The sequence below is a fragment of the Neisseria sp. DTU_2021_1001991_1_SI_NGA_ILE_055 genome (genome assembly GCF_032342915.1).
In the GTDB taxonomy this organism is placed as follows: domain Bacteria; phylum Pseudomonadota; class Gammaproteobacteria; order Burkholderiales; family Neisseriaceae; genus Neisseria.
In genome coordinates this window covers 692,060-749,730 of sequence record NZ_CP135440.1, presented here as the reverse complement: position 1 = coordinate 749,730, position 57,671 = coordinate 692,060, and the positions used below count along the sequence as shown (strand labels likewise).

Annotated in this window: 52 protein-coding genes and 2 pseudogenes (2 of these 54 running past the window's edge); 29 read left to right on the top strand and 25 right to left on the bottom strand. The window is 48.1% G+C overall.

The features are described from left to right. From corA to RRV97_RS03445, 6 genes are all read left to right on the top strand, one after another. Positions 1-351 carry the 3' portion of a magnesium/cobalt transporter CorA gene (gene corA / locus RRV97_RS03470; protein WP_315611986.1) on the top strand. Its footprint begins 720 nt before the window's first position, so only the last 351 of its 1,071 coding nucleotides appear in the window; its start codon lies off the left edge, out of view; the stop codon is at positions 349-351. A 114-nt stretch (positions 352-465) separates the two neighbouring features. Next, on the top strand, positions 466-948 hold the full coding sequence (locus RRV97_RS03465; protein WP_049351048.1) for an acyl-CoA thioesterase: 483 nt from the start codon (positions 466-468) through the stop codon (positions 946-948). A 127-nt stretch (positions 949-1,075) separates the two neighbouring features. After that, positions 1,076-3,847, top strand: coding sequence for a DNA gyrase subunit A (gene gyrA, locus RRV97_RS03460; protein ID WP_315112874.1), 2,772 nt, complete (start codon positions 1,076-1,078; stop codon positions 3,845-3,847). A 64-nt stretch (positions 3,848-3,911) separates the two neighbouring features. Next, positions 3,912-5,753: an excinuclease ABC subunit UvrC gene (uvrC, locus tag RRV97_RS03455; RefSeq protein ID WP_114926207.1), complete on the top strand. Its 1,842-nt coding sequence runs from the start codon at positions 3,912-3,914 to the stop codon at positions 5,751-5,753. A 27-nt stretch (positions 5,754-5,780) separates the two neighbouring features. Continuing rightward, positions 5,781-6,530: a type I 3-dehydroquinate dehydratase gene (gene aroD, locus RRV97_RS03450; RefSeq protein WP_315611985.1), complete on the top strand. Its 750-nt coding sequence runs from the start codon at positions 5,781-5,783 to the stop codon at positions 6,528-6,530. A gap of 135 nt (positions 6,531-6,665) precedes the next feature. Further along, positions 6,666-7,235 (top strand): acetate uptake transporter, encoded by a 570-nt coding sequence (locus tag RRV97_RS03445; RefSeq protein WP_315611984.1) that lies wholly within the window; start codon positions 6,666-6,668, stop codon positions 7,233-7,235. Between the two features lie 77 nt (positions 7,236-7,312). Here the strand turns inward: RRV97_RS03445 and yfaE are convergent, their stop codons facing one another. From yfaE to nrdA, 5 genes are all read right to left on the bottom strand, one after another. Beyond that, positions 7,313-7,612: a class I ribonucleotide reductase maintenance protein YfaE gene (gene yfaE / locus RRV97_RS03440; RefSeq protein WP_070589115.1), complete on the bottom strand. Its 300-nt coding sequence runs from the start codon at positions 7,610-7,612 to the stop codon at positions 7,313-7,315. A 61-nt stretch (positions 7,613-7,673) separates the two neighbouring features. Next, positions 7,674-8,051, bottom strand: a complete 378-nt coding sequence (locus RRV97_RS03435; RefSeq protein ID WP_315611983.1) for a DUF6979 family protein — start codon at positions 8,049-8,051, stop codon at positions 7,674-7,676. Between the two features lie 75 nt (positions 8,052-8,126). Further along, positions 8,127-9,260, bottom strand: a complete 1,134-nt coding sequence (gene nrdB / locus RRV97_RS03430; RefSeq protein ID WP_315612229.1) for a class Ia ribonucleoside-diphosphate reductase subunit beta — start codon at positions 9,258-9,260, stop codon at positions 8,127-8,129. 99 nt (positions 9,261-9,359) lie between these two features. After that, the gene (locus RRV97_RS03425; RefSeq protein ID WP_315611982.1) at positions 9,360-10,133 is read right to left on the bottom strand and encodes a hypothetical protein; all 774 of its coding nucleotides are present in this window, start codon (positions 10,131-10,133) and stop codon (positions 9,360-9,362) included. A 70-nt stretch (positions 10,134-10,203) separates the two neighbouring features. After that, positions 10,204-12,483, bottom strand: a complete 2,280-nt coding sequence (gene nrdA, locus RRV97_RS03420; RefSeq protein ID WP_315611981.1) for a class 1a ribonucleoside-diphosphate reductase subunit alpha — start codon at positions 12,481-12,483, stop codon at positions 10,204-10,206. 392 nt (positions 12,484-12,875) lie between these two features. On the opposite strand from nrdA, the gene RRV97_RS03415 reads away from it, so the two are divergent. Continuing rightward, complete coding sequence (locus RRV97_RS03415; protein WP_315611980.1) at positions 12,876-13,208, top strand: stress response protein; 333 nt, start codon at positions 12,876-12,878, stop codon at positions 13,206-13,208. 51 nt (positions 13,209-13,259) lie between these two features. Here the strand turns inward: RRV97_RS03415 and RRV97_RS03410 are convergent, their stop codons facing one another. Then, entirely contained in the window at positions 13,260-13,994 is a 735-nt protein-coding gene (locus RRV97_RS03410; protein WP_036490921.1) for an epoxyqueuosine reductase QueH, read from the bottom strand. A gap of 112 nt (positions 13,995-14,106) precedes the next feature. Beyond that, positions 14,107-15,547: pseudogene (locus tag RRV97_RS03405) on the bottom strand (patatin-like phospholipase family protein). Between the two features lie 139 nt (positions 15,548-15,686). Between RRV97_RS03405 and recO the strand changes: the two are divergent. From recO to acpS, 3 genes are all read left to right on the top strand, one after another. Beyond that, positions 15,687-16,430, top strand: coding sequence for a DNA repair protein RecO (gene recO, locus RRV97_RS03400; protein WP_315611979.1), 744 nt, complete (start codon positions 15,687-15,689; stop codon positions 16,428-16,430). Positions 16,431-16,498: 68 nt separating this feature from the next. Next, the gene (pdxJ, locus tag RRV97_RS03395) at positions 16,499-17,227 is read left to right on the top strand and encodes a pyridoxine 5'-phosphate synthase (RefSeq protein ID WP_003746637.1); all 729 of its coding nucleotides are present in this window, start codon (positions 16,499-16,501) and stop codon (positions 17,225-17,227) included. An 88-nt stretch (positions 17,228-17,315) separates the two neighbouring features. After that, positions 17,316-17,693, top strand: a complete 378-nt coding sequence (gene acpS, locus RRV97_RS03390) for a holo-ACP synthase (protein WP_003746639.1) — start codon at positions 17,316-17,318, stop codon at positions 17,691-17,693. A 174-nt stretch (positions 17,694-17,867) separates the two neighbouring features. Here the strand turns inward: acpS and RRV97_RS03385 are convergent, their stop codons facing one another. Then, the gene (locus RRV97_RS03385) at positions 17,868-20,753 is read right to left on the bottom strand and encodes a Tn3 family transposase (protein ID WP_001138082.1); all 2,886 of its coding nucleotides are present in this window, start codon (positions 20,751-20,753) and stop codon (positions 17,868-17,870) included. Between the two features lie 125 nt (positions 20,754-20,878). Between RRV97_RS03385 and RRV97_RS03380 the strand changes: the two genes are divergently transcribed. Then, a complete protein-coding gene (locus RRV97_RS03380) occupies positions 20,879-21,493 on the top strand; it encodes a recombinase family protein (protein ID WP_000904906.1) in 615 nt (204 codons plus the stop codon). A gap of 135 nt (positions 21,494-21,628) precedes the next feature. Further along, positions 21,629-22,837 carry an IS4-like element ISVsa5 family transposase gene (locus RRV97_RS03375; protein ID WP_001352368.1) on the top strand — a complete coding sequence of 403 codons (1,209 nt, stop codon included), beginning with the start codon at positions 21,629-21,631 and terminating at the stop codon, positions 22,835-22,837. A 9-nt stretch (positions 22,838-22,846) separates the two neighbouring features. On the opposite strand, the gene RRV97_RS11480 is transcribed toward RRV97_RS03375, so the two are convergent. Both RRV97_RS11480 and gltS read right to left on the bottom strand, forming a co-directional pair. After that, positions 22,847-22,936, bottom strand: a complete 90-nt coding sequence (locus tag RRV97_RS11480; RefSeq protein WP_052894307.1) for a LysR family transcriptional regulator — start codon at positions 22,934-22,936, stop codon at positions 22,847-22,849. Between the two features lie 266 nt (positions 22,937-23,202). Further along, positions 23,203-24,408, bottom strand: coding sequence for a sodium/glutamate symporter (gltS, locus tag RRV97_RS03370; RefSeq protein WP_000599533.1), 1,206 nt, complete (start codon positions 24,406-24,408; stop codon positions 23,203-23,205). Positions 24,409-24,851: 443 nt separating this feature from the next. Here gltS and RRV97_RS03365 point away from each other — a divergent pair, with 443 nt between their 5' ends. The 3 genes from RRV97_RS03365 to RRV97_RS03355 are packed head-to-tail and all read left to right on the top strand — an operon-like array spanning position 24,852 to position 26,245. Further along, complete coding sequence (locus tag RRV97_RS03365; RefSeq protein ID WP_000562370.1) at positions 24,852-25,172, top strand: antibiotic biosynthesis monooxygenase family protein; 321 nt, start codon at positions 24,852-24,854, stop codon at positions 25,170-25,172. Next, positions 25,165-25,551, top strand: a complete 387-nt coding sequence (locus tag RRV97_RS03360; protein WP_000460651.1) for a hypothetical protein — start codon at positions 25,165-25,167, stop codon at positions 25,549-25,551. The genes RRV97_RS03365 and RRV97_RS03360 overlap by 8 nt, the downstream gene beginning before the upstream one ends. Before the next feature lie 7 nt (positions 25,552-25,558). Continuing rightward, positions 25,559-26,245, top strand: a complete 687-nt coding sequence (locus RRV97_RS03355; protein WP_001284954.1) for an ArsR/SmtB family transcription factor — start codon at positions 25,559-25,561, stop codon at positions 26,243-26,245. Here the strand turns inward: RRV97_RS03355 and tetR(B) are convergent. Continuing rightward, complete coding sequence (tetR(B), locus tag RRV97_RS03350; RefSeq protein WP_000088605.1) at positions 26,223-26,846, bottom strand: tetracycline resistance transcriptional repressor TetR(B); 624 nt, start codon at positions 26,844-26,846, stop codon at positions 26,223-26,225. The genes RRV97_RS03355 and tetR(B) overlap by 23 nt on opposite strands. An 81-nt stretch (positions 26,847-26,927) precedes the next feature. Here tetR(B) and tet(B) point away from each other — a divergent pair, with 81 nt between their 5' ends. Further along, positions 26,928-28,133, top strand: a complete 1,206-nt coding sequence (gene tet(B) / locus RRV97_RS03345; RefSeq protein WP_001089072.1) for a tetracycline efflux MFS transporter Tet(B) — start codon at positions 26,928-26,930, stop codon at positions 28,131-28,133. 112 nt (positions 28,134-28,245) lie between these two features. Here the strand turns inward: tet(B) and tetC are convergent, their stop codons facing one another. After that, positions 28,246-28,839, bottom strand: a complete 594-nt coding sequence (tetC, locus tag RRV97_RS03340; protein ID WP_000428546.1) for a tetracyline resistance-associated transcriptional repressor TetC — start codon at positions 28,837-28,839, stop codon at positions 28,246-28,248. 87 nt (positions 28,840-28,926) lie between these two features. On the opposite strand from tetC, the gene RRV97_RS03335 reads away from it, so the two are divergent. Continuing rightward, positions 28,927-29,343 carry a helix-turn-helix domain-containing protein gene (locus tag RRV97_RS03335; RefSeq protein ID WP_000275180.1) on the top strand — a complete coding sequence of 139 codons (417 nt, stop codon included), beginning with the start codon at positions 28,927-28,929 and terminating at the stop codon, positions 29,341-29,343. Between the two features lie 9 nt (positions 29,344-29,352). Here the strand turns inward: RRV97_RS03335 and RRV97_RS03330 are convergent, their stop codons facing one another. After that, positions 29,353-30,561 carry an IS4-like element ISVsa5 family transposase gene (locus tag RRV97_RS03330; RefSeq protein ID WP_001339197.1) on the bottom strand — a complete coding sequence of 403 codons (1,209 nt, stop codon included), beginning with the start codon at positions 30,559-30,561 and terminating at the stop codon, positions 29,353-29,355. Positions 30,562-30,714: 153 nt separating this feature from the next. Between RRV97_RS03330 and aph(3'')-Ib the strand changes: the two genes are divergently transcribed. The 9 genes from aph(3'')-Ib (at position 30,715) to RRV97_RS03285 (ending at position 42,293) form a co-directional block, all read left to right on the top strand. Then, a complete protein-coding gene (aph(3'')-Ib, locus tag RRV97_RS03325) occupies positions 30,715-31,518 on the top strand; it encodes an aminoglycoside O-phosphotransferase APH(3'')-Ib (RefSeq protein ID WP_001082319.1) in 804 nt (267 codons plus the stop codon). Further along, positions 31,518-32,354, top strand: coding sequence for an aminoglycoside O-phosphotransferase APH(6)-Id (locus RRV97_RS03320; RefSeq protein WP_000480968.1), 837 nt, complete (start codon positions 31,518-31,520; stop codon positions 32,352-32,354). Before aph(3'')-Ib ends, RRV97_RS03320 begins: the two co-directional genes overlap by 1 nt. A 124-nt stretch (positions 32,355-32,478) precedes the next feature. Further along, positions 32,479-33,279, top strand: coding sequence for an NUDIX domain-containing protein (locus RRV97_RS03315; RefSeq protein ID WP_315612228.1), 801 nt, complete (start codon positions 32,479-32,481; stop codon positions 33,277-33,279). Position 33,280: 1 nt separating this feature from the next. Beyond that, entirely contained in the window at positions 33,281-33,703 is a 423-nt protein-coding gene (locus RRV97_RS03310) for a hypothetical protein (RefSeq protein ID WP_314058906.1), read from the top strand. Between the two features lie 767 nt (positions 33,704-34,470). Beyond that, positions 34,471-35,346, top strand: a complete 876-nt coding sequence (prpB, locus tag RRV97_RS03305; protein ID WP_254345551.1) for a methylisocitrate lyase — start codon at positions 34,471-34,473, stop codon at positions 35,344-35,346. Positions 35,347-35,430: 84 nt separating this feature from the next. Next, positions 35,431-36,585 carry a 2-methylcitrate synthase gene (gene prpC / locus RRV97_RS03300; protein ID WP_049335196.1) on the top strand — a complete coding sequence of 385 codons (1,155 nt, stop codon included), beginning with the start codon at positions 35,431-35,433 and terminating at the stop codon, positions 36,583-36,585. 400 nt (positions 36,586-36,985) lie between these two features. Beyond that, positions 36,986-39,592, top strand: coding sequence for a Fe/S-dependent 2-methylisocitrate dehydratase AcnD (gene acnD / locus RRV97_RS03295; protein ID WP_315611978.1), 2,607 nt, complete (start codon positions 36,986-36,988; stop codon positions 39,590-39,592). A gap of 118 nt (positions 39,593-39,710) precedes the next feature. Beyond that, positions 39,711-40,880, top strand: a complete 1,170-nt coding sequence (gene prpF / locus RRV97_RS03290; protein WP_315611977.1) for a 2-methylaconitate cis-trans isomerase PrpF — start codon at positions 39,711-39,713, stop codon at positions 40,878-40,880. A gap of 201 nt (positions 40,881-41,081) precedes the next feature. Further along, positions 41,082-42,293 (top strand): acetate kinase, encoded by a 1,212-nt coding sequence (locus tag RRV97_RS03285; protein ID WP_315611976.1) that lies wholly within the window; start codon positions 41,082-41,084, stop codon positions 42,291-42,293. Between the two features lie 58 nt (positions 42,294-42,351). On the opposite strand, the gene purM is transcribed toward RRV97_RS03285, so the two are convergent. Continuing rightward, positions 42,352-43,386, bottom strand: a complete 1,035-nt coding sequence (gene purM / locus RRV97_RS03280; RefSeq protein WP_315611975.1) for a phosphoribosylformylglycinamidine cyclo-ligase — start codon at positions 43,384-43,386, stop codon at positions 42,352-42,354. 202 nt (positions 43,387-43,588) lie between these two features. Here purM and RRV97_RS03275 point away from each other — a divergent pair, with 202 nt between their 5' ends. Both RRV97_RS03275 and RRV97_RS03270 read left to right on the top strand, forming a co-directional pair. Next, complete coding sequence (locus RRV97_RS03275) at positions 43,589-44,659, top strand: AI-2E family transporter (protein ID WP_315611974.1); 1,071 nt, start codon at positions 43,589-43,591, stop codon at positions 44,657-44,659. Between the two features lie 66 nt (positions 44,660-44,725). Next, a complete protein-coding gene (locus RRV97_RS03270) occupies positions 44,726-45,442 on the top strand; it encodes an S-methyl-5'-thioinosine phosphorylase (protein ID WP_188212017.1) in 717 nt (238 codons plus the stop codon). A 45-nt stretch (positions 45,443-45,487) separates the two neighbouring features. On the opposite strand, the gene RRV97_RS03265 is transcribed toward RRV97_RS03270, so the two are convergent. The 3 genes from RRV97_RS03265 to RRV97_RS03255 all read right to left on the bottom strand — a co-directional run bounded on the left by RRV97_RS03265 (position 45,488) and on the right by RRV97_RS03255 (position 47,862). Further along, positions 45,488-45,982 carry a hypothetical protein gene (locus RRV97_RS03265; protein WP_070822153.1) on the bottom strand — a complete coding sequence of 165 codons (495 nt, stop codon included), beginning with the start codon at positions 45,980-45,982 and terminating at the stop codon, positions 45,488-45,490. Positions 45,983-46,127: 145 nt separating this feature from the next. Beyond that, the gene (locus RRV97_RS03260) at positions 46,128-46,562 is read right to left on the bottom strand and encodes a hypothetical protein (protein ID WP_049322347.1); all 435 of its coding nucleotides are present in this window, start codon (positions 46,560-46,562) and stop codon (positions 46,128-46,130) included. Then, the gene (locus tag RRV97_RS03255; protein WP_315611973.1) at positions 46,555-47,862 is read right to left on the bottom strand and encodes a homoserine dehydrogenase; all 1,308 of its coding nucleotides are present in this window, start codon (positions 47,860-47,862) and stop codon (positions 46,555-46,557) included. The genes RRV97_RS03260 and RRV97_RS03255 overlap by 8 nt, the downstream gene beginning before the upstream one ends. A gap of 206 nt (positions 47,863-48,068) precedes the next feature. Here RRV97_RS03255 and RRV97_RS03250 point away from each other — a divergent pair, with 206 nt between their 5' ends. Then, the gene (locus RRV97_RS03250; RefSeq protein WP_315611972.1) at positions 48,069-48,443 is read left to right on the top strand and encodes an Mth938-like domain-containing protein; all 375 of its coding nucleotides are present in this window, start codon (positions 48,069-48,071) and stop codon (positions 48,441-48,443) included. A gap of 254 nt (positions 48,444-48,697) precedes the next feature. On the opposite strand, the gene RRV97_RS03245 is transcribed toward RRV97_RS03250, so the two are convergent. The 8 genes and pseudogenes from RRV97_RS03245 to RRV97_RS03210 all read right to left on the bottom strand — a co-directional run. Continuing rightward, positions 48,698-49,651, bottom strand: a complete 954-nt coding sequence (locus tag RRV97_RS03245) for a zinc-binding alcohol dehydrogenase family protein (protein ID WP_315611971.1) — start codon at positions 49,649-49,651, stop codon at positions 48,698-48,700. A 47-nt stretch (positions 49,652-49,698) separates the two neighbouring features. Next, positions 49,699-51,216: an ABC transporter permease/substrate-binding protein gene (locus RRV97_RS03240; RefSeq protein ID WP_315611970.1), complete on the bottom strand. Its 1,518-nt coding sequence runs from the start codon at positions 51,214-51,216 to the stop codon at positions 49,699-49,701. Between the two features lie 102 nt (positions 51,217-51,318). Next, the gene (locus RRV97_RS03235) at positions 51,319-52,143 is read right to left on the bottom strand and encodes an ABC transporter ATP-binding protein (RefSeq protein ID WP_315611969.1); all 825 of its coding nucleotides are present in this window, start codon (positions 52,141-52,143) and stop codon (positions 51,319-51,321) included. Beyond that, the gene (locus tag RRV97_RS03230; protein WP_003746677.1) at positions 52,133-52,993 is read right to left on the bottom strand and encodes an SDR family oxidoreductase; all 861 of its coding nucleotides are present in this window, start codon (positions 52,991-52,993) and stop codon (positions 52,133-52,135) included. Before RRV97_RS03230 ends, RRV97_RS03235 begins: the two co-directional genes overlap by 11 nt. A 740-nt stretch (positions 52,994-53,733) precedes the next feature. Continuing rightward, positions 53,734-54,645: pseudogene (locus tag RRV97_RS03225) on the bottom strand (type VI immunity family protein). 379 nt (positions 54,646-55,024) lie between these two features. After that, complete coding sequence (locus tag RRV97_RS03220) at positions 55,025-55,906, bottom strand: PoNe immunity protein domain-containing protein (RefSeq protein WP_315611968.1); 882 nt, start codon at positions 55,904-55,906, stop codon at positions 55,025-55,027. A gap of 12 nt (positions 55,907-55,918) precedes the next feature. Then, positions 55,919-56,950, bottom strand: a complete 1,032-nt coding sequence (locus RRV97_RS03215; protein ID WP_315611967.1) for a hypothetical protein — start codon at positions 56,948-56,950, stop codon at positions 55,919-55,921. A 467-nt stretch (positions 56,951-57,417) separates the two neighbouring features. Next, on the bottom strand, positions 57,418-57,671 hold the end of the coding sequence (locus RRV97_RS03210; RefSeq protein WP_315612227.1) for a DUF2345 domain-containing protein. Its footprint extends 1,048 nt past the window's final position; only the last 254 of its 1,302 coding nucleotides appear in the window; its start codon lies off the right edge, out of view; the stop codon is at positions 57,418-57,420.

The following is a 57,671-nucleotide window of genomic DNA, read 5'->3' as shown; positions in this document are numbered from 1 at the left end:
GTGCGCGGTGATTTTGCTATTTTCAAAGGCGAATCGACCGTCTATCTGCGCGACGTGTACGACCACAATATGCAGCTTATCGAATCGCTTGATGCCTCGCGTGATATGGTGTTGAGCATGATGGACATTTATCTTTCCTTCCAATCCAACCGCATGAATCAGCAAATGCGCGTGTTGACGGTTATTACCATCATCTTTATGCCGCTAACCGTCATCACCGGCATCTATGGCATGAACTTCGACAATATGCCCGAGCTGCATTGGCATTACGGCTATTTCATGGTTTTGGGTGTAATGTTGTGCATCATCATCGGACTGCTGATTTTCTTTTCGCGTAGAAAATGGCTGTAAACGGGTAGGCAAGGGGTTGAAATTCAACGATTAAAAACGGTAGAATGATTTTGCACACGTGCAGTCTGAAGTTTTCAGACAATTTAAAAATAAATATCAAAAGGAGAATAAACGATGAAACCGGAACGCCAACTACCTTCCCATGAACTGATCATGTCCGAGCTGATGATGCCTTATACGGCAAACTTCAGCGGCAATGTTCACGGTGGCGATCTTTTGCGCCTGCTTGACCAAGTAGCATATTCCTGTGCTTGCCGTTACAGCGGTACCTATTGCGTAACTCTGTCTGTTGATAAAGTATTGTTTAAAGAACCTATTCATGTCGGCGAACTGGTAACCTTTTACGCCAGCATCAACTACACCGGCCGTACTTCTATGGAAGTCGGCATCCGTGTAGAGGCGCAAAACATCCACACCGGCGAAGTGCGTCATACCAACAGCTGCTACTTCACCATGGTTGCTGTTGAAGACGGTAAGCCGGTTCCTGTACCGCCTTTGGAAATCAATACACCGCGCCAACGTTGCCGTTATGAAAGAGCTAAAAAGCGTAAAGAGTTGAGTTTGCAGGCTGCGGACAAAGATTCTGGCTGCAACTAAATTCAATTTATTAAATAACGAAGGCCGTCTGAAATCCTGTTTCAGACGGCCTTCACGCAAAAGCCATAAACCGCTTGTTTTGTGGTAGAATCAACAAGATTTTTGCCATACGAAATTACAGATAATCATGACCGACGCAACCATCCGCAACGACCATAAATTTGCACTTGAAACCCTGCCAGTCAGCCTTGAAGACGAAATGCGCAAGAGCTACCTCGATTACGCCATGAGCGTAATTGTGGGACGAGCCCTGCCGGATGTCCGCGACGGTCTCAAGCCGGTACACCGCCGCGTGTTGTACGCGATGCACGAGTTGAAAAACAACTGGAATTCCGCCTATAAAAAATCGGCACGTATCGTCGGCGACGTTATCGGTAAATACCACCCTCACGGCGATATAGCCGTTTACGACACCATCGTCCGTATGGCGCAAGACTTCTCCATGCGTTATGTGCTGATCGATGGTCAGGGTAACTTCGGTTCTGTCGACGGCTTGGCTGCAGCAGCCATGCGTTATACCGAAATCCGCATGGAAAAAATTTCCCATGAAATGCTGGCGGATATTGAAGAAGAAACCGTTAATTTCGGCCCCAACTATGACGGTAGCGAACATGAGCCGCTGGTATTGCCGACCCGTTTCCCTGCGCTGTTAGTCAATGGTTCGTCCGGTATTGCCGTCGGTATGGCAACCAATATCCCGCCGCACAATTTGGGCGATACCATCAATGCCTGCCTGCGTTTGTTGGATGAGCCTGAAACTGAAATCGACGAGCTGATCAACATTATCCAAGCGCCCGATTTCCCAACAGGTGCGACTATTTACGGCTTGAGCGGCGTGCGCGAAGGCTATAAAACCGGCCGCGGCCGCGTGGTAATGCGCGGTAAAACCCATATCGAGCCTATCGGCAAAAACGGCGAACGCGAAGCCATCGTTATCGATGAAATTCCATATCAAGTAAACAAAGCCAAGCTGGTTGAGAAAATCGGCGAGTTGGTACGCGAAAAAACGTTGGAAGGCATCTCCGACCTGCGCGACGAGTCCGATAAATCCGGTATGCGTGTCGTGATCGAATTGAAACGCAATGAAAATGCCGAAGTCGTTTTGAACCAACTCTACAAACTGACCCAGCTGCAAGACAGCTTCGGTATCAACATGGTGGCATTGGTTGACGGCCAGCCACGCTTACTGAACCTGAAACAAATTCTGTCTGAGTTCCTGCGCCACCGTCGTGAAGTCGTTACCCGTCGTACTTTATTCCGCCTGAAAAAAGCGCGTCATGAAGGCCATATTGCCGAAGGTAAAGCAGTTGCCTTGTCCAATATCGACGAAATCATCCGTCTGATCAAAGAATCTGCCAATGCACCGGAAGCCAAAGAAAAACTGCTGTCCCGCCCATGGCGCAGCAGCTTGGTTGAAGACATGCTCAGCCGTACGGATTTGGACCTGCACATGATGCGCCCTGAAGGCTTGCCAGAGAATTTGGGCCTGCACAGCCAAGGCTATTATCTGAGCGAATTACAAGCCGATGCCATTTTGCGCATGAGCCTGCGTAACCTGACCGGCCTCGATCAGGAAGAAATTGTCGGCGAATATAAAAACCTGATGAGCAAAATCATTGATTTTGTGGATATTCTTTCCAAACCAGAGCGCGTTACCCAAATCATTCGCGAAGAATTGGCAGACATTAAAGCCAATTTCGGCGATGAACGCCGCAGCGAAATCAATCCGTTTGGCGGCGATATCGCCGATGAAGACCTGATTCCGCAACGCGAAATGGTCGTTACCCTGACTCATGGCGGCTACATCAAAACCCAGCCGACCACCGACTATCAGGCTCAACGTCGCGGCGGCCGCGGCAAACAGGCAGCGGCAACAAAAGACGAAGACTTTATCGAAACCCTGTTTGTTGCCAACACGCATGATTATTTGATGTGCTTTACCAATTTGGGCAAGTGCCATTGGATTAAAGTGTACAAACTGCCGGAAGGCGGCCGCAACAGCCGAGGTCGTCCGATTAACAACGTCATCCAATTGGAAGAAGGCGAAAAAGTCAGCGCCATCTTGGCCGTCCGCGAGTTCCCGGAAGACCAATACGTTTTCTTCGCTACCGCACAAGGCATGGTGAAAAAAGTCCAGCTGTCTGCGTTTAAAAACGTCCGCAGCCAAGGTATTAAAGCCATTGCGCTTAAAGAAGGCGATTACTTGGTCGGCGCAGCACAAACCGGCGGTGCGGACGACATTATGCTGTTCTCCAACTTGGGCAAAGCCATCCGCTTTAACGAATATTGGGAAAAATCCGGTAACGATGAAGCAGAAGATGCCGATATCGAAACCGAAAACGAAGATTCAGACGGACTGGATGATGAAAATGCCGAAAACGCATTGCCAAGCGGCAAACATGGTGTCCGTCCGTCCGGTCGCGGTAGTGGCGGCCTGCGCGGTATGCGCCTGCCGGCCGATGGCAAGATTGTCAGCCTGATTACCTTCGCCCCTGAAGCCGAGCAAAGCGATTTGCAAGTACTGACCGCTACCGCCAACGGCTATGGCAAACGTACCCCGATTGCTGATTACAGCCGTAAAAATAAAGGCGGCCAAGGCAATATCGCCATCAATACCGGCGAGCGCAACGGCGATTTGGTTGCCGCGACTTTGGTCAGCGAAACCGACGACCTGATGCTGATTACCAGCGGCGGCGTCCTGATTCGTACCAAAGTTGAGCAAATCCGCGAGACCGGCCGTGCTGCCGCAGGTGTCCGCCTGATTAATCTGGACGAAGGCGAAACCTTGGTCAGCTTGGAGCGCGTGGCTGAAGAGGCTGAAGATGAAGCCGCTTTAGAAAGCGATGTAGCTGAAAACCAAGAGGTAGAAGCTGAAGATACTCCGTCTCAAGAATCTTAAACGTCAATGAAAAAGGCCGTCTGAAAAGTTTTCAGACGGCCTGCTTATTCCAAAAGAAAATCCCGTGAGCGCAACCGAACCGTTCGATTTACCTCTTTTTCTGAAAAATCTGCCCAATCTGCCGGGCGTGTATCGTTTTTTTGACGAAGACAATAATGTTTTGTATGTCGGCAAAGCGGTCAATCTCAAGCGGCGCGTTTCCAGCTATTTCCAAAAAAACGACCATTCGCCGCGCATCGCATTGATGGTAAAACAGGTTCACCATATCGAAACCACCATCACGCGTTCCGAAGCTGAAGCGCTGATTCTCGAAAACAACTTCATCAAAGCCTTGTCACCGAAATACAATATTCTTTTCCGTGATGACAAAAGCTATCCTTATTTGATGCTCAGCGGCCATCAATATCCGCAAATGGCGTATTACCGCGGCACGCTGAAGAAGCCTAATCAATATTTCGGCCCGTATCCCAACAGCAACGCCGTGCGCGACAGCATTCAAGTATTGCAAAAAGTCTTTATGCTGCGTACCTGCGAAGACAGTGTATTTGAGCATCGCGACCGTCCTTGTTTGCTTTACCAAATTAAACGCTGCACTGCGCCTTGTGTCGGCCACATCAGCGAAGAAGATTATCGCGACAGCGTGCGTGAAGCAGCCACTTTCCTCAATGGCAAAACCGACGAACTGACGCGTACCTTGCAACACAAAATGCAAACCGCCGCCGCTAATCTACAATTTGAAGAAGCTGCCCGTTACCGCGATCAAATTCAAGCGCTCGGCATCATGCAGAGTAATCAGTTTATCGACAGCAAAAATCCGAACAATCCCAACGATATCGATTTGCTCGCGCTGGCAGTTTCAGACGGCCTGGTTTGCGTACACTGGGTCAGCATCCGTGGCGGACGGCATGTCGGCGACAAAAGCTTTTTCCCCGACACCAAAAACGATCCCGAGCCAAACGGACAAGATTACGCCGAAGCCTTCGTTGCCCAACATTATTTGGGCAAAAGCAAACCCGACATCATCATCAGCAACTTTCCCGTTCCCGATGCGCTGAAAGAGGCCTTGGAAGGCGAACATGGCAAACAAATGCAATTTGTCACTAAAACCATAGGCGAACGCAAAGTCTGGTTGAAAATGGCGGAACAAAACGCACAAATGGCGATTGCACAACGCCGCCTGCAACAAAGCAGCCAGCAACACCGTATTGATGAACTGGCCAAAATCCTCGGCATGGATTCAGACGGCCTCAACCGCCTTGAATGTTTCGATATCAGCCACACGCAAGGCGAGGCCACTATTGCGTCCTGCGTTGTGTATGATGAGCAAAACATCCAGCCTTCGCAATACCGCCGCTACAACATCACGACCGCCAAGCCCGGCGACGACTACGCCGCCATGCGCGAAGTGTTGACGCGCCGTTACGGCAAAATGCAGGAAGCCGAAGCCAACGGCGAAAGCGTCAAATGGCCGGATGTCGTGTTGATTGACGGCGGCAAAGGGCAAATCGGCGTAGCCGTATCGGTATGGGAAGAACTCGGGCTGCACATTCCTTTGGTCGGTATCGCCAAAGGCCCCGAGCGTAAAGCAGGTATGGAAGAACTCATACTGCCTTTTACCGGAGAAGTCTTCCGCCTGCCGCCCAACAGCCCGGCCTTGCATTTATTGCAAACCGTACGCGATGAGTCTCACCGCTTTGCGATTACAGGCCACCGCAAAAAACGCGACAAAGCACGCGTTACTTCCTCTCTCAGTGAAATCCCCGGTATCGGCAGCAAACGCCGCCAAGCATTGCTTACCCGATTCGGCGGTCTGCGTGGCGTGATTGCGGCCAGTCGCGAGGACTTAGAAAAAGTGGAAGGCATCAGCAAAGCATTGGCGGAAACCATTTACGAGCATCTGCACTGATTGGCTTGAACAGCAAAAAGGAACAATATGAAACCTGTCATCATCAAAAATATCGAGATCGGCAAAGGCCTGCCTAAAATTGCCGTGCCGCTGGTGGCCGCCAATACGCAGGAATTGGAGCAGGCTTTACGCGTATTGAAAGATACGGCTTTTGACATTATTGAATTTCGTGCGGATTTTTTTCAAGAAGCGCTTGATGCCGATTTTATTGCCGAGCAATTAGGCATTGTCCGACAGGCTTTTCCTGACAAGCCCTTGCTGTTTACGTTTAGAAGGGCGCAAGAAGGCGGCAATACGCCTTGTTCGGACGACTATTATTTTGAATTATTGGAAAAAATCATCCGTTCCAAACAAGCCGATATTATCGATATCGAGCTTTTTGCCGGGGAAAGCGGCGTAAAACAAACCATTGCTTTGGCGCATGAGTATCAAACTGCCGCCTTACTTTGCAATCACGATTTCCAAGTCACGCCGTCTTTGGCAGACATTACAGGCCGTCTGAAAACAATGGCCGAGTGGGGCGCGGATATCTGTAAAATTGCCGTCATGCCGCAATCGCCGCAAGATGTATTGACTTTATTGCAGGCAACATATGATGTTTCACAAATTATCGACCACCCGATTATTACTATGTCTATGGGTAAAATCGGAACTGTCAGTCGCTTGGCCGGTTCGACTTTTGGCTCAGCCGTTACCTTTGGCGCGGCACAAAAAACGTCGGCCCCCGGCCAAATTGATGCCAACGAATTAAGGAAAATCTTGGCAATTTTGGGATAGTTTAATTATTAATATTCAAGGCCGTCTGAAAAATATTTTTCAGATGGCCTGATTTTTTTAAATTTATTTCTTTTAATTTTAAATAAAACCTGTAACAATGGGTTTCCTATTTCTAATAACTAGAGGAGAAATAAAATGACTACTACTAAAGAAAACCTGGCGAATCCAGGTCCAGTAGGCCTGTGTGGCTTTGCATTGACAACTTGGTTGCTCAGTCTGATTAACGGCGGCTTTTTTACTGCTCAAGAGGGTGTCGGCTTAGTTTTGGGCATGGCTCTCGCCTTTGGTGGTATCGCCCAAGTTATTGCCGGTATGTTTGAGTTCAAGAAAGGCAATACGTTTGGCTTTACCGCTTTTATCAGCTATGGCGCCTTTTGGTGGACATGGGCTTTGTTTACCATCTTTTTTAAAGGTGAAACAGCCCCGGCATTTATCGGCTGGTATCTTTGTGCATGGAGTATGTTTTCACTGATGATGTTTGTGGCTACCTTGACCAAGCCTAAAGTATTGAGCGGTATTTTCTTTTTCTTGACACTGACTTTCTTTGCCCTGGGCATTGGCGATGGCATGGAAAATCATAGCATCGTCCATATCGGCGGTTGCTTAGGCTTGGTAACTGCACTTGGTGCGTTCTACTTGGCCGCCGCGGAAGTCATTAACGAATCTTTCGGCAAAACAGTTTTGCCGGTTGGCGAGCGTAAATAAGCTTTGTCATACAAAATGCCGTCTGAGCAGTGGAAATGAAATCAAAGATTTCGACCGCAATGTTCAGACGGCATTTTTTATTTGTCTTCAAATAAATCGACATCAAATAAATCTGGCTCTTTGATGCGCTCCCGACAATCAAGTTTGATGTCTTCGGTAACCCGACAGCAGCAAGGCAAAATTTCTCCGGGTGCGACAAAAGCGAGCGGAAAATTATCATAAGAGACTTTTCCATCCAAGATTTTGATTCGGCATGAACCGCAATAACCGCTGCGACATTGGTATTCAACCTCGTGTCCGGTGCGCTCCAAGCCCTCCAATAAGGTTTCGCCTTGTTGGAGTTGGAAGGTTTTGTCGTGTGTGCTAATGAGTGCCATGTGTGTTTTAGGGCATAGAGGCCGTCTGAACAATGTTTCAGACGGCCTTAAATATATAAATTCAAATAATCAAGCCTTTTTCCCACAAGGCCAAAACGACATGAAGCTGGCTGTTATATTTTTTTTCATTACCCACAATTTCGCGCCAGAAAACGGATTTTTTCTGATTTGCCCATTCGGGATCATTTTTTAAAAGGCTGACCGCTGCAACGGCATATTCTCCGTTTTTGGAATGTTTGGTTTTGACTTTTTCCGGGTTGATTCCTTTAACCAACCCCGCACGACACAATCCCAAAAATACATTCTTTGGGCATCCTTTTTTTCTAATTGACTCCTTGATGGGAAATGATGCCGCAATCTCTGTCCAAGCTTGTTCCATATCTTCATATTTAGAATATGATTCAGCTGCTTTTACCGCAATGTCGCCATAAATCTTCATTTTTGGTTATACCTTGAGGATTGAAAAGAGATTTTCAGACGGCCGGTTACGCCCAAAGGCCGTCTGAAACGCGGTTTACAGCTCGAAATCGCCCAAATCGTCCGCGCTGACTTCTGAATCAATCTGACCGATTAAGTAAGAAGAAATTTCCACTTCCTGCGGCGCAACCTGTACATTGTCAGAAGACAGCCATGCGTTGATCCAAGGAATCGGATTTTGGGTCGCACCTTCAAATCCGGCAGGCAGACCGACCGCCTGCATACGCAGATTGGTAATGTATTCAACGTATTGCGCCAGAATCTCTTTATTCAGGCCAATCATTGAGCCGTCTTTAAACAGATAGGCTGCCCATTCTTTTTCCTGCTCGGCTGCTTTTTTGAAGAGGTTGAAACACTCGTCCTGCAATTCATTCGCGATTTCAGCCATTTCAGGATCATCGGCACCGGCGCGCATCAGGTTGAGCATATGCTGGGTGCTGGTCAAATGCAAGGCTTCGTCACGGGCAATCAGCTTGATGATTTTAGCGTTGCCTTCCATCAATTCACGCTCGGCAAAAGCAAACGAGCAGGCGAATGAAACGTAAAAGCGGATGGCTTCCAATACATTGACGCACATCAGGCAGAGATAGAGTTTTTTCTTCAATTCGCGCAAAGACACGTTAACGAGCTTGCCAGCGACATTGTGCGAACCTTCGCCCAACAGATTGTAATACTGAGTGTATTCAATCAAATCATCGTAATAGCAGGCAATGTCTTCGGCGCGGGCGATGATGTATTTGTTTTGCACAATATCATCGAACACGACTGAAGGATCATTCACGATATTGCGGATGATATGAGTGTAGCTACGCGAGTGGATGGTTTCGCTGAAGCTCCACGTTTCAATCCAAGTTTCCAGCTCGGGAATGGACACCAAAGGCAAGAACGCAACATTCGGGCTGCGGCCTTGGATCGAATCGAGCAGGGTTTGGTATTTCAGATTGCTGATGAAAATATGTTTTTCGTGTTCGGGCAGATTGGCGTAGTCAATACGGTCGCGCGATACGTCGATTTCTTCGGGACGCCAGAAGAAAGACAATTGTTTTTCAATCAGTTTTTCAAATACTTCGTATTTCTGCTGGTCATAACGGGCAACATTCACCGGCTGACCAAAAAACATCGGCTCTTTCAGCGCATCGTTTTTGGTTTTGGAAAAGGTGCTGTATGACATGACTAGATGTTCGCAGGACATGGGGAACTCTTTTTAGATTAACTTAAAATGGTAATATTAATATTGTGAAATTTATCTCTTTTATCTAAAACATACTTATCAATTATTTAAATCTTTAATATTTTTAATTAATTCAAAACTCTTATTAGCTAACTCTAAAATCCCCGTAAAACAGGTAACTTTTTTTGCAATTTCTCCCATCTTAGAAAGGAGATTCTTACCAGTTTCTGTATTGCTCATGAATTCTTTATATTCATGGTTGAAATACATATGACCAACAGTATTTTCTAGGACTTCGATAATAGCTTCAGAACCAGTAATTGCATATTGATCAATGGATTCAATAAGACGCAAAAGATATTTTAGAATAGAAGACTTAACATTGTCTTCTATATTTTCAGAAATTAATATGTCCTGATATATGCTTTTTATAGAATTATTTATTTCAATTAGTTCACTTTCATCAATTTTTCTCAAAAATGAAAGTTGATTTTTTTCAAAATTAGCATCAATAATCTTAACAGAAGAATAAAGATATGAAGTCATATTTCCATCTAAATAACAAATGACATCATCCCATTGTCTATCTAACTCTACCGATTTTCCAAGAAAAAACAATATGTTTGCCATCCAATCCTGACAATGCTCGATATAGTCAGGTTCATTTACTTGGAAATAGTTATTAATCTCCTCAATTAAATTTATAACTTTGCTAATCGAAAATAGAATATTACGATCACTAGCTTCATCATTAGTTAGATTTAAAATCTCTATCCACGCGCCTCTTGAAGTACGAAGTGATGAAACTTCTTTAGATTTTTTAATAATTTTCAATAATCTTTGTGCTGGATTATCATAATAAGCATTAGACATTTTCTTCCATCCTTTGTTTTATTTTCAGACGACCTTTTAAACTCTAAAGATCGTCTGAAATCTCCCATTATCAAATCTTACAAGCCCCACCAGCGCAGCCGTCATCCTGAATATCGGTCTGCGTATCGTCCGCACCGTCGCGGGTGTTGTGGTAGTACAGGGTTTTGACACCGTATTTGTAGGCGGTCAGCAGATCTTTCAGCATTTGTTTCATGGAAACTTTGCTGCCTTCGAATTTGCCTGGGTCGTAGGCCGTGTTGGCGGAAATCGATTGATCGACAAATTTCTGCATCACGCCGACAAGTTTCAGGTAGCCTTCGTTGCCGGGAAGCTGCCACAGGGTTTCGTAGGCATCTTTCAGGGTTTCAAATTCCGGTACGACTTGTTTCAAAATACCGTCTTTTGATGCTTTAACGCTGACCAGGCCGCGTGGAGGCTCGATGCCGTTGGTGGCGTTGGCAATTTGCGAGCTGGTTTCAGACGGCATGAGTGCGGTCAGGGTAGAGTTGCGTAGGCCGTATTTGACAATGTCGGCGCGCAGGCTTTCCCAGTCGTAGTGCAAAGGTTCGTTGCACACGGCGTCCAAGTCTTTTTTGTAGGTGTCGATAGGCAGTTTGCCTTGCGAATAAACGGTTTGGTTGAACAGTGGGCATGCGCCGTATTCTTTGGCAAGGTTCACCGATGCTTTGAGCAGGTAATACTGCATGGCTTCAAAGGTGCGGTGGGTCAGGCCAAGGGCGGAATCGTCGCTGTAACGGACGCCGTTTTTCGCCAGATAGTAGGCGTAGTTGATGACGCCGATGCCGAGTGTGCGGCGGTTCATGGTTGCGGTGCGTGCGGCTGCAACCGGATAGTCTTGATAATCCAACAGGGCATCAAGTGCGCGTACGGTCAGATCGGCGAGTTCTTCCAGTTCGTCCAAGTTGTTCAATGCACCCAAGTTGAAGGCGGACAAGGTACACAGGGCGATTTCGCCGTTCGGATCGTTGATGTTGTCCAAAGGTTTGGTCGGCAGGGCGATTTCCATGCACAAGTTGGACTGATGAACAGGCGCAATGCGCGGATCAAACGGACTGTGCGTGTTGCAGTGGTCAACGTTTTGGATGTAGATACGACCGGTACCGGCGCGCTCCTGCATCAGGGTAGAGAACAATTCTGTTGCCGGCAAAGTGCGTTTGCGGATGTTTGGATCTTGCTCGTATTGGGTGTAGAGGCGTTCGAATTCGTCTTGATCGGCGAAGAAGGCATCATACAAACCTGGAACTTCATTCGGCGAGAACAGGGTAATGTTACCGCCTTTAATCAAGCGGGTGTACAGCAGGCGGTTGATTTGTACGCCGTAGTCCAGCTGACGGATACGGTTGTCTTCTACGCCGCGGTTGTTTTTCAATACCAACAGGCTTTCGGCTTCGATGTGCCACAATGGGTAGAACAAGGTTGCCGCGCCGCCGCGTACGCCGCCTTGCGAGCAGGATTTAACCGCCGCTTGGAACATTTTGAAGAATGGGATACAGCCGGTGTGTTGTGCTTCGCCACCGCGGATTTCGCTGCCCAAGCCGCGGATACGGCCGGCGTTGATGCCGATGCCTGCTCGTTGGGAAACGTATTTCACAATCGCGCTGGTGGTCGCGTTGATGGAGTCGAGGCTGTCGTCGCATTCAATCAATACGCAGCTTGAGAATTGACGGGTAGGTGTACGCACGCCGCTCATGATAGGCGTAGGCAGCGATACTTTGAATGTGGAAACGGCGTCGTAAAAGCGTTTGACGTAATCCAAACGGGTCTCTTTCGGATATTTGCTGAAGAGACACATGGCCACCAAGATGTATAAAAACTGCGGCGTTTCATAAATTTGGCGGGTAACGCGGTTTTGAACCAGATATTTGCCTTCCAGCTGTTTTACGGCAGCATAAGAGAAGGTCATATCGCGACTGTGGTCGATATAGGCGTTCAGCTCGTCGAATTCTTCGCGGCTGTAATCTTCGATGATGTGGCGGTCGTATTTGCCTGCTTCGGTCAGTTTTTTAACGTGATCGTAGAGGTGAGGCGGTTCGAACTCGCCGTAAGCGATTTTGCGCAGATGGAAAATAGCGAGGCGGGCAGCCAGATATTGATAATCGGGCGTGTCTTGTGAGATCAGGTCGGCCGCGGCCTTGATGATGGTCTCATGGATGTCGTCGGTACGGATACCGTTGTAAAACTGAATATGTGATTTGAGCTCGACTTGCGATACGGAGACGTTTTGTAAGCCTTCCGCCGCCCAAGTAACAACACGGTGGATTTTGTCTAAATCGATATCTTCCAAGCGTCCGTCGCGTTTGGTTACTTTAATATTCGTTGCTGCATTCATTATTCAGTCTTCCCATTAAAAAACACAAGATACGGTATTTGATTGCTTTGAACGGCACAATATAATGTATTTTTCTTTGTTTAACTAGACTTGACAATGCGCTTTTTTCGGGGGTTGATTAAAAAGGGGAATGGCTCAGGCTAGGTTTTATGTGGGTTTGTGGCGGTCAGGCATTATTTTGTGTTTGCATCACATTTGTTCAAAATTTTTCTAGAGGCTTATGAAATAAAGAGATTTATATTCAGGTTTCGTCTAAATGGAAGGAGTGTTAAATTTTGCAAAGCAAGTAGTATGATGTAGTAATTAACCACATTTTTTGTCATATAAAAAATGGGCGTTTTGCCGGTGCTCAGGCGAAACATATAATGGAAAAACTACTTAGGAGGCGAATCATGTTGATGCTGAAAAATTTAGGTTCCGCACTGGCGACGGTTGCCGTATTGGGCTTGGGTGCTTATTCTGTCGAGGTGGCAGCCAAGCCGCATGGCTCTCATGTGAGTAAACACCAGCAGGCGAAGAAAAACAAATTGCATCCTGCCTGCAAGCAATACCTTGAGCGCCGTGCCGCTTGGTATCGTTACAAAGGCAACAAGGCCGAGTTGAGGGAAAACCGTAAAGCGGCAAAAGCGTTCCGCGGTTTGCCTTATGCCGAGCAAAAGATTCAATGCCAAGCCGCTTATCGGGCATTTGATGATTTTGATTACGGCAAATTCCGACGCCGTTAATCGGCTGATTTGAATAAAGGCCGTCTGAAGGTTTCAGACGGCCTTTGATTTTTATTTCTCAACGATGATTTTGTTTTCGGCTTGAGGCTCGTATTGAGTGGATTCATCACCATAATACAACACGCCCAGCTTGATGGGGATGCGGCCTTGCGATTTACGGTGGGCGTTGGAGTCGCGCAGGGAGTAGGCGCATCCGCAGTATTCTTGCTGGTAGAAATGTTCGCGTTTGCTGATTTCAATCATGCGTGCGCTACCGCCGCCTTTGCGCCAGTTGAAATCCCAATAAACCAGGTCATCGTAGGGCTCGGCAGCGCGATGGCCGCAGCCGTTGATCTGTTTCATGTCTTTCCAGCGTGAAATGCCTAATGAGCTGGTGAATACATGGAAGCCGTTTTCATGGGCGTATTGTGCTGCTTTTTCAAAACGCATGTCGAAACACATGGTGCAGCGGATACCGCGTTCGGGTTCGAATTCCATGCCTTTGGCTTTGGCGAACCATTCTTTGCGGTCGTTTTCGTAGTCGTCGTCTTTGTCGATGAAGGGAATGCCGAATTTGTCCGCAAAGCGCATGTTTTCTTCTTTGCGCAACATATATTCTTTGTGCGGATGGATATTGGGGTTGTAAAAATAAATGGTGTAGTCGATGCCGCTGGCAAGCAGGGCTTCCATTACTTCGCCGCTGCACGGGGCGCAGCAGGAATGCAGCAGGACTTTTTTATGGCCGCCGGGCGGAACGAGGATGGGGCGGTCAATATCGGTAACGATGGGAGTGTTTAATTCGGTCATGGTTGGATTCTATTTATTGTTAAGTGTTTCAGACGGCCTTAGGGATCGGGGCCGTCTGAAATATAAGATGAAGCATATATTTTAACAGAGCTGCACTTTATGGAACAGTTTGCTACTGCTTTTTCTTTTCGTTCAATGGCTTGAACTCTTGTGCATCCGGAGGCGGAGCTGCGAAGATGGTGTCTGGATTGGGGTGCGCTCCGAATTCTGCCAGCAGGTTGCGATAGTCCAGCGACTGTTTCATCAGTTCTGCGGCGGCGGTGCGCAGGTTGTCCACGTCTTCCGGTGGCAGATAGAAACTGGTCGGGATATTCAATACCTTGTCCCTCAGTTGGGACGGCGGAAGGTCTTTGAGATTGAGGCTGACAAAAGTGAAATAGATATTGTCATTCTGCTTGTCTTTGTTCCATTGATCGACAAAAGCCCTGAAGCGGCGCAAAGACTCTTGCGAATGTTGGTCAATCGGGATATTCACGATAGCGGAAACGACATCGCGTAAGCCGGGTACGGCCGCTTTTTTATCCAAATCGCTGCTGACTTCGTTTTGGGCATTGACGTTGATGACGACAATATGGCGGATTTTGTTTTGTTTGATTTTATGCGTCAGAATTTTTTCCGGATACATCTCCGTCATGTCCAAAAGGCTGCGCATACCCAAATTGTCGGTCAAGCCACCGTCGATAAGGTGGATGTAGGGACGGTTTTTACTGTCACTGTATTTTTGGAAACGCTCGAAAAATTCTTTTCGGGTTTGCAGTTGTTTTTTACCGGCTTCGCTGTCGGAGACAAGTTGCAGCGGAGGCGTGTATTGGCAATTGCCACCGTTGTTATTGAGCGTAATCGGTGCAAACACCATAGGCACGGAGCTGGAAGCGGCAACGGCGCGGGCAAGTCGTAAGTCGCCCAAGTCGATACACATCGGGTCGAAATATTCCTGCGTAAAATTGAAACGCTCGCCTATGCCCATATCGGTGGCGGAAATGATGGCAAACGGGCCCTTGGCATTTTTTTCCAAATCGCGGAAAGTGGTTTTGCCGAAAAGGTAGTTTTCAAATTGTTCCTGTAATAGATCGCCGCGTCCGTATTCAGGCGAGGCCAGTCGGGGCAGGTTGGACATGGAAAATGCCTGTTTGACGACTTGGCGTTGGAAGTTTTGGTGTAGGAAACGTTTATAAAACAAGGGAATGGTTTCTTCGCCCTTGAGTGCAAAATAAGCTGCCAAAACCGAGCCGCCGGATACGCCGAACACCACATCGACATTCGACATCAAAGATTGTTTTTTGCCGCCGATGGATGGTAATCTGTTGCTTATGAAGCTGCTCCAACACGCCATAACCCAAGGCCGCCGCGCGCGTGCCGCCGCCGGAGAACATCAATACAATAAGCGTATCGTCTTCGTCGTTGCGCTGAAGCTGGCTGGTTTCAAAGCGGTAGCCGCGTTGCAGGTCGACCGTATCAATACCGGCGATAGGTTGATATTTTACCAGTGAGCAGGCGGATAATAGGGCTGCGGAGAGCAGGGAAAGGGATGATTTAAAAGGGAATTTTGGCATAAATACAGGAAGGTCGGTTGTTCATTCAAAACGGATTATAAAGGTTTTCAGGCGTTGTTTACAGAAGCAGGCCTTTCAGACGGCCTTTTGTGTCGATTTTCCGTTATAATCGACACAATCTTTATCTTTCCAAACCCTTATGGCGCAACCGAACCGCATCAACCACGAACCTGTCTTTCTGCTTGCTTCCGCCCCTTGGCGCGAGAGCAGCTTGTGGGTGGAGGCCTTCAGCCGCCGTTATGGGCGTGTGGCTTTGTTGGCCAGAAGCGCACGCAAACGGCAGAGCGAGTTGCGCGGCGTGTTGGTGCCGTTTGTGCCGGTGAGTGCGTCTTGGTATGGTTCGCAAGAGTTGAAGACCCTGCATCGCGCCGAATGGATAGGCGGTTGGCCGCAGCCGCAGGGCAGGGCTTTGTTCAGCGGATTGTATGTGAACGAGTTGATGCTGAAGTTGACCGTCCGCGAAGACCCGTTGCCCGAGCTTTACGATGTCTTGGCGGAAACCATGAAAACCATCTGCTGCGAGGCCAACCACATTGCCGCTTTGCGCCGTTTTGAATGGACGCTACTGACACGTTTGGGCTTTGCCCCCGATTTGTTCCATGACGGCAACGGCAATGAAATCAACGGCGAAGAAACGTATTGGCTCACACCTGAAGAGGCTGCGGTGCCTTTGGCCGAGACCGACCGTTTCCATGCGCTCAATAAGGGCGTTGCCGTATTGGGCGCGACTTTAATCGATTTGAGGGAAGGCAGTTTCGTTCATCAGGAAAGTCTGGGGCAGGCTTTGAAAGTAACGCGGCTTTTGATTGACAACCTTCTGCCCGAGGGTATCAAGTCTCGGCAGGTTTTGCAGCAATTGCAGCAGTTTGGTTTGGGCAGTTGAATTTTTCAGACGGCCTGTGAATATGAGCAGGCTCAGGCCGTCTGAAACTTTAAAGAAAGGACATTATTATGTTGTTAGGCGTAAACATCGACCATATTGCCACCGTCCGCAATGCGCGCGGTACGATTTATCCCAGCCCTGTCGAAGCGGCGCTGATTGCGGAAACCCACGGCGCAGATTTGATTACCATGCACTTGCGTGAAGACCGCCGCCATATTAAAGATGCGGACGTGTTCGCCGTTAAAAACGCCATCCGCACGCGCCTGAATTTGGAAATGGCGCTGACGGAAGAAATGCTGGAAAACGCGCTCAACGTCATGCCGGAAGATGTGTGCATCGTTCCTGAAAAACGCCAAGAAGTAACCACCGAAGGCGGTTTGGACGTATTGGCGCAACAGGATAAAGTGGCCGAGTTCACCAAAATTCTGACTGACGCAGGCATCCGCGTGTCCTTGTTTATCGATGCCGACAACGCGCAAATCCAAGCCGCTTATGATGTCGGCGCGCCCGTTATCGAATTACACACCGGTGCGTATGCCGATGCACACGGCCACGCCGAGCAGATGAAACAATTCGAGCGCATTCAAAACGGTGCGCATTACGCCAGCGATTTGGGCTTGATCGTCAACGCCGGACACGGCCTGACCATTCACAACGTAACGCCGATTGCCCAAATTCTCGCCATCCGCGAGCTGAACATCGGCCATTCGCTGATTTCCCAAGCACTCTTCCTCGGCCTGCCTGAAGCGGTCCGCCAAATGAAGGAAGTCATGTTCAGAGCCAGAATGCTGCCTTAAGGGCATCAGCCATACCGGCTAAAGCGGTTTGCTTTGGCCGGTAGCCGCATTTTCAGACGGCCTGACTATTTAAACAAGGAGCAGACCCATGATTTACGGAATAGGCACGGATATTGTTTCCCTCAAACGCATTATCCGCCTGAACAAAAAATTCGGACTGGCATTTGCGCAACGCATTCTCAGCCCGGAAGAACTGTTGGAGTTTCCACAGGCAGGCAAGCCGGTCAACTATCTTGCCAAACGCTTTGCCGCCAAGGAGGCTTTTGCCAAAGCCGTTGGTACGGGCATACGCGGCGTGGTGTCCTTCCGCAATATCGGTGTCGGGCATGACGCATTGGGCAAGCCTGAATTGTTTTTTGCACCGGCTTTGAGCAAATGGCTGGAAGAGCAGGGTATCCGCGGCTGCCATCTGAGCATGAGCGATGAAGAGGATACCGTCATGGCTTTTGTCATTGCGGAAAAATAAGGCCGGATTTAAGTATTCTGGAATAGAACATCCTTTTCAGACGGCCTGAAGGATTAGATTTTTGTTAAAAGTCGGGCGTATGGGCCCGACATCGTTTTTTTACGCACAAATCGGCAGGTGTCGCCGCCTGCCGCATAGTAAGGGGTCGTTTGCGGGAGGGGGCGGAATCCTACGCTAAGGCTTTGGCCAGCGATATTCTCCGGTGAGATTGATGTGTTCCCATCCGAGCGGCGAAACATGGGCCAAGAGATCGGGCGATAGCAGCTTTCCATCGCGTTTCTGGTTTGCAACGACCTCGCCGAGCTTCATGGTGTTCCAGAAGATGATGATGGCGGCGAGCAGATTCATGCCGGCGATGCGGTAATGCTGGCCTTCGGCGGAACGGTCGCGGATTTCACCGCGGCGGTGGAAGCTGATTGCCCGCTTCAGCGCATGATGAGCTTCGCCTTTGTTGAGCCCGATCTGGGCACGCCGTTGGAGTTCGGCATCCAGAATCCAGTCGATCATGAACAGGGTGCGCTCGACGCGACCGACTTCCCGCAGGGCTGTCGCGAGCTCGTTCTGCCGCGGATAGGAGGCGAGTTTCCGCAGAATCTGGCTTGGCGCGACGGTCCCGGCAGCAATGGTGGCGGCGATGCGCAGGATGTCGGGCCAATTGCGCTCGATCATGGCTTGGTTGACCTTTCCGCCGATCAACGCTCGCAGGTGCGCCGGGGCGGCCGACGGATTGAACGCGTAGAGCCGTTTGGATGGCAGGTCGCGGATGCGCGGAGCGAACCGGTAGCCGAGAATGGCACATGCGGCAAAGACGTGATCGGTGAAGCCGCCCGTGTCGGTGAACTGCTCGCGGATATGGCGTCCAGCATCGTTCATCAGCAGGCCATCGAGGATGTAAGGCGCTTCGCTTGCCGTTGCAGGAATCACCTGGGTTGCGAACGGCGCATATTGGTCGGAGACGTGGCTATAGGCTTTCAGGCCCGGGGTATTGCCATATTTCGCGTTGACCAGGTTCATGGCCTCACCTTGCTCTGTAGCGACGAAGAACTGTCCGTCGCTCGAAGCCGACGTGCCCATGCCCCAGAACCGGGCCATGGGTAACGCTGCCTGTGCCTCGACCACCATGGCCAGCGCCCGGTCATAGGCTTCGCCCTCGACATGCCACCGTCCAATGCGGATCAATTCCCAGAAGGTGTGGGTGTTTGTCGCATCCGCCATTTTGCGCAAGCCGAGGTTGATCCCTTCCGCCAAGATAACGTTCATTAGCCCGATCCGGTCAGCGCAGGGTGCTCCTGTGCGCAGATGGGTGAACGCTTCGGTGAAGCCGGTCGCCGCATCCACCTCCAGCAGGAGATCGGTGATGCGCGTGGGCGGGATCTGCTTGTAGAGATCGAGCACCAGATCTTCGGCGCCTGTCGGCGCGGCGGCTTCGAGTTTCTCGATATGCAGAACGCCGTTTTCAATCGACCCGCCCGGGATCGTGCCTGCGCGAGCGGCACGGCCAAGCTCGCGCAACCGCATGTCGAGGCGAGCTTGCCGGTCTGCCAGCCATTCCTCCGGCCGCAATGGCACAGCGAGACGACCGCCTTCCGCGATGGATTGTGCCGGAACGAGTGCGTGTTTCAGATCGCCATAGCGCCGGGACCTAGTAAGCCAGACATCTCCGGAGCGGAACGCATCGCGCAGATGGAACAGCACCGCGATCTCCCATAGGCGAGCGTCGCCAGCCCTCTGGGCCCGAAGGTGGCGATGCCATTTCGAGCTGGGCCGCAAGAAGCTGGTCATCGCGGCATCGTTCAAACCGGTACGAAGGGCCGTCACCGCTTCCAGAAGCGGCAGTGCAACGGGCGCAGCTCGCAGATCGAGCAGGCGCAACATGCGTGGAGCGTATCGGCGGAAGCGGTGATAACCGTCGAGCACATGATTGAGCGGATCGTCGGCCATGGTGGCGGTCAGCCTGGTTGCCATTGCAACAAGGGTTTTTAAGCCGTCCCACCCTGACCCACTCGCGATGACATCGCCCAGCGGCTGGCCATCATCCTGTGCATCGACCAGGGCGCCCCCGATCTCGGCGAAGGATTTCAGGGTGTCACGCACCACCCCCGCTTCGTCTGCGACCTTTGCATGGCAAATACGCTCCGAAGCACGGTAGAGACGGCCGACGATCCGGTCGTGGGTTTCGACCACTGCGTCGGCCAACATCGCCTGCCATTCCGAGACGCAAACAGCCAAGATCGCAAGCCGCCTGTCCTCCGGGAGATCGCGCATGCCGTCGGCATAATACCGTTCACCCTGCCTGCGCAGACGAGTCACCCGATGGGCAGGAACGCCGGCAAGCAGATCCTCGGGGAGATCGATGCGTTGCAGATATTCGAGCCGGTCGAGCAGCCGGTTGGCCGACGAAGAGTTCGAGCCAGGCTCGAACTGGCGCAGCCACACAAAACGGGTCACCCGATCATCAGCCGTCTCCTCGAGCAATGCCAGCAACTGTTCTCGGATCGACATAGGCAGCCGACTGGCGATCCTCGTCTCGATGCGTCGCTCGGCATCGACGAGAGCCGCGGCACAAAGCCGCTCGATCGTGGATGTCGCGGGAAGGACAGTGCGGGTGCGTCGGCACTCGGCTACGAAGCGACGGGCGATATCCTCGTTCGACACCGCCATCTCGGCTTCTCGGAACAACCATTCCTTCAGCTCGCTCGCACCACGTCCGGAGAAGGTGCGGAAGCCGTAGAGCCCCCGTAACTCGGCAAGATGCTCGTGCCGTGTTTCCTCGCGGGCAGCATAGTCTACGAGATCGTCGGCACCCAGGCCAAGCTGCGCTCCGATAAATTCGATGACCTCTGCAGGGATCAGTTCGCCTGGAGCCAGCACCCGGCCGGGATAGCGCAGGACACACAATTGCAGGGCGAAGCCGAACCTGTTGTGAGCGCGCCGACGCAGCCTGATATGCCCAAGGTCTTCATCACTCAGCGTATAGTGCTTGAGCAAATCCGTCTGTGAAGTCGGCAAGCGCAACAGCGCGTCTTTCTGCCGATCGGTTAGAGTGACGCGACGCGGCATACATGTTCCTTTTTCAAAATCTGATAGCGTTCAAGACGCTTTGTTTATGAAGCTGGTTGAGATACATTTCCAGAGGTCAATGCAATCGTGGCCGAAGCGCCGCCTCAAACCAACGTTTGTGATACATGCTGATCGGATATGCCCGCGTCTCCAAAGCCGATGGCTCGCAGTCTCTCGACCTGCAGCACGACGCCTTGCGCGCCGCAGGTGTCGAACGGGACAATATCTATGATGATCTTGCTTCCGGCGGTCGTGATGATCGCCCTGGCTTGACTGCCTGCCTCAAGTCATTGCGTGACGGCGATGTGCTGGTGGTCTGGAAGCTCGATCGCCTCGGACGATCGCTTGCCCATCTGGTCAACACGGTGAAGGAGCTGTCAGACCGCAAGATCGGCCTGCGGGTTCTGACTGGAAAGGGCGCTCAGATCGACACCACGACTGCGTCCGGTCGCATGGTGTTCGGAATCTTCGCCACCTTGGCCGAGTTCGAGCGGGATCTGATCCGAGAGCGCACCATGGCGGGTCTCGCCTCCGCGAGAGCGCGCGGTCGCAAGGGCGGACGAAAATTCGCGCTCACCAAAGCTCAGGTGCGTCTCGCGCAAGCCGCCATGGCCCAGCGCGATACTTCAGTTTCCGATCTCTGCAAGGAACTCGGCATCGAGCGCGTCACTCTCTACCGATATGTCGGTCCCAAAGGCGAGCTCAGAGACCATGGAAAGCATGTTCTCGGACTTACGTAGCAACTCGTTTCTTTTCGCAGGTTGAGCCCTGATGAATCCCCTAATGATTTTTATCAAAATCATTAAGTTAAGGTAGATACACATCTTGTCATATGATCAAATGGTTTCGCCAAAAATCAATAATCAGACAACAAAATGTGCGAACTCGATATTTTACACGACTCTCTTTACCAATTCTGCCCCGAATTACACTTAAAACGACTCAACAGCTTAACGTTGGCTTGCCACGCCTTACTTGACTGTAAAACTCTCACTCTTACCGAACTTGGCCGTAACCTGCCAACCAAAGCGAGAACAAAACATAACATCAAACGAATCGACCGATTGTTAGGTAATCGTCACCTCCACAAAGAGCGACTCGCTGTATACCGTTGGCATGCTAGCTTTATCTGTTCGGGCAATACGATGCCCATTGTACTTGTTGACTGGTCTGATATCCGTGAGCAAAAACGGCTTATGGTATTGCGAGCTTCAGTCGCACTACACGGTCGTTCTGTTACTCTTTATGAGAAAGCGTTCCCGCTTTCAGAGCAATGTTCAAAGAAAGCTCATGACCAATTTCTAGCCGACCTTGCGAGCATTCTACCGAGTAACACCACACCGCTCATTGTCAGTGATGCTGGCTTTAAAGTGCCATGGTATAAATCCGTTGAGAAGCTGGGTTGGTACTGGTTAAGTCGAGTAAGAGGAAAAGTACAATATGCAGACCTAGGAGCGGAAAACTGGAAACCTATCAGCAACTTACATGATATGTCATCTAGTCACTCAAAGACTTTAGGCTATAAGAGGCTGACTAAAAGCAATCCAATCTCATGCCAAATTCTATTGTATAAATCTCGCTCTAAAGGCCGAAAAAATCAGCGCTCGACACGGACTCATTGTCACCACCCGTCACCTAAAATCTACTCAGCGTCGGCAAAGGAGCCATGGATTCTAGCAACTAACTTACCTGTTGAAATTCGAACACCCAAACAACTTGTTAATATCTATTCGAAGCGAATGCAGATTGAAGAAACCTTCCGAGACTTGAAAAGTCCTGCCTACGGACTAGGCCTACGCCATAGCCGAACGAGCAGCTCAGAGCGTTTTGATATCATGCTGCTAATCGCCCTGATGCTTCAACTAACATGTTGGCTTGCGGGCGTTCATGCTCAGAAACAAGGTTGGGACAAGCACTTCCAGGCTAACACAGTCAGAAATCGAAACGTACTCTCAACAGTTCGCTTAGGCATGGAAGTTTTGCGGCATTCTGGCTACACAATAACAAGGGAAGACTCACTCGTGGCTGCAACCCTGCTTACTCAAAATCTATTCACACATGGTTACGTTTTGGGGAAATTATGAGGGGATCTCTCAGTGCTCAGCATGTTTGAGTGCTTTACTCGCCGCGGGTTGAGAAATATGTAAAACTTCAGCCGCACGCGTTAAGGAACCACAAGTCATTACAGCATAAAAGATATCGAGATGTCTTAATTTCATTCCATGTAGCCTTCTGATTATTTATTTCTACGGACTATTCTAACGAATAAAGTATAAATAATCAGATATACTCGTCATAATTCAAATTTTGGTTTAGTTGTCACGAGAATTAATTCGTAAACGTGCAAGCTAAATAGATTGACTAGGGGAATATACGGGGTAAGAAAGCGGCTCGGCATACTGCCCTATAATAAATTGTTAGGAGAAGTACGCCGAGTAGTGTGTAGCTATTAGGTAAAGTATGTACCAATTTCAATAAATATTTTAATTAAGATACTGTTTGAAATATCAACAATAAAGGCACCGACCATAGGAACGACAAGGAAAGCTTTATGTGATGGTCCAAATGCTTTTGTGACTGTTTGCATATTCGCAATTGCTGTTGGTGTTGCTCCCATACCAAAGCCACAGTGACCCGCGCTGATCACGACAGCATCATAATCTTTGCCCATCATTTTGAAGGTGACAAAGCAGGCAAATAGCACCATGACAACAGTTTGTACAGCAATGATAATTAATACTGGCCCTGCCATGCTTGCCAATTGACCAAATTTTAATGACATTAACGCCATTGCCAAGAAAAGCGATAAAGCAACGCTACCTAATACATCGACGGTCGGCTCAAACACTTCGTGTTTAAATACATGAGTCAGTGTATTACGGATAATAATACCGACAAATAAACACCAGACAAAAGTAGGCAGTTGCAGAAAAGTATCTTTAAACAATGCACTGATATAGCCACCAACAACAATACAGATAATCAGCATTGAAATGGTTTCAATAACGTTATTTGCATTGATTTTTCTTTTGACGCTTGGTTGCTCAAAAGCTTCAACGATAGTGTCGCGCTCTTGCTCGGTTGTTTTAGGAATAGAGACCTTTTTCAAAAGATGACGGGCAACAGGGCCGCCAACTAAACCACCCAACACTAATCCAAGTGTTGCACAAGCCATCGCTAATTCAACGGCGCCTGTTACACCATATTTATCAGCGAGAATAGGGCCCCATGCTCCGGCATTACCATGACCACCTGTTAGAGTAATTGAACCTGCAATTAAGCCAATAAATGGACTTTCATTCATCATGACAGCCATACTCATGCCGACAGTATTTTGAATGGCGATTAGGATCGTTACTGCAATAGTTAATAGAACTAACGGCTTTCCTCCTTTAATCAGTCGAGAAAAGTCAGAACTTAGCCCGATAGAGGAAAAGAATGTGAGCATTAATAAACTTTGCAATGAAGCATCAAAAGTAAACGAATAACCTGATGTTTTATCAATAATTAACAGAACAATTGCAACAATAAAGCCACCAACGACGGCTTCTGGTATGTGGTTTTTTTGTAGGAACGGGGTAAATTTTACGACAAACATTCCTATGAGTAGCGCGATACATGCGACTAATAATGTATAACTGGCATCTAGGATCATTTTTTTACCTCTATTAGTTTACCAGAATTTTCACTATAACAATTTAACAATAGTGAAAAATGAAGTTACTTTGGTTAACTAATCTTTAACAATGAGTTTTATTAGGGTATCCATAACTTTTAGTTAATAGGGTCATAATTTTAGTGTGATCTTAATCATGAAATATTAAAAAGATTAAAATAACAACAATGGTATTTAATGATGGGTAAACCTAAATACCATGCGGGATCCGCACTATTTTCGGTGATAGCAAAAAATAAAAAAGTATAAATAATAAACAAAATTATAAGAGAAGGAGAACATGATAAGCGCAGGCCGAGCAATTTAAAGAAGTGTGATATACAACATAAAACAGCAGCATGACCTTTCTATATTTCGTTGCTTATCGAAGTGTTAATTTTCGGGTGGATTACTCTGTTTGTTGATTAATAACGGAGAAAAATATGATTGCTGTAATATTTGAGGTGCAAATACAACCCGACCAACAAACTCGCTATTTGACTTTAGCTGAGGAGTTAAGACCACTATTAAGTCATGTAGCTGGTTTTATTTCAATTGAACGTTTTCAAAGTCTAGCTACAGAAGGAAAAATGTTATCGCTATCTTGGTGGGAAAACGAATACGCAGTTCTGCAATGGAAAAATCATGTTTTACATGCGAAAGCTCAACAAGAAGGGCGAGAGTCAATATTTGATTTTTACAAAATTAGTATTGCTCATATTACTCGCGAATATTCATTTAAAAAGGACAAGGATAATGTTTGATGTTCACGTTGTTTTAGATAATCAAATAGGACAATTAGCATTACTAGGAAAAACATTAGGTAATAAAGGTATTGGATTGGAAGGGGGAGGGATATTTACGGTTGGTGATGAATGCCATGCTCATTTTCTTGTTGAACAAGGAAAGGAAGCTAAAATAGCGCTAGAGCAAGCTGGACTGTTAGTACTTGCGATCCGGACACCATTAATTCGTAAGTTAAAACAGGAAAAACCGGGGGAACTTGGCGAAATAGCACGAGTATTGGCGGAGAATAACATTAATATTTTAGTGCAATACAGTGACCATGCTAACCAACTGATATTAATAACGGACAATGATAGTATGGCTGCATCTGTTACGCTCCCTTGGGCAATAAAGTGAACTTGCGATGGCTAATTTAATACGAAAAGAGGTTACCTTTGAGTCCTCAATAGCCGCGATAGGGGCGGCTATGTCTGACATTTCACGAGTTAAAATACTCAGTGCTTTGATGGATGGGCGAGCTTGGACGGCCACTGAGCTAAGTTCTGTGGCGAATATATCAGCTTCAACGGCGAGCAGTCATTTATCTAAATTATTAGATTGCCAGCTAATCACAGTAGTAGCTCAAGGCAAGCATCGTTATTTTCGGCTAGCAGGAAAAGATATTGCTGAATTGATGGAAAGTATGATGGGGATCTCCTTAAACCATGGCGTACATGCCAAAGTTTCCACGCCAGTGCATTTACGAAAAGCACGTACTTGCTATGATCATTTAGCTGGCGAAGTTGCCGTTAAGATCTATGATTCCCTTTGTCAACAGCAATGGATCACTGAAAATGGTTCAATGATCACATTAAGTGGTATTCAATATTTTCATGAAATGGGAATTGACGTTCCTTCCAAACATTCACGTAAAATCTGTTGTGCGTGTTTAGATTGGAGTGAACGCCGTTTCCATTTAGGTGGGTACGTTGGAGCCGCATTATTTTCGCTTTATGAATCTAAAGGGTGGTTAACTCGACATCTTGGTTACCGTGAAGTTACCATCACGGAAAAAGGTTATGCTGCTTTTAAGACCCACTTTCACATTTAAGTTGTTTTTCTAATCCGCATATGATCAATTCAAGGCCGAATAAGAAGGCTGGCTCTGCACCTTGGTGATCAAATAATTCGATAGCTTGTCGTAATAATGGCGGCATACTATCAGTAGTAGGTGTTTCCCTTTCTTCTTTAGCGACTTGATGCTCTTGATCTTCCAATACGCAACCTAAAGTAAAATGCCCCACAGCGCTGAGTGCATATAATGCATTCTCTAGTGAAAAACCTTGTTGGCATAAAAAGGCTAATTGATTTTCGAGAGTTTCATACTGTTTTTCTGTAGGCCGTGTACCTAAATGTACTTTTGCTCCATCGCGATGACTTAGTAAAGCACATCTAAAACTTTTAGCGTTATTACGTAAAAAATCTTGCCAGCTTTCCCCTTCTAAAGGGCAAAAGTGAGTATGGTGCCTATCTAACATCTCAATGGCTAAGGCGTCGAGCAAAGCCCGCTTATTTTTTACATGCCAATACAATGTAGGCTGCTCTACACCTAGCTTCTGGGCGAGTTTACGGGTTGTTAAACCTTCGATTCCGACCTCATTAAGCAGCTCTAATGCGCTGTTAATCACTTTACTTTTATCTAATCTAGACATCATTAATTCCTAATTTTTGTTGACACTCTATCATTGATAGAGTTATTTTACCACTCCCTATCAGTAATAGAGAAAAGTGAAATGAATAGTTCGACAAAGATCGCATTGGTAATTACGTTACTCGATGCCATGGGGATTGGCCTTATCATGCCAGTCTTGCCAACGTTATTACGTGAATTTATTGCTTCGGAAGATATCGCTAACCACTTTGGCGTATTGCTTGCACTTTATGCGTTAATGCAGGTTATCTTTGCTCCTTGGCTTGGAAAAATGTCTGACCGATTTGGTCGGCGCCCAGTGCTGTTGTTGTCATTAATAGGCGCATCGCTGGATTACTTATTGCTGGCTTTTTCAAGTGCGCTTTGGATGCTGTATTTAGGCCGTTTGCTTTCAGGGATCACAGGAGCTACTGGGGCTGTCGCGGCATCGGTCATTGCCGATACCACCTCAGCTTCTCAACGCGTGAAGTGGTTCGGTTGGTTAGGGGCAAGTTTTGGGCTTGGTTTAATAGCGGGGCCTATTATTGGTGGTTTTGCAGGAGAGATTTCACCGCATAGTCCCTTTTTTATCGCTGCGTTGCTAAATATTGTCACTTTCCTTGTGGTTATGTTTTGGTTCCGTGAAACCAAAAATACACGTGATAATACAGATACCGAAGTAGGGGTTGAGACGCAATCGAATTCGGTATACATCACTTTATTTAAAACGATGCCCATTTTGTTGATTATTTATTTTTCAGCGCAATTGATAGGCCAAATTCCCGCAACGGTGTGGGTGCTATTTACCGAAAATCGTTTTGGATGGAATAGCATGATGGTTGGCTTTTCATTAGCGGGTCTTGGTCTTTTACACTCAGTATTCCAAGCCTTTGTGGCAGGAAGAATAGCCACTAAATGGGGCGAAAAAACGGCAGTACTGCTCGGATTTATTGCAGATAGTAGTGCATTTGCCTTTTTAGCGTTTATATCTGAAGGTTGGTTAGTTTTCCCTGTTTTAATTTTATTGGCTGGTGGTGGGATCGCTTTACCTGCATTACAGGGAGTGATGTCTATCCAAACAAAGAGTCATCAGCAAGGTGCTTTACAGGGATTATTGGTGAGCCTTACCAATGCAACCGGTGTTATTGGCCCATTACTGTTTGCTGTTATTTATAATCATTCACTACCAATTTGGGATGGCTGGATTTGGATTATTGGTTTAGCGTTTTACTGTATTATTATCCTGCTATCGATGACCTTCATGTTAACCCCTCAAGCTCAGGGGAGTAAACAGGAGACAAGTGCTTAGTTATTTCGTCACCAAATGATGTTATTCCGCGAAATATAATGACCCTCTTGATAACCCAAGAGGGCATTTTTTACGATAAAGAAGATTTAGCTTCAAATAAAACCTATCTATTTTATTTATCTTTCAAGCTCAATAAAAAGCCGCGGTAAATAGCAATAAATTGGCCTTTTTTATCGGCAAGCTCTTTTAGGTTTTTCGCATGTATTGCGATATGCATAAACCAGCCATTGAGTAAGTTTTTAAGCACATCATCATCATAAGCTTTAAGTTGGTTCTCTTGGATCAATTTGCTGACAATGGCGTTTACCTTACCAGTAATGTATTCAAGGCTAATTTTTTCAAGTTCATTCCAACCAATGATAGGCATCACTTCTTGGATAGGGATAAGGTTTTTATTATTATCAATAATATAATCAAGATAATGTTCAAATATACTTTCTAAGGCAGACCAACCATTTGTTAAATCAGTTTTTGTTGTGATGTAGGCATCAATCATAATTAATTGCTGCTTATAACAGGCACTGAGTAATTGTTTTTTATTTTTAAAGTGATGATAAAAGGCACCTTTGGTCACCAACGCTTTTCCCGAGATCTCATCTATTGAAACAGCTTGATAGCCTTTTTCAACAAACAATATTCGTGCTGAGTTAACCAGTGATTGATAGGTACTCTTAAAATTTTCTTGTTGATGATTTTTATTTTCCATGATAGATTTAAAATAACATACCGTCAGTATGTTTATGGTATCATGATGATGTGGTCGTGACAATCTTAAGAACATTTAGGTTATTTTATGTATATTGAACAGCATTCTCGCTATCAAAATAAAGCTAATAACATCCAATTAAGATATGATGATAAGCAGTTTCATACAACGGTTATCAAAGATGTTCTATTATGGATTGAACATAATTTAGATCAGTCTTTACTGCTTGATGATGTGGCGAATAAAGCGGGTTATACCAAGTGGTATTTTCAGCGGCTGTTCAAAAAAGTAACAGGGGTCACACTGGCTAGCTATATTCGTGCTCGTCGTTTGACGAAAGCGGCTGTTGAGTTGAGGTTGACGAAAAAAACTATCCTTGAGATCGCATTAAAATATCAATTTGATTCCCAACAATCTTTTACACGTCGATTTAAGTACATTTTTAAGGTTACACCAAGTTATTATCGGCGTAATAAATTATGGGAATTGGAGGCAATGCACTGAGAGATCCCCTCATAATTTCCCCAAAGCGTAACCATGTGTGAATAAATTTTGAGCTAGTAGGGTTGCAGCCACGAGTAAGTCTTCCCTTGTTATTGTGTAGCCAGAATGCCGCAAAACTTCCATGCCTAAGCGAACTGTTGAGAGTACGTTTCGATTTCTGACTGTGTTAGCCTGGAAGTGCTTGTCCCAACCTTGTTTCTGAGCATGAACGCCCGCAAGCCAACATGTTAGTTGAAGCATCAGGGCGATTAGCAGCATGATATCAAAACGCTCTGAGCTGCTCGTTCGGCTATGGCGTAGGCCTAGTCCGTAGGCAGGACTTTTCAAGTCTCGGAAGGTTTCTTCAATCTGCATTCGCTTCGAATAGATATTAACAAGTTGTTTGGGTGTTCGAATTTCAACAGGTAAGTTAGTTGCTAGAACCCATGGCTCCTTTGCCGACGCTGAGTAGATTTTAGGTGACGGGTGGTGACAATGAGTCCGTGTCGAGCGCTGATTTTTTCGGCCTTTAGAGCGAGATTTATACAATAGAATTTGGCATGAGATTGGATTGCTTTTAGTCAGCCTCTTATAGCCTAAAGTCTTTGAGTGACTAGATGACATATCATGTAAGTTGCTGATAGGTTTCCAGTTTTCCGCTCCTAGGTCTGCATATTGTACTTTTCCTCTTACTCGACTTAACCAGTACCAACCCAGCTTCTCAACGGATTTATACCATGGCACTTTAAAGCCAGCATCACTGACAATGAGCGGTGTGGTGTTACTCGGTAGAATGCTCGCAAGGTCGGCTAGAAATTGGTCATGAGCTTTCTTTGAACATTGCTCTGAAAGCGGGAACGCTTTCTCATAAAGAGTAACAGAACGACCGTGTAGTGCGACTGAAGCTCGCAATACCATAAGTCGTTTTTGCTCACGAATATCAGACCAGTCAACAAGTACAATGGGCATCGTATTGCCCGAACAGATAAAGCTAGCATGCCAACGGTATACAGCGAGTCGCTCTTTGTGGAGGTGACGATTACCTAACAATCGGTCGATTCGTTTGATGTTATGTTTTGTTCTCGCTTTGGTTGGCAGGTTACGGCCAAGTTCGGTAAGAGTGAGAGTTTTACAGTCAAGTAATGCGTGGCAAGCCAACGTTAAGCTGTTGAGTCGTTTTAAGTGTAATTCGGGGCAGAATTGGTAAAGAGAGTCGTGTAAAATATCGAGTTCGCACATCTTGTTGTCTGATTATTGATTTTTCGCGAAACCATTTGATCATATGACAAGATGTGTATCCACCTTAACTTAATGATTTTTACCAAAATCATTAGGGGATTCATCAGGGTTGAGCCACCTCCGCGCTTCATCAGAAAACTGAAGGAACCTCCATTGAATCGAACTAATATTTTTTTTGGTGAATCGCATTCTGACTGGTTGCCTGTCAGAGGCGGAGAATCTGGTGATTTTGTTTTTCGACGTGGTGACGGGCATGCCTTCGCGAAAATCGCACCTGCTTCCCGCCGCGGTGAGCTCGCTGGAGAGCGTGACCGCCTCATTTGGCTCAAAGGTCGAGGTGTGGCTTGCCCCGAGGTGATCAACTGGCAGGAGGAACAGGAGGGTGCATGCTTGGTGATAACGGCAATTCCGGGAGTACCGGCGGCTGATCTGTCTGGAGCGGATTTGCTCAAAGCGTGGCCGTCAATGGGGCAGCAACTTGGCGCTGTTCACAGCCTATCGGTTGATCAATGTCCGTTTGAGCGCAGGCTGTCGCGAATGTTCGGACGCGCCGTTGATGTGGTGTCCCGCAATGCCGTCAATCCCGACTTCTTACCGGACGAGGACAAGAGTACGCCGCAGCTCGATCTTTTGGCTCGTGTCGAACGAGAGCTACCGGTGCGGCTCGACCAAGAGCGCACCGATATGGTTGTTTGCCATGGTGATCCCTGCATGCCGAACTTCATGGTGGACCCTAAAACTCTTCAATGCACGGGTCTGATCGACCTTGGGCGGCTCGGAACAGCAGATCGCTATGCCGATTTGGCACTCATGATTGCTAACGCCGAAGAGAACTGGGCAGCGCCAGATGAAGCAGAGCGCGCCTTCGCTGTCCTATTCAATGTATTGGGGATCGAAGCCCCCGACCGCGAACGCCTTGCCTTCTATCTGCGATTGGACCCTCTGACTTGGGGTTGATGTTCATGCCGCCTGTTTTTCCTGCTCATTGGCACGTTTCGCAACCTGTTCTCATTGCGGACACCTTTTCCAGCCTCGTTTGGAAAGTTTCATTGCCAGACGGGACTCCTGCAATCGTCAAGGGATTGAAACCTATAGAAGACATTGCTGATGAACTGCGCGGGGCCGACTATCTGGTATGGCGCAATGGGAGGGGAGCAGTCCGGTTGCTCGGTCGTGAGAACAATCTGATGTTGCTCGAATATGCCGGGGAGCGAATGCTCTCTCACATCGTTGCCGAGCACGGCGACTACCAGGCGACCGAAATTGCAGCGGAACTAATGGCGAAGCTGTATGCCGCATCTGAGGAACCCCTGCCTTCTGCCCTTCTCCCGATCCGGGATCGCTTTGCAGCTTTGTTTCAGCGGGCGCGCGATGATCAAAACGCAGGTTGTCAAACTGACTACGTCCACGCGGCGATTATAGCCGATCAAATGATGAGCAATGCCTCGGAACTGCGTGGGCTACATGGCGATCTGCATCATGAAAACATCATGTTCTCCAGTCGCGGCTGGCTGGTGATAGATCCCGTCGGTCTGGTCGGTGAAGTGGGCTTTGGCGCCGCCAATATGTTCTACGATCCGGCTGACAGAGACGACCTTTGTCTCGATCCTAGACGCATTGCACAGATGGCGGACGCATTCTCTCGTGCGCTGGACGTCGATCCGCGTCGCCTGCTCGACCAGGCGTACGCTTATGGGTGCCTTTCCGCAGCTTGGAACGCGGATGGAGAAGAGGAGCAACGCGATCTAGCTATCGCGGCCGCGATCAAGCAGGTGCGACAGACGTCATACTAGATATCAAGCGACTTCTCCTATCCCCTGGGAACACATCAATCTTACCGGAGAATATCGTTGGCCAAAGCCTTAGCGTAGGATTTCGCCCTCTCCCGCAAACGACCCCAGTAAGAATAATCTCATGATGACTGAAGACACACGTCCCTTGGTGCAAGTGGTTGCCGGGATTTTGCTCGACCAAAACGGCCGCTACCTGCTCAGTTCCCGCCCGGAGGGCAAGCCGTATGCCGGCTATTGGGAATTTGCCGGCGGCAAGGTGGAAGCTGGCGAAAGCGATTTTCAAGCCTTGCAACGCGAGTTTGAAGAAGAACTCGGTATCCGTATCCTTGCCGCTACGCCGTGGCTGACCAAAGTCCATTCCTACGAACACGCACATGTACGCCTGCATTTTTTATGGGTGGAAGCCGACCAATGGACGGGCGAAATCCAATCGAGGGAAGGGCAGAAATGGGCATGGCAAAAGGCTGGGGATTTTACCGTTGCGCCGATGTTGCCAGCCAATAGCGCATTATTGCGTTCTTTATCCATTCCGCGCCGGCTTCAAGGCCGTCTGAAAAGCGGCTTGAGCGGTCAAAACAACATGGGCGAATATCATGTTGCGCCATATGGATTGGCTCATCAAAGCGCATCTGCCGTATTGTTGGAATTTGCCGATTGGCAGCAAGGCAAACCTATAGAAGCGCTCAGTGTGTGGCCAATCATTGAAAATGCTGAACAATGGCGGCAGGTGCAAAATGCGGATGCCGTTGTTTGGAAAGTGGCTGACGAAGCGGCCGCCGGGCAAGTTGCGGATATTTTGGCGCAAGGCGTGGCGATGCCGCTGATTGTGGCAGCTCCGGAAAGTCTGGTTTCCATTTATCGCGAACAGTGGCAGAGCATGGGTGCGCATGCCGTTTTGACCGATAATGACATTGAGGCCGTCTGAAATGAGTAAAAATCAAAAGCTTTTGATTGCCGCTGTTTTACTGATTGTGTTTGCGGCGGCCAAACTGCTGCTCTTGGATTGGTGGCAGCAACAGCAATCAAAAACGAAAGTAGTCGAATGTAATTTAACACAAGGCTGCGTCCTGCCTGACGGTTCAAAAGTACGCGCAACATCCATCAATACGCACGAGCCGTTTGATATCGTGATAGAGAATGTTCCGCGAAATACGGGCGCGGTCAGTATCAGTTTCAGCATGAAAAACATGGATATGGGCTTCAACCGCTATAATCTGGCGCAACAATCTCCGCGAAGCTGGCAGGCTTTGCAAATCCGCTTGCCGTTTTGTGTCGAGGGCCGCCATGATTACACTGCCGATATTACCGTCGGCAAACAGACTTTTCAGACGGCATTTAGCGCGAAGTAGCCATCCGATAGAGGCCGTCTGAACGGCCATAGGCTAAAAAAATCTAATTTTTTGGATAACGTATTTAAAAATTCCTTATAAATGAATTAATTATAAATTATTTTTTGATGGATTGTTTACAATCATTCTGACTATAAACCAAAAATACAAAACGGACAGAAGCCAGGCTACATCAGGGTTTGATGTAGCAGGGACTGTCCGCTTTTTACATTTGTTGCAAAAAAATCGTTTATTAATAACTGAATTTTTTATAATTTTTTTGAAAAAAGTGTTTGACAAGACCGGTTTTATTTTTTAAATTTGTTTCCATAAATAAAAACTACATCGCACTACAAAGGAACATCATCATGAATCTGTATCAAACCACTCTCTCTTGTTATAGATTTTCTCCCGTCTCTGCTGCTCCCGTCGCTGCCAGCTTATTGGCAGTCGCGACGGTCTGAAGGCTCTCGACCCGAATCCAGTTTCTGCATTTCCACAAACACTTCTGGTTTTAAAACTTCTTGTCCCCTGTTGCATTCATATACTGATTAATAATATTTAAAAAACAAATACCTCCGCTTCAGCCTTATTGTATTTATTGGTTTTGATAACTATTTGTATTTATTGATTTTAAATTTTCAGATGGTTGATAATTGAAATTTTACAGGCCGTCTGAAAACAGTTTTCAGAATAATTGTTTATTTTTAAACGGTTCGTTTCAGGTTGTGAAAAAACCGAGCCGTCCGATTAATACTGATGAAAAAAGTCTATAAAGGAGAAATATGATGAGTCAACACTCTGCCGGAGCACGTTTCCGTCAAGCCGTGAAAGAATCGAATCCTCTTGCCGTAGTCGGTTGCGTCAATGCTTACTTTGCACGATTGGCCACCCAAAGCGGTTTCAAGGCGATTTATCTGTCCGGCGGCGGCGTGGCAGCCTGCTCTTGCGGTATCCCTGATTTGGGCATTACCACAATGGAAGATGTGCTGATCGACGCACGACGCATTACGGACAACGTGGATACGCCTTTGCTGGTGGACATCGATGTGGGTTGGGGCGGGGCATTCAATATCGCGCGTACAATTCGCAACTTTGAGCGCGCCGGTGTTGCAGCGGTTCACATCGAAGATCAGGTAGCACAAAAACGCTGCGGCCACCGTCCGAACAAAGCCATTGTTTCTAAAGATGAAATGGTCGACCGTATCAAAGCTGCCGTCGATGCGCGCGTTGATGAGAACTTCGTGATTATGGCGCGTACCGATGCGCTGGCGGTGGAAGGTTTGGATGCCGCCATCGAACGCGCCCAAGCTTGCGTTGAAGCCGGTGCAGACATGATTTTCCCTGAAGCCATGACCGATTTGAACATGTACCGCCAATTTGCGGACGCGGTGAAAGTCCCTGTGTTGGCGAACATTACCGAATTTGGTGCAACGCCGCTTTATACCCAAAGCGAGCTGGCTGAAAACGGCGTATCGCTGGTGCTGTATCCGCTGTCATCATTCCGCGCCGCGAGCAAAGCCGCTTTGAATGTTTATGAGGCGATTATGCGCGACGGCACGCAGGCGGCGGTGGTAGATACCATGCAAACCCGTGCCGAGCTGTACGAGCATCTGAACTATCATGCCTTCGAGCAAAAACTGGATAAATTGTTTCAAAAATAAGTAACCGCTTTCAGACGGCCTTTCAACAAATCCGCATCGGCCGTCTGAAAAATAAAACCCATAAAAATACAAAGGAGAAATACCATGACTGCAACTACTCAAACCCCGACCTTCAAACCTAAAAAATCCGTTGCGCTTTCTGGCGTTGCGGCCGGTAATACCGAATTGTGTACCGTTGGCCGTACCGGTAACGATTTGAGCTATCGCGGTTACGACATCTTGGATTTGGCACAAAAATGCGAGTTTGAAGAAGTCGCCCACCTGCTGATTCACGGCCATCTGCCCAACAAATTTGAGCTGGCCGCTTATAAAACCAAGCTCAAATCCATGCGCGGCCTGCCTATCCGTGTGATTAAAGTTTTGGAAAGCCTGCCTGCACATACCCATCCGATGGATGTGATGCGTACCGGCGTATCCATGCTGGGCTGTGTTCACCCCGAACGTGAAAGCCATCCGGAAAGTGAAGCGCGCGACATTGCCGACAAACTGATCGCCAGCCTCGGCAGCATCCTCTTGTACTGGTATCAATATTCGCACAACGGCAAACGCATTGAAGTTGAAAGCGACGAAGAGACCATCGGCGGTCATTTCCTGCACCTGTTGCACGGCAAACGCCCAAGCGAATCACACATCAAAGCCATGCACGTTTCACTGATTCTGTATGCAGAACACGAGTTCAATGCTTCTACCTTTACCGCCCGCGTGATTGCCGGTACGGGTTCGGATATGTATTCCTGTATCACCGGTGCAATCGGCGCGTTGAAAGGTCCGAAACACGGTGGTGCGAACGAGGTGGCTTACGATATTCAAAAACGCTACCGCAATGCCGACGAAGCCGAAGCCGACATCCGCGAACGCATCGGTCGCAAAGAAATCGTGATCGGTTTCGGTCATCCGGTGTACACCATTTCCGACCCTCGCAACGTTGTCATTAAAGAAGTGGCACGCGGTTTGAGCAAAGAAACCGGCGATATGCGCCTCTTTGACATTGCCGAACGTTTGGAAAGCGTGATGTGGGAAGAGAAAAAAATGTTCCCGAATCTGGACTGGTTCTCCGCCGTTTCCTACCAAAAATTGGGCGTACCGACCGCTATGTTCACACCGCTGTTCGTAATTTCCCGTACAACCGGTTGGAGTGCACACGTTCTCGAGCAACGCAAAGACGGCAAAATCATCCGTCCGAGCGCAAACTACACAGGCCCTGAAGATTTGGCATTCGTGGAGATTGAAAACCGCTGATACGCGTAACAGCAGGGTGGGCCGCCTGCCCGCCCATCTCGAAATGCCGTTTGAAAACAATGAATAAATTAAGTTTTCGTTTTTCGACGGCCTAGTGCAGTATGCGAGAGAGAGAGCCGGCCGTTTGGAAAACATGCTGCTCTGCTGTCGTCATTCCCATACAGGCAGAAATTCAACAATTGAAATGTTCTGCTGTAAAGAGTGCTGAAAGATTTAAGTTTGGATTTCCGTCTATACGGGAATGATGGTAGCAGAGCGGCAATTTTTTTTCATACCGCGAATAGATTTCAAATCACAAGCAATAAAACCGAATTTATGGTTTCAGACGGCCTGAAGGTCCGAATCAACAGGCCGTCTGAAACCCCAAAACCAAAAAAAGAATAGATTTAGGAGAACCGACATGACTGCCAACCAACGCTACCGTAAAGCTTTGCCCGGTACGGATTTGGAATATTACGACGCGCGTCAGGCGTGTGAAGACATCAAACCAGGCTCTTACGACAAGCTGCCTTATACAAGCCGCATCTTGGCTGAGAACTTGGTCAACCGCGCAGACAAAGTTGACCTGCCTACGCTGCAAAGCTGGCTGGGTCAGCTGATTGAGGGAAAACAGGAAATCGACTTCCCTTGGTATCCCGCGCGCGTGGTGTGTCACGATATTCTGGGTCAGACAGCGTTGGTGGATTTGGCAGGTCTGCGCGATGCAATTGCCGAAAAAGGCGGCGATCCTGCCAAAGTGAATCCGGTGGTGCAAACACAGCTTATCGTCGACCACTCTTTGGCCGTTGAATGCGGCGGGTACGATCCTGATGCCTTCCGCAAAAACCGCGAAATCGAAGACAGACGTAACGAAGACCGTTTCCACTTCATCAACTGGACAAAAACCGCATTTGAAAATGTGGACGTGATTCCGGCGGGTAACGGCATTATGCACCAAATCAACTTGGAAAAAATGTCGCCGGTTGTCCAAGTTAAAAACGGTGTGGCATTCCCTGACACCTGCGTCGGTACTGACTCACATACGCCGCACGTCGATTCATTGGGCGTGATTTCCGTAGGCGTGGGCGGTTTGGAAGCCGAAACCGTGATGTTGGGCCGTGCATCCATGATGCGTCTGCCTGATATTGTCGGCGTTGAGCTGACCGGCAAACGCCAGCCAGGCATTACTGCCACTGACATCGTGTTGGCACTGACCGAATTCTTGCGTAAAGAACGCGTGGTTGGCGCATTTGTCGAGTTTTTCGGCGAGGGCGCAAGAAGCCTGTCTATCGGCGACCGTGCCACCATTTCCAACATGACCCCTGAGTTCGGCGCAACTGCCGCGATGTTCGCCATCGACGAGCAAACCATTGATTATTTGAAACTGACCGGCCGCGACGACGCGCAGGTGAAATTGGTGGAAACCTACGCTAAAACCGCAGGATTGTGGGCAGATGCCTTGAAAACCGCCGTTTATCCGCGCGTATTGAAATTTGATTTGAGCAGCGTAACGCGCAATATGGCAGGCCCGAGCAACCCGCACGCGCGTTTTGCCACCGTCGATTTGGCCAGCAAAGGCTTGGCTAAACCTTACGAAGAGCCTTCAGACGGCCAAATGCCTGACGGCGCGGTCATTATCGCCGCGATTACCAGTTGTACCAATACTTCCAATCCGCGCAACGTTGTCGCCGCCGCGCTCTTGGCACGCAATGCCAACCGCCTCGGTTTGAAACGCAAACCGTGGGTGAAATCTTCGTTTGCCCCCGGCTCAAAAGTAGCCGAAATCTATTTGAAAGAAGCAGGCCTGCTGCCTGAAATGGAAAAACTCGGCTTCGGTATCGTTGCCTTCGCCTGCACCACCTGCAACGGCATGAGCGGCGCGCTGGATCCGAAAATCCAGAAAGAAATCATCGACCGCGATTTGTACGCCACCGCCGTACTGTCAGGCAACCGCAACTTCGACGGCCGTATCCATCCGTATGCGAAACAGGCTTTCCTCGCTTCGCCTCCGTTGGTCGTCGCCTATGCGCTGGCAGGCAGCATCCGTTTCGATATTGAAAACGACGTACTCGGCGTTTCAGACGGTCGCGAAATCCGCCTGAAAGACATCTGGCCGACCGATGAAGAAATCGATGCCGTCGTCGCCGAATATGTGAAACCGCAGCAGTTCCGCGACGTGTATGTACCGATGTTCGACACCGGCAAAGCGCAAAAAGCCCCGAGCCCGCTATACGACTGGCGTCCGATGTCCACCTACATCCGCCGCCCGCCTTACTGGGAAGGCGCATTGGCAGGGGAACGTACATTAAGAGGTATGCGACCGCTGGCGATTTTGCCCGACAACATCACCACCGACCACATTTCACCGTCCAACGCGATTCTGGCGGCGAGTGCGGCGGGCGAATATCTGGCGAAAATGGGTTTGCCCGAAGAAGACTTCAATTCCTACGCCACCCACCGTGGCGACCACCTCACCGCCCAACGCGCCACCTTCGCCAATCCCAAATTGTTTAACGAAATGGTGAGAAACGAAGACGGCAGCGTACGCCAAGGTTCGCTGGCACGCGTTGAACCCGAAGGCCAAACCATGCGCATGTGGGAAGCCATCGAAACCTATATGAACCGCAAACAGCCGCTCATCATTATTGCCGGTGCGGACTACGGTCAAGGCTCAAGCCGCGACTGGGCTGCAAAAGGCGTACGCCTCGCCGGCGTGGAAGCCATCGCCGCCGAAGGCTTCGAGCGCATCCACCGCACCAACCTCATCGGCATGGGCGTGTTGCCGCTGCAATTCAAACCCGGCACCAACCGCCACACCCTGCAACTGGACGGCACGGAAACCTACGATGTTGTCGGTGAACGCAAACCGCGCGGCGACCTGACCCTCGTGATTCATCGTAAAAATGGCGAAACTGTCGAAGTCCCCGTTACCTGCCGCCTTGATACTGCAGAAGAAGTGCTGGTGTACGAAGCCGGCGGCGTGCTGCAACGGTTTGCACAGGATTTTTTGGAAGGGAATGCAGCGTAAGGTAAATCGGGCATCGTCAAAATGCCCGGGCTACGCTCAAAAAGGTTTTCAGACGGCCTTGAATGTTTGAGAGGCTGTCTGAAAAAACCATACTAAAAATACAAAGGAGAAACCAAAAATGCCGCAAATTAAAATCCCCGCCGTTTACTACCGCGGCGGTACATCTAAAGGCATTTTCTTCAAACGCACCGATCTGCCTGCCGCTGCGCAGGAAGCAGGCGAGGCACGCGACAAAATCTTGTTGCGCGTACTCGGCAGTCCCGACCCTTACGGCAAGCAGATAGACGGTTTGGGTAATGCCAGTTCGTCCACCAGCAAGGCGGTGATTTTGGACAAGTCCGAACGTGCCGACCACGACGTTGATTACCTTTTCGGGCAAGTTTCCATCGACAAACCTTTCGTCGATTGGAGCGGAAACTGCGGCAATCTGACCGCCGCTGTGGGCGCATTTGCCATCGAACAAGGCTTGGTCGATAAATCCAAAATCCCTTCAGACGGCCTGTGTACTGTCAAAATTTGGCAGAAAAACATCGGCAAAACCATCATCGCCCATGTGCCGATGCAAAACGGCGCGGTTTTGGAAACAGGTGATTTTGAGCTAGACGGCGTTACGTTTCCGGCAGCCGAAGTACAAATCGAATTTCTTGATCCGGCCGACGGCGAAGGCAGTATGTTCCCAACCGGCAATTTGGTCGATGAAATTGATGTGCCGAATATAGGCCGTCTGAAAGCCACGCTTATCAATGCCGGCATTCCAACCATTTTCTTGAATGCCGCGGATTTGGGCTATACAGGCAAAGAGTTGCAAGACGACATCAACAACGATGCCGCGGCTCTGGAAAAATTTGAAACCATCCGCGCGTATGGTGCGCTGAAAATGGGTTTGATCAGCGACGTATCCGAAGCTGCTACGCGCGCCCATACTCCGAAAGTCGCTTTTGTCGCCCCTGCGGCCGATTACACCGCTTCAAGCGGCAAAACCGTCAAAGCTGCCGACATCGACTTATTGGTACGCGCACTGAGCATGGGCAAATTGCACCACGCCATGATGGGTACTGCTTCAGTTGCCATCGCTACCGCCGCCGCCGTGCCCGGTACGCTGGTCAACCTTGCAGCCGGAGGCGGAGCGCGTAAAGAAATCCGTTTCGGTCATCCGTCAGGCACACTGCGTGTCGGTGCCGCCGCCGAATGTCAGGACGGACAATGGACGGCCACCAAAGCGGTCATGAGCCGTAGCGCACGCGTGATTATGGAAGGACAAGTCCGAGTGCCGGAAGATTGCTTTTAAGTTTTCAGACGGCCGCGCTATTTAACAAGGCCGTCTGAAAACCCAATAAGCAGATTTTAGTCAGGTAGCGATACTTGCAATGAAGTCTAGGGTTGGGCATCAAGCCTGACTAAGTACCAAACCAAAGGCAATCCGGAAAGCGTTCGCTTTTCAGACGGCCTGAAACCAAAAAAACAATCAAAAATTCAAAGGAGAAACACTATGTCCAACCAACTCATTCTTGTTCTGAACTGCGGCAGCTCTTCGCTCAAAGGTGCCGTTATCGACCGTAAAAGCGGTAAAGTTCTCTTAAGCTGTCTCGGAGAACGTTTGGGTACGTCCGAAGCAATCATTACGTTCAGCAAAGACGGTAAAAAATGCCAAGCTCCCTTGGCAGGGCGCAACTGCCACGCCGGTGCAGTGGGCATGCTGTTGAAAGAGCTTGAAAAACACGGCTTGCACGACCGCATCAAAGCCATCGGCCACCGCATTGCCCACGGCGGCGAAAAATACAATGAATCTGTTTTGATCGACCAAGCGGTCATGGACGAACTCAAAGCCTGCATTCCGCTCGCTCCGCTACACAACCCTGCCAATATCAACGGTATTTTGGCCGCGCAAGAGCATTTCCCCGGTCTGCCCAATGTCGGCGTGATGGATACTTCGTTTCACCAAACCATGCCGGAGCGTGCCTACACTTATGCCGTTCCGCGTGAATTGCGCAAAAAATACGCTTTCCGCCGCTACGGCTTCCACGGTACCAGCATGCGTTACGTTGCCCCTGAAGCCGCACGCATCTTGGGCAAACCGCTGGAAGACATCCGCATGATTATTGCCCACTTAGGCAACGGCGCATCCATTACCGCCATTAAAAACGGCAAATCCGTTGACACCAGTATGGGCTTCACGCCGATTGAAGGCTTGGTAATGGGCACACGTTGCGGCGACATCGATCCGGGCGTATACAGCTATCTGACTTCCCATGCCGGTTTGGATGTTGCCCAAGTTGATGAAATGTTGAACAAAAAATCAGGATTGCTCGGTATTTCCGAACTTTCCAACGACTGCCGTTCTTTGGAAATCGCTGCGGATGAAGGCCATGAAGGCGCACGTTTGGCCCTGGAAGTCATGACCTACCGCCTTGCCAAATATATTGCTTCGATGGCTGTGGCTTGCGGCGGCGTAGATGCGCTCGTATTTACCGGCGGTATCGGCGAAAACTCGCGCAACATCCGTGCTAAAACTGTTTCCTATCTTGATTTCTTGGGTCTGCACATCGACACCAAAGCCAATATGGAAAAACGCTACGGCAATTCAGGCATTATCAGTCCGACCGGTTCTTCTCCGGCTGTTTTGGTCGTGCCAACCAATGAAGAGCTGATGATTGCCCACGATACGGCGCAGTTGGCCGGCTTTTTGGAAGAAGTAGGCTAGGGCAGTATAAATAAAAAAGTGCGGATTCATCATCCGCACTTTTGCATTGCATCTCAAATTAAGCCACTTGGGTTTGATGCTCGTCGCCGTTGCGTTCACGAATAACGCCCAAACGGTAAACGGTTTCGCCTTGTTCGCTCAAGAAAGCTTGTACTGCATCAGCATCTTCTTTAGCAATAATAACGACCATGCCGATACCGCAGTTGAACGTACGGTACATTTCTTGGGTTTCCACATTGCCCGCTTTTTGCAGCCATTGGAACAGTTTAGGCAGTTCCCACGCTTTGGCATCGATTTGCGCAACGGTATTTTCAGGCAAAACGCGAGGTACGTTTTCGGTAATGCCGCCGCCGGTAATATGGGCCATGCCTTTAATGGTGAATTTTTCCAAAGCGGCAAGGATAGGTTTCACATACAGGCGGGTAGGGGCGATGATGGCTTCACGCAAAGTTTTGCCGTTGTCGAATTCTGCATCCAAATCGGGATTGTCGCGCTCGATGATTTTGCGTACCAAAGAGTAGCCGTTGGAGTGTGCACCGTTGGAAGCCAAGCCCAAAACAACGTCTCCGGCCTGAATGCTGCGGCCGTTAATCACGCGTTCTTTTTCAACCACGCCGACGGCAAAACCGGCCAGGTCGTATTCGCCTTCGGGATACATGCCCGGCATTTCGGCTGTTTCACCGCCAATCAAAGCGCAACCGGATTCTTTGCAGCCTTGGGCAATGCCTTTAATCACATCAGTCGCGCGGGCAACATCCAGCTTGCCGCAAGCGAAATAGTCCAAGAAGAACAAAGGTTCTGCGCCTTGAACCAAAATGTCGTTGACGCTCATGGCAACCAAATCGATGCCGACCGTATCGTGTTTGTCCCAGTCGAATGCCAGTTTCAGCTTGGTGCCGACGCCGTCCGTACCGGAAACCAATACCGGATTTTTGTATTTCTTGCCGATTTCGACCAAAGCGCCGAAACCGCCCAAATCACCCAACACTTCAGGGCGCATAGTACGTTTGGCAAAAGGTTTGATGTTTTCGACCAGTTGATCGCCTGCGTCGATATCCACGCCTGCGTCACGATAGCTCAAAGAAGTGCTCATTGGATTTCCTTATTCGGGTATGGGTAGATTGTCGGAGCGTATTTTATCTTAAATTGGAGGATTCAGGCTGAATTTTTTGGCGTTATTGTTAACAATTTTATTTTGCCTTGATTGGTGCCGTACTTTCAGACGGCCTTTGTGAATCTGTTATACTGCTTATTTATTTTGAAAACCTTAAACATCAATTGGGAAATACCTTTTTATGTATCAAAAGAAAGAGCGTGGCGCAAAACCGTGGGTAATTATGGCTTGCGTCGTTGCAGCCTTTATTTGGCTTTTATATGCCTTGGGCGATGTTTTGACGTCGTTTATCGTGGCCGCCGTTTTAGCCTATGTTTTGAATCCCTTGGTCGAATGGCTGCAATTGAAGCGTATCCGCCGCGCACCGGCATCTATGATTGTCATGGTACTGGCTTTGCTGATATTGCTGGCGTTGGTGCTGATTATCGTGCCTATGTTGCTGAACCAGTTTAATAATCTGGCCGAACGCCTACCGCAGATTGTGGGTTTTGTTCAAAACAAACTGCTGCCGTGGCTCAACAGTATCAGTGGAGACTATATTCAGATTGATCACGCTTCGATGATTACTTGGTTGCAATCGCATGCGAATGAGTTGAGCAATACGCTCAAAGCATGGATTCCTATCCTGATGCGCCAAAGCGGCAACGTCATCAGCGGCGTCAGCAATTTGGTATTGCTGCCTTTACTGCTGTATTACTTCTTGTTGGATTGGAAACGCTGGTCTTCCGGAATCAGCAAATTGGTTCCGCGTCGTTTTATCGAGACCTACACGCGTATCAGCAGCAATATGGACGAAGTTTTGGGTGAGTTTCTGCGCGGCCAGCTGATGGTTATGATGATTATGGGCTTGGTTTATGGCTTGGGCTTGATGTTGGTCGGTTTGGATTCCGGATTTGCCATCGGTATGATTGCCGGTATTTTGGTATTTATTCCGTATTTGGGTGCATTTACCGGCCTTTTGCTGGCGACAGTTGCCGCGCTTTTGCAATATGGCTCATGGCAGGGCTTATTGATGGTCTGGGCTGTATTCGGTGTCGGACAATTCTTGGAAAGCTTTTTCATTACGCCTAAAATCGTCGGCGACCGCATCGGTTTGTCTCCGTTCTGGGTAATTTTCTCGTTGATGGCTTTCGGGCAACTGATGGGTTTTGTCGGTATGCTTGCCGGCCTGCCGCTTGCCGCCGTTACGCTGGTTTTATTGCGTGAAGGCGCATCTGCTTATTTCGGCAGCCATTTCTACAAACATAAATAAATCGATGATATTAAGGCCGTCTGAAATCCAAGTTTCAGACGGCCATTGATAATAAAGGAAGTCTATATGTTAGCCATTATCGGCGGCAGCGGCTTGACCAAACTGCCAGAGCTCGAAATTACCGAACGGAAAATCGTACGCACCCCTTACGGCTTAACCAGCAGTCCTATTTTATTCGGCAGGTTGGGGCGCTTGGACATTGTTTTCCTTGCCCGACACGGCTTCAGCCATACCATCGCGCCGCATGAAATCAACTACCGCGCCAATATCTGGGCGCTACACTCTTTAGGCGTTGAAAACATCATTGCCATTTCTTCAGTCGTCGGCATCAATCCCGATTTTGAAAACGGCAGCCTGGTGCTGCCGGACGATTTGATCGACTATACTTATGGCCGCAAAGATACCTTTTTTGAAGGCCAAGAATGCCCGGTCGTCCATACCGATTTTTTCAACCCTTATAGCAATGAGTTGCGGCAAGAATTATTGAACATCACAAAAGCACACAATGTGCCGATTTACGACTCCGCCGTTTATGGCTGCCTGCAAGGCCCACGCCGCCCGACCCATGCCGAAATCGCCCGTTATCGCCGCGACGGCGTAGATGTACTCGGGATGACCGGTATGCCAGAAGCCGTTTTGGCCAGGGAGTTGAAAATGGCCTATGCCCACTTTTGCAGCGTCAGCAGCATTGATTGTTTTGATAATGGAAAAGGGAATGAAGGCTGTAACGAACAGGTTTCTATGACAATGACCAAAATCCGACAGTTATTGAATGGTTTGTAATTGATAATGCCGTCTGAAATGAGGTTTTCAGACGGCATTGTTTATTTAAGAAGCCGTTTCGCGCGCCCAGTAGGGCAGAGAGGCTTTTTGTTTGCGGAACGAGGCAAGTTGCATACCCCGACATTTTTCAAAAATCAATTCAACCCCGCTTTGCAAGTGCAAAATTAAATTGGTATGCGTTTCCGTTTTAATAAAATCGATATTGCGTTGCACCAAACGTTGAATGACGGCATACACATCAAGGCAGCCATTTGCGAAAAACCACGGATTCAACTTTACCCAACGGCCGCCGCTTAAGGCCGCATCAGGTTGAAAATCAGCACGAATCTGAGTCAGCCGATTGTCGGAAAAATGCAGCTCGATGTCGCCATAAAGCCAAATATTCCAGCCTTTTTGTACCAACAAGCCTTTAGGGACGCAATCAGGCGCAGGGAACATCTGCAAAATAGACTCCGCAGATTGTCCGATTTCCAAATAATCAAACCGGCCGGTATACAAAAAATCATAAATATCAACGGCAATAGGGAAATGGTAACGCATGGCAACAACCATAGAAAAGCAATTAACCAAGCTATCTTAAACTTAAAATATAATGAAATCAATTCCTATTATTATTTAATTAATATAAGAAAGGCCGTCTGAAATTCCAGACGGCCTTGTATCTTTGGTTTAAACCGATATTGGTTTACTCGGCTTTTAAATCAGCCACACATTGCTTATCGCGTGCCTCAAAGGCTTCCGCTCCACCCAAAAGTTTGAGTTGCTCCTCAGGACTGATTTTGCCGAAGTTTCGGATTTGCTCGTCAGAGAGTTTGCTTAAAGGCTGATCCCACATGCAGACACAATAGTCTTGAGCCAATTTCTCATTTTGCGCGTCCAAACCTTTTGCCTTCAAATCAGCTTGCCATTTTTCAGCGAAAGGAATGTTTTTCACGCAAGACTCCACCACATTTTGTTTCATCTGCGGCTTGTTCATGGCGCATTGTGAGAGCAGGGCAGTCAGAGCCAGCAAAGACAAAATAATCCATGCCCAAATGCGGATGGTTCGGATTTTTGCCTTGGCTTTCTTTCTGGCTGCCAGTTGTTCTTCAGACGGCCTTTCCGTTTGTTGCTCAGTCATGCAGGCTTTCCATGCGGATCATGGTGATCGGAGCATCCACGCAGCTCAGAGCTTCAATCGCTGCGATAGCGCGTTTGACATTGTGCTCCACTGTGGTGTGGGTCAGAATCACGATTTCGGCAGTACTTTGATCAATCACACCTTTTTGAATCAAAGCCTCGATAGAAACATTTTCTTTGGCCAAGAGGGCGGCAATTTGACCCAAAGTACCCGGCTCGTCAGTTGCTTGAACGCGCAGATAGTAGCCGCTGGTAATTTCATCCATAGGCAGAATATTTTGCGATCGAACTTGTGAAGGTTGGAATGCCAAGTGAGGAACACGGTGGTCAGTTTCCGCTTCAATCAGACGGGCAATATCAATAATATCGGCAACCACGGCAGAAGCAGTCGGCAATGCACCGGCGCCTGCACCGTAATACAAAGTCTCACCAACCATATCGGCATTGACACGGACAGCATTCATCACGCCGTTCACATTAGCCAACAGACGGCTTTCAGGAATCAGAGTAGGGTGTACGCGCAACTCAATGCCTTTGTCGGTTTTACGGGTAATCCCCAACAATTTGATACGATAGCCAAGCTCTTCAGCATATTTGATGTCGCGACTGTCGAGTTTGCTGATACCCTCCAGATAGCAGGCAGAAAAGTTCATCGGCGTACCAAATGCCAATGCGCTCATAATCGTAATTTTATGGCCGGCATCATGACCTTCGATATCAAAAGTAGGGTCAGCTTCTGCATAGCCCAAAGCCTGAGCTTCTTTCAAGACGTCTGCAAACGCGCTGCCTTTTTCGCGCATTTCAGTCAGAATGAAGTTGCTGGTACCATTAATGATACCGGCGATACTGCGGATTTGGTTCGCAGCCAAGCCTTCACGCAAAGCCTTGATAATGGGGATACCGCCGGCAACAGCAGCTTCAAACTGCACCATAACATTTTTTTCTTCCGCCAAAGGAAAAATTTCATTGCCGTATTCAGCCAGCAGTTTTTTATTGGCAGTAACAATATGTTTACCGTTTTCAATCGCTTTCAATACCGCATCTTTGGCAATACCGGTACCGCCAAACAATTCAACAACAACATCAACATCTTGATGTTGAACCAGCTCAAACGGATCTTTGATAAAAGCAGCATTCGGGCAAATTTGTTTGGCTTTTTCTTCGCTCAAATCGCAAACAGCAGAAATACGGACTTCACGTCCCAAACGGCGGCTGATTTCCGCAGCATTGTCCTGCAATACAGTAGCCGTACCGCCACCGACTGTACCCAAACCTAAAAGACCGATATTTACTGGCTTCATTGTGTCTCCTTTTGAGCCGATACTTTAAAATAATCACGAAAAACCAAGGCTTGTTATAATCGCTTGCAATCGTCAATTCAGAGCAAAACATCAATGCACAAGGTCAAACATTGAATCCTACCTGATATTGCTTGATTTTGCACCTTTTTTTGCAAGTTTCCAGAGGCCGTCTGAAAAATTGTTCCGCCATAAAAACAGGAATTACCATGAAAATTACAGAAAATCATCTCGCCGAAGCCACATCATTTTTTTCACCCTCGCAAGGCATATTGCAAATTGGTGAACAAACATACTCAAAACCCATTTGCTGGCAAGATGGCAAAATTAGCATCATTCCTCAAACAACCATCGGAGAATTAAACGAACACATTTTTTTATCGGCAATTGAAGCAGCAGAAAACCGTCCTGAAGTCATCATTATCGGTACCGGAGCAAAACAACAATTCATGCATCCCAAAATTGCCGCAGCCTTATCAACTTACGGAGTCGGCCTCGAATGCATGAATACAGCCTCAGCTTGCCGAACTTTAGTTTTACTGCAAGGCGAAGGACGAAGCACATGGGCGTGGTTGTGGCCATAATTTGTGAAAAAGGCTTTTACATCATAACAGTTTAAGTTCGCATAATTTATATTATGTTAAATTCATAATGCTAGTATTATTAGACTGCTAAGTCCTGTTTCTTCTAGTTGTACAATCACTTACAGAATTCAAATATAAAAGGCCATCTGAAGAATTTCAGACGGCCTTCTCTTTATCAATATCCATAAACTAATTCAGATCACAGTTTTATTCCAAAGCATGATTAAATTTCTTTGATAGAATTTTAGATAGCCCTATTCATTGACTACCACCACTTTTCCGAATCCGTCCGCGCTTTGCAAAAAACGGTGGGCTTCGGAAACTTGTTCCAATGTAAACACGCGTTCAATTAAGATTTTCACATTAAACTGCCGGATATAGTCAAACATCTCATCCAGCTTGGCTTGCGACACATTGCCCGAATAAAAGGCGGTGAGATAGCTGTTGTTTTTGAGTTCGACAATCGGATCAAAATCGTTCACGCCCCACACGTTACCAAGCTGCCCTGTATTGCAGACGATACCGTGTTCGTTGATGTGGGAGAAAGAATCACGCAAAGTTGCCGGCCCGACCAATTCCAGAATTTTGTCATAGTTTTGGTCGGTTTGTAGTTTGCCATCGACTTCAGTAATTACTCCGTCAAATCCGACCGCTTGCAAACGGGCAGCTTTAGCAGGATTACGCGTTGAGCCGTGCAGTTCGATATGCGGAAACTGCGCTTTAAGCAGCTGTGCAAAGGCTATGCCCACGCCGCTGCCTGCACCACGCACCAACACACGATCTTGCGGCTCGATACGAAGCTGTTGTAATGAGCCGAACGCGGTGTAGTAGGTTTCGGGAATTGCGGCAAGGGTCGTCCAATCCAAATCGGTATGAACGGGGTAAATTTGCTCGTTGGGCAGCAACACATATTCGGCATAGCTGCCGTCAAAGGCGCGCCCCATTTCGCCCATAATAGAGACGACCTTTTGTCCAACCGCCAGCGCGGGTGTGGAACTTTGCACCACTTCGCCTACACATTCAATGCCCAAGATGCGCGGAAATTGGACAGACGGCGATTTGCCTTCACGCGTGAAAATCTCGGAATGGTTGATGCCGAAGCCTTTGATTTTTACCAGTGACCACCCCTCTTTGATATCAGGTGTTGGCACGTCTTGATAAATCAGTTGTTCCGGACCGCCGGCTTGGTAGATTTTTACGGCTTTCATAATACCTTCCTAAGAATCTGATGCTTTCAGGTAGCCTACTGCCAATTTTACTTTCCTAACAACCCATTTTTCTCCAAATAATCCCGCGCTACATTTTCCGCGCTTTCGCCTTGCACTTTCACGCGGTAGTTCATCTCGCTCATTTCCTCTTCGCTAATTTTTCCCGCCAGTCGGTTAAGTGCGGTCACAATTTGAGGATTTTTCTCGGCAAATTCTGCTTTCATCAGCGGTGCGCCCTGATAGGCTGGAAACAGGGAAATATCATCTTTCAGTAGGCGCAATTGATATTGTTTCAATTCTGCATCGGTGGAAAAGGCTTCCACTAGGTCGATTTTGTCATTCAACAATGCCGTATAGCGTAAGGCTGGTTCCAAGCTAACAATATGTTTTAGCGTGATACCGGCAGCCTGCATGCCTTTATAGCCGTCTGCTCGGTCGATAAATTCCAGTGAGAAACCTGCTCGGATATCGGGCGCTACCTGCTTCAAGTCGCTGATGGTATTCAGTTGGTGCGATGCACCGTAACTTTCTTTTACTGCCAACGCGTAAGTGTTCTGATAAGACATCGGTGGTAGAAACTCTAACTGATATTGTTCCGCCAATAATTGTTTGCCCTGTTGATAGGTTTCATCTGGCGACAGATGGCGGTTCTTCTGTCCAGTTGGCACTTGTACTAAGGCTTCCAACACTGTACCGGTGAATTCAGGATAAATATCGATTTCGCCACTATTCAGTGCGCTAAACAGGAAAGTGGTTTTGCCAAAATTAGGTTTGACTGTGACTTTCACGTTCGAATTCTCACGTTCAATCAATAATTTATACATGTTAATCAGAATATCCGGCTCACTCCCCATTTTGCCGGCAATCACCACGTTTTTTGTGGCAGGCCTAAATGAAATCTGCGACAGACCGAGTGCGCCTAAGCCCACCGCCAATGCAAGAATAATAGCCAACTTGCGTCGCGATTTCTGCAACAGCCCGATAATGCCGCTTACGCCGACAGCCAGTAATGCGGAGAGCAATGCGCCGGTAAACGTCATTGTCATGTTGTTGCGGTCAATGCCGAGCAGAATCAGGTTACCCAAGCCACCTGCGCCGATTAACGCCGCCAGTGTTGCCGTGCCAACAATCAGCACTGCCGCCGTGCGAATGCCTGAAATCATGGCAGGCAAAGCCATCGGCAGCTCAATCCGCCACAATGATTGCCAACGCGACAGGCCGAATGCGGTGTACGCATCTTGAATCGATTGGTCGATTTGGGTCAGCCCCAAATAGGTATTTTGAAAAATCGGCAACAGTGCGTATAGCGTGAGCGCAATCAAGACGGGTGGCGAACCGATGCCGACAAACGGAATCAGCAAGCCCAGCAGCGCCAAAGACGGGATGGTTTGCAATATATTGGTGAACTGCAATACCGCTTCCGCTGCCCGCTGTCTGCGCGCAAACAACGCGGCGGCAGGCACCGCAATTGCCACTGCTGCGAGCAAAGCCAGTCCGGAAAGCCATAAATGCGTAAGTAGCATTTGCCAGAGTTCTGCTAGGGTAACGTTTAGGGATGAGAGCATAGTTTTAATTGTTATGGTTAGTATGTTGAATAATAGATGTTTATGTTTGCTTTACAGCAAAGGTGTTAGCGCCGTGAAAAAGGTTTCAGACGGCCTTCACCATCATAATACTGCCCTTCTCACAGCTTCCTGTCCCTGTTTATCCAACCGTAAGAATTGGTGGATGATGCGTTCGGCATCGGGTGCGTCGGCAGTGGAAAACAGCGATTGCACATAATCATTTGCCGGCTGCTTTTTGATTTCTTCAGGTGTGCCGATTTGTACCAGTTTGCCATTATGCATTACACCGATACGGCAAGCGAGTTTGGCGGCTTCCTGCATATCATGGGTAACGAAAACGATAGTGGTGCCAAATTTTTGGTGAATCATAGCAATTTGGTCTTGCAGCACGGTGCGTACCAGCGGGTCAAGTGCTGAAAACGGTTCGTCCATCAGCAGAACTTGGGGCTTGGCTGCAATGGCTCGCAAAATACCGATGCGCTGCTGTTCACCGCCGGAAAGTTCGTGCGGATAGCGGTCGCGGTAATGCGCAGGGTCAAGTTCCACCAGCTCCAATAATTCATTCACACGCGTTTTGCGTTCGGCTTTCGGCCAGCCCAGTACGTCAGGCATGAGTTCGATATTTTCCGCTACGGTCATCGTGGGAAAAAGCGCGATTTGCTGCAATACGTAACCAATTTGGTGGCGAAGTTGGCGGATGTCGTAGTCTTTAATCCGTTTGCCGTGCAGATAAACGTTGCCATCGGTAGGTTCAATTAGCGCGTTAATCATGCGTAAAGTAGTGGATTTTCCGCTGCCCGAACCGCCCACTAACACGAAAAATTCCCCTTGATAAATGGTTAAATCCAAATCGCGCACAGCATATTTGCCATTATACTGCTTGCCTGCGCCGTGAAATTCGATAAACGGGACACGATTATTTTGCATATTGTGCCCTTACTACGTCTTCAAAATTAAGTGGTGCACGTCCCAACAACTGTGGCAGGTCGTCTGAAACTGCGGCAAGTTCGCCTTTAGCAATGGCGGTGTAGGTGGAAACCCATGCCTCAATCTGCCAATCGGGCGTGTCAGGATACTCAGCTTTGCGACTGGCGAAGGCTTCTTCCACAGTTTCATTGTGGTAGCAGTGCGGTTTGCCGGTAATTTCGGTTAAGACGGCGGCTATTTCAGCGAAGTTTAATGATTGGGAACCGGTCAGCGTGTAGGTCTGATTGTCGTGGCGGTGGTTGCCGTATGCGATGTCGGCGATAATGTTTGCCGCTGCTTGGGCGACATCGCGCTGTGAAACGCAGGCAACGCACCCATCATCAGCAGGGCCTGCGATGATGCCGTCTGCGTTGGCAATCGTTGCCATCATCTCACTGTAAAAATTGTCGCGCAGAAAGGTGTAGCGCATATTTGTTTGCCGGATTGCATTTTCGGTAACCGCATGGGTACGCGCCAGCGTGAAGGTGCTGTCCAACGCTGCTTGAGCAAAAGAGAGATAGACAATGTGTTGCACGCCCTCTTCCGAAGCAGCCTGCACCAGAGTCAAATGCTCCTGTTCACGCATCGGACTTTCGGCGGCGGACACCATAAACAGCACGTCCACCCCATTTAAAGCCTGCTTAGCAAGCTCCAAATCGCCATAGGCAAACCGTCGCGCCTCGCAGTTCATGAGATTGGGCGCTTTGGCGGGGTTACGCAGCGGCAGGATAAGCGGCAGGCCGCGTGTGCTCAGATGACGGGCAACCATACCGCCGATGTTGCCGCTGGAGCCAGTGATGGCTAGATTCATGTTGTTTTCCTTATGCGTTTTCTAAAGAGATAGCTTTGCCGTTTACAGGGTTTCTGTAAAACCATGTGTATGCTGCTTTTTGGGTTTCAGGTAGACTGAATAGATTTAAGGGATGGTTTATTAATGGTTATTTTATTGTAGCAGTTTTCCTGCATACGATAAGCCGCGAAAGACTTACTTAATTATTAAGCTGATATTAATAATTAGGTTAGGATTGTGGTCTTTCCGTTTTCAGGTCCCTTATGGCTTAAAACGGACCTCTTTTACTAGTTTTTAGAATTTAGGTGGCATTTACATTACCAAGTATTTGTACTGCATTTCTCTATTCGCAAAGAATTTAAAGAGCTTGGGGTATGTCCCCACGGCCCTACTCCACTACTAAATAATTAAGTGATAGAGTTATAGCATAATTAAACTGACAAATTTCTTAAAACCTATTGATTTGATACTAAAAATTGGAGTACTATGAGCACACTCTCTAGAGTATCAATAATTCTCATTTGACATATAGGAACAAAACAGCGGAATTTGTAGAAGAATAGGGAAAAAGAAATTAATTTATATTATGTTAAATTCATAATGCTAGTGTTTTAGCCTGCTAAGTCTTGTTTCGCTCAGTAGTTCAATTAGTTACAGGATTTAAATATAAAAGGCTATCTGAAATGTTTCAGACGGCCTTTTACTATTAGGCTTCATTAAAATACCATTAAGATACTTACGATGGTCTTTCTGATATTTATCTAAAGCAAGTCCCCACCGTCATCCCTGCTGATTAGTCTCCACAAAGTCTGCGCCAGCAAATCTTCAGGCTTGGGCACATCGGGAAAGGGCTTTCCCTTTTCCAAATGTATGGCTTCCCCATTGTGGTTGAACGGCTGCCATACTCCGCTGTACGGCACACGGACGGTTTCGCCGTTTTCCACCAGTATCGGCGCAGTTTTAACGATTTTGCCCTCTGGGTCCAATATCCCGTCCTTCATATTCGGGTTGTCCCAGCGGTGTGTCCAGTAATAGGTTTTGACAGCATCAAAATGGGGCGCATCGTAAAGGTGGTGCAGGCGGTTGGGAACAGCTTTGATGACCGGCCTTAAGGCTTCGTTCAATGCCTGGTAATTTAAAGGCAGCTGTTCGCCGGCATCGCCGACGTCGGGCAGTTCGTCGATTTTGATGACGGAAACGCCGTTTGCCTGCGTTTTGACCGTGATTTCAGGGTACTGGGCTGCCAGCCGCGCCCATACCTGAGGTTCGATACGCATGAATAGGGATTTGCCTAGAATGGTGTACCAAGCGATGCTTTTAGCTGCATCCTTATAATCCCTTAACCCTGCATAAGCATTGCAGTTGGGCATCACATTATAGTAATGAGTGGCAACCTAGTATTCGTGCGGCTCCCATTCCTCACAGCCGTAAGGCAGGATGCATTCCAACCCTGCGTAGCCGTGCAGTACGTTAAATTGTGCACACAGGTAATCCACCCATTCTTCAAATTCCGTCCGTTTGTTTTCATCTTTCAACCAATCGATGGGGAAGGTCAAACTTAAATAGCTGAGGAAGTTGTATTCGAGTTCTCCTGTTGGAGATGTGGTTAGAGTGGAGCAATGGTAGTCCGGGCATAATCGCTTTTTCGTTCCGAACTGATATGGGCTTCTAATCTTTCATCCCGTTGGGCTGTTTTTTGGCTTTTCTCCATACTTTTTTGAAATTGTGCGGCACTAAATTTGACAAATCTTTGATGTTCTTCAAAGAACAAACCGTTCAGATACTTGCTATATTGCGCTTGATATCTTTTGAACACATCCACTTCCGCTGCCCGCTTTCACTCCCGCCGCCGTAGAAATATATAGTAATGCCCAGCCCCATCTTGGCATACAGTCTGTGTTCGTCGTCGTATAGTTCGCAACGCTGTGCATGAAATATAATGTCGTTCAAACGGTTTTTTTGTTCTTGAGGAGGCATGTTTGATCCAATGTAGAGGTCGAATATTTTAGACCGTCTGAAAGTGTTTTTCAGACGGCCTTTCCCATTGCCATCCTATATGCCGTCCAATACCGCAAACCCGTGTTTGCGGGCATATTCGATATAGTCCTTCGGATAAAAACCCATTGCCTTTAAGGGTCGACCTTCCATATCTGCATGAAGCAGCAGGGTAAAAATGGCGGTTTCGAATGCCCAGTAGCCGAAGAACAATTCTCCATCCCTGACTTTATGGTAGTCATACCAATAAGTATCCTTATTGGTTTTGTACCAGCCTTTCAGATAGTCCCGCAGCAGCCTGCCGCGAGGGATCGCCAAAGATTCAAACGGATTGTCGGGATTCTTGGGCGGATTGATGATGTCGGGTATCAGCATATAAACGCTTTTTGGAAAAAACGGTTCGGGATTGACCTGAACCCTGCCCCGATAACCGACCAAATCCAGCAATGCCTTCATCGGTGCATCCACCAGCGGGGCCCCGCCAAGGATGCGCTCTCCATTTTCATCCAAATCGGGTGAAAGCCAGCCGGGGATGCGGTTGAGGCTTTCTTTATGGTTGGACAATACGGCCAGACCCAGCAGCCAAAGGATGTAGGCATAGGAATCGGCTTCCCACAGTTGCAGCTTGTCTTCGGGAAAATCAATGTCGAAATGCTTGTGGAAGCGTTCGAGCATGTCATGGGTGGCGGAAACGACTTCGGGCATGGGAAGGCCTGCAGAATAGAGGAGTTGGCAGTAACGCATGGCGGTTGATATTTGATTCCAACTCAAGCCGCGGTGATAACGCCTCTGCCCATAATCGGGGTCATCTAAGATCCATTGGGGTGTTTTGATTGAAAAAACATCTTCCTGTAAATCTTCTTCAAAAAATTTTTTCCTATGAAGAAAATTTCTTTCTGTCAGATAAATAGCCCGTTTGTTTTTTTCAAATTCGCACATTGTTTTTCCTTCTTAAGGTTTGACTGTCTGTTTGATTCCAGTTGCACCCGGGTTGAGTTTATGGATGGCTTCTATTTTGCCGTCCGGCCCGACTATCATCAGCCATTTTTCATAACCACCCTGACGGACATCCCTTGCCTTATCCCCAATTTCCTTCTCTAATCTATCATTAACCCATTGATCGCTCATCTGTCTTCCACTACTTTTTGTATTGCCGAGCAAGCCTAAGGGACTCTTCGCCTTCGTCAGCGTCCCGTCTCTGTCCACATACTGATCTGCATCCGTTCGAAATTTTGTTTCTGTTACCACATACGGCGGCGGCGGATTAGGATTACCGTATATACCGTCTATCCCGCGACCTTTGGGCGCGTCTTCCAAACTGCGCACCCGGCGGTTATCGGGAAGCAGGTTTTTGAACCCCTTATTTACCATGTATTCGTCGCTGATCAATTCCCCGTACAGTCCTTTTTTGGCATTATTCCAGCCGCGGACGATATTCGGGTCGTGCCTCTTCAGTCGAACCGGCGTTTTGTTCCCCACCCTTGCCGCCTGCAAACCGCCTGCCTCTTTTTCCAAAGCATCCGCAATCCCGTTCAGGGTGACCTTTACTTCGTCTACGGCACTTTGCAGCGATCTTACTGCCTGATTTTGCAAACGTTGCGATTCTGCAAGCAGGTGGCGCAAATCGGACATGGCTCCGTTAGGCAGGGCATATTCGACTTTTGACAGCCTGCCTATCACCTCATCCGCAAGTATTTTGTTTAAAGCCTTCCAACGATTAATAATGTCTTGAACCGCTAAAGACTTTGCCTTAGTCCTGCACCAATTAGCCATGATACGGTAAACGTTTTGCAGCCTTTGGCTGCCGACGAGTTTAACCAGCTGTTCGTCCCTGAGTAACCTTCGTATCGGCATCAAAGCAGCCTGTACCGCCCTGCCGACATTGTTCACCCCCATTTTCCTGATTTTCAGAAGGATGATTTTTAAAGCAGCTTTGGCAACATCGCCTGCACCGGGTATAGTGCCGAATATTGCCAGTGTCAATGCAACCCATGATGAGTCGGGGTTCTGTCCTTGTCGTTTGTGAGTGAATAGATGCAGGCAGCCAAATCCCGTATATCCAATACTTGACCTACGTAGGGGACGAATCCCAATACTGCATCAGCGATAATCTGACTGTCGCTTCTCTCTCCGTCCCAATCCCCTTTCAGTACCCCCCAAATCCAGGTAACTCTGTCGATCATACTATCAAAGTTTGATGATACCCATTTGCTTCCTTGTTTAGCAGCATTGGATAAATCATTATAAACACATGTAAAAAAATTGTTGCAACGTTCTATTAGTGAATCAGCCATTGTGTTTTTTCCCTTTTTTAAAGATGACTGCATCCAAAAAATCACCAATACCGTCATTTGATGGTTTGATAGGTTGATTTTCAATGACTAAATCCACGATATCGGATGGGGGATTATCAAATTCGTAAAAACCGTTTTCATCAGTTGTTCCCTTTACTATTTCCCCTGTTTGAAATAAGCCTTATATTTCACGGATGGTATGGGCTGCATATCGCTGTCTAGGTATTGGAACGCCAGCCAGGTTGGGGATTTTTGATTCATAGCAGGTATAAAGTGATTAATCTGTTTAGGCACCGTCACCTCCATCGGTGCCCTCACCCGCACCACCTTCGGACTCCCGATCTCAACCTCCCCGTTGCTCAGTTTGATATACGCCCCTTTGCAGGTGATCAGAACCTCTTCCTTCGTCG

Bases quoted from the DNA above. Each gene is read 5' to 3' on its own strand.
- yfaE (WP_070589115.1), bottom strand. From the start codon at position 7,612: ATGGCACTCATTAGCACACACGACAAAACCTTCCAACTCCAACAAGGC.
- RRV97_RS03310 (WP_314058906.1), top strand. From the start codon at position 33,281: ATGAGTAAAAATCAAAAGCTTTTGATTGCCGCTGTTTTACTGATTGTG.
- RRV97_RS03425 (WP_315611982.1), bottom strand. From the start codon at position 10,133: ATGTCTAATGCTTATTATGATAATCCAGCACAAAGATTATTGAAAATT.
- RRV97_RS03320 (WP_000480968.1), top strand. From the start codon at position 31,518: ATGTTCATGCCGCCTGTTTTTCCTGCTCATTGGCACGTTTCGCAACCT.
- RRV97_RS03435 (WP_315611983.1), bottom strand. From the start codon at position 8,051: ATGAAGATTTATGGCGACATTGCGGTAAAAGCAGCTGAATCATATTCT.
- acpS (WP_003746639.1), top strand. From the start codon at position 17,316: ATGATTTACGGAATAGGCACGGATATTGTTTCCCTCAAACGCATTATC.
- RRV97_RS03380 (WP_000904906.1), top strand. From the start codon at position 20,879: ATGCTGATCGGATATGCCCGCGTCTCCAAAGCCGATGGCTCGCAGTCT.
- prpC (WP_049335196.1), top strand. From the start codon at position 35,431: ATGACTGCAACTACTCAAACCCCGACCTTCAAACCTAAAAAATCCGTT.
- gyrA (WP_315112874.1), top strand. From the start codon at position 1,076: ATGACCGACGCAACCATCCGCAACGACCATAAATTTGCACTTGAAACC.
- RRV97_RS03315 (WP_315612228.1), top strand. From the start codon at position 32,479: ATGACTGAAGACACACGTCCCTTGGTGCAAGTGGTTGCCGGGATTTTG.
- RRV97_RS03445 (WP_315611984.1), top strand. From the start codon at position 6,666: ATGACTACTACTAAAGAAAACCTGGCGAATCCAGGTCCAGTAGGCCTG.
- RRV97_RS03260 (WP_049322347.1), bottom strand. From the start codon at position 46,562: ATGACTGAGCAACAAACGGAAAGGCCGTCTGAAGAACAACTGGCAGCC.
- purM (WP_315611975.1), bottom strand. From the start codon at position 43,386: ATGAGCACTTCTTTGAGCTATCGTGACGCAGGCGTGGATATCGACGCA.
- aroD (WP_315611985.1), top strand. From the start codon at position 5,781: ATGAAACCTGTCATCATCAAAAATATCGAGATCGGCAAAGGCCTGCCT.
- acnD (WP_315611978.1), top strand. From the start codon at position 36,986: ATGACTGCCAACCAACGCTACCGTAAAGCTTTGCCCGGTACGGATTTG.
- RRV97_RS03220 (WP_315611968.1), bottom strand. From the start codon at position 55,906: ATGTGCGAATTTGAAAAAAACAAACGGGCTATTTATCTGACAGAAAGA.
- RRV97_RS03385 (WP_001138082.1), bottom strand. From the start codon at position 20,753: ATGCCGCGTCGCGTCACTCTAACCGATCGGCAGAAAGACGCGCTGTTG.
- RRV97_RS03255 (WP_315611973.1), bottom strand. From the start codon at position 47,862: ATGAAGCCAGTAAATATCGGTCTTTTAGGTTTGGGTACAGTCGGTGGC.
- RRV97_RS11480 (WP_052894307.1), bottom strand. From the start codon at position 22,936: ATGACTTGTGGTTCCTTAACGCGTGCGGCTGAAGTTTTACATATTTCT.
- RRV97_RS03360 (WP_000460651.1), top strand. From the start codon at position 25,165: ATGTTTGATGTTCACGTTGTTTTAGATAATCAAATAGGACAATTAGCA.
- RRV97_RS03270 (WP_188212017.1), top strand. From the start codon at position 44,726: ATGTTAGCCATTATCGGCGGCAGCGGCTTGACCAAACTGCCAGAGCTC.
- RRV97_RS03250 (WP_315611972.1), top strand. From the start codon at position 48,069: ATGAAAATTACAGAAAATCATCTCGCCGAAGCCACATCATTTTTTTCA.
- recO (WP_315611979.1), top strand. From the start codon at position 15,687: ATGGCGCAACCGAACCGCATCAACCACGAACCTGTCTTTCTGCTTGCT.
- RRV97_RS03240 (WP_315611970.1), bottom strand. From the start codon at position 51,216: ATGCTCTCATCCCTAAACGTTACCCTAGCAGAACTCTGGCAAATGCTA.
- RRV97_RS03415 (WP_315611980.1), top strand. From the start codon at position 12,876: ATGTTGATGCTGAAAAATTTAGGTTCCGCACTGGCGACGGTTGCCGTA.
- RRV97_RS03230 (WP_003746677.1), bottom strand. From the start codon at position 52,993: ATGAATCTAGCCATCACTGGCTCCAGCGGCAACATCGGCGGTATGGTT.
- RRV97_RS03355 (WP_001284954.1), top strand. From the start codon at position 25,559: ATGGCTAATTTAATACGAAAAGAGGTTACCTTTGAGTCCTCAATAGCC.
- pdxJ (WP_003746637.1), top strand. From the start codon at position 16,499: ATGTTGTTAGGCGTAAACATCGACCATATTGCCACCGTCCGCAATGCG.
- nrdB (WP_315612229.1), bottom strand. From the start codon at position 9,260: ATGTCATACAGCACCTTTTCCAAAACCAAAAACGATGCGCTGAAAGAG.
- prpB (WP_254345551.1), top strand. From the start codon at position 34,471: ATGAGTCAACACTCTGCCGGAGCACGTTTCCGTCAAGCCGTGAAAGAA.
- RRV97_RS03285 (WP_315611976.1), top strand. From the start codon at position 41,082: ATGTCCAACCAACTCATTCTTGTTCTGAACTGCGGCAGCTCTTCGCTC.
- RRV97_RS03275 (WP_315611974.1), top strand. From the start codon at position 43,589: ATGTATCAAAAGAAAGAGCGTGGCGCAAAACCGTGGGTAATTATGGCT.
- gltS (WP_000599533.1), bottom strand. From the start codon at position 24,408: ATGATCCTAGATGCCAGTTATACATTATTAGTCGCATGTATCGCGCTA.
- RRV97_RS03265 (WP_070822153.1), bottom strand. From the start codon at position 45,982: ATGCGTTACCATTTCCCTATTGCCGTTGATATTTATGATTTTTTGTAT.
- RRV97_RS03335 (WP_000275180.1), top strand. From the start codon at position 28,927: ATGTATATTGAACAGCATTCTCGCTATCAAAATAAAGCTAATAACATC.
- nrdA (WP_315611981.1), bottom strand. From the start codon at position 12,483: ATGAATGCAGCAACGAATATTAAAGTAACCAAACGCGACGGACGCTTG.
- RRV97_RS03375 (WP_001352368.1), top strand. From the start codon at position 21,629: ATGTGCGAACTCGATATTTTACACGACTCTCTTTACCAATTCTGCCCC.
- RRV97_RS03365 (WP_000562370.1), top strand. From the start codon at position 24,852: ATGATTGCTGTAATATTTGAGGTGCAAATACAACCCGACCAACAAACT.
- prpF (WP_315611977.1), top strand. From the start codon at position 39,711: ATGCCGCAAATTAAAATCCCCGCCGTTTACTACCGCGGCGGTACATCT.
- RRV97_RS03330 (WP_001339197.1), bottom strand. From the start codon at position 30,561: ATGTGCGAACTCGATATTTTACACGACTCTCTTTACCAATTCTGCCCC.
- RRV97_RS03410 (WP_036490921.1), bottom strand. From the start codon at position 13,994: ATGACCGAATTAAACACTCCCATCGTTACCGATATTGACCGCCCCATC.
- RRV97_RS03465 (WP_049351048.1), top strand. From the start codon at position 466: ATGAAACCGGAACGCCAACTACCTTCCCATGAACTGATCATGTCCGAG.
- RRV97_RS03245 (WP_315611971.1), bottom strand. From the start codon at position 49,651: ATGAAAGCCGTAAAAATCTACCAAGCCGGCGGTCCGGAACAACTGATT.
- RRV97_RS03235 (WP_315611969.1), bottom strand. From the start codon at position 52,143: ATGCAAAATAATCGTGTCCCGTTTATCGAATTTCACGGCGCAGGCAAG.
- tetC (WP_000428546.1), bottom strand. From the start codon at position 28,839: ATGGAAAATAAAAATCATCAACAAGAAAATTTTAAGAGTACCTATCAA.